This is a genomic window from Pseudomonas sp. LPH60 (assembly GCF_030718165.1).
In the GTDB taxonomy this organism is placed as follows: domain Bacteria; phylum Pseudomonadota; class Gammaproteobacteria; order Pseudomonadales; family Pseudomonadaceae; genus Aquipseudomonas; species Aquipseudomonas danubii.
Genome location: NZ_JAVAJH010000009.1, coordinates 56,300 through 112,838 on the forward strand (window position 1 = coordinate 56,300; position 56,539 = coordinate 112,838).

At 63.0% G+C, this 56,539-nt stretch carries 54 protein-coding genes and 1 pseudogene (2 of these 55 cut by a window edge); 34 read left to right on the plus strand and 21 right to left on the minus strand.

What is annotated here, in order from left to right; all coding sequences use genetic code 11:
• Positions 1–147, minus strand: partial view of an undecaprenyl-diphosphate phosphatase gene (locus tag Q8O96_RS27230; RefSeq protein WP_102863512.1) — the beginning only. The gene continues 684 nt to the left of window position 1, outside the view; only the first 147 of its 831 coding nucleotides appear in the window; its start codon is at positions 145–147; its stop codon lies off the left edge, out of view.
• Between the two features lie 295 nt (positions 148–442).
• On the opposite strand from Q8O96_RS27230, the gene Q8O96_RS27235 reads away from it, so the two are divergent.
• From Q8O96_RS27235 to Q8O96_RS27275, 9 genes are all read left to right on the plus strand, one after another.
• On the plus strand, positions 443–2,077 hold the full coding sequence (locus Q8O96_RS27235) for a methyl-accepting chemotaxis protein (protein ID WP_250330631.1): 1,635 nt from the start codon (positions 443–445) through the stop codon (positions 2,075–2,077).
• A gap of 88 nt (positions 2,078–2,165) precedes the next feature.
• Positions 2,166–2,729 (plus strand): nicotinamide riboside transporter PnuC, encoded by a 564-nt coding sequence (pnuC, locus tag Q8O96_RS27240; RefSeq protein ID WP_207165895.1) that lies wholly within the window; start codon positions 2,166–2,168, stop codon positions 2,727–2,729.
• Positions 2,726–3,250: an AAA family ATPase gene (locus Q8O96_RS27245; protein WP_305949762.1), complete on the plus strand. Its 525-nt coding sequence runs from the start codon at positions 2,726–2,728 to the stop codon at positions 3,248–3,250. The genes pnuC and Q8O96_RS27245 overlap by 4 nt, the downstream gene beginning before the upstream one ends.
• Positions 3,251–3,584: 334 nt before the next feature.
• Positions 3,585–4,037 (plus strand): hypothetical protein, encoded by a 453-nt coding sequence (locus Q8O96_RS27250; RefSeq protein ID WP_250330558.1) that lies wholly within the window; start codon positions 3,585–3,587, stop codon positions 4,035–4,037.
• Position 4,038: 1 nt separating this feature from the next.
• Positions 4,039–4,617: an adhesin gene (locus tag Q8O96_RS27255; protein ID WP_102863508.1), complete on the plus strand. Its 579-nt coding sequence runs from the start codon at positions 4,039–4,041 to the stop codon at positions 4,615–4,617.
• Positions 4,618–4,680: 63 nt separating this feature from the next.
• On the plus strand, positions 4,681–5,676 hold the full coding sequence (locus Q8O96_RS27260; protein ID WP_305949763.1) for a heme utilization protein: 996 nt from the start codon (positions 4,681–4,683) through the stop codon (positions 5,674–5,676).
• 64 nt (positions 5,677–5,740) lie between these two features.
• The gene (locus Q8O96_RS27265) at positions 5,741–6,421 is read left to right on the plus strand and encodes a C39 family peptidase (RefSeq protein ID WP_102863506.1); all 681 of its coding nucleotides are present in this window, start codon (positions 5,741–5,743) and stop codon (positions 6,419–6,421) included.
• A 49-nt stretch (positions 6,422–6,470) separates the two neighbouring features.
• On the plus strand, positions 6,471–7,205 hold the full coding sequence (locus Q8O96_RS27270; protein WP_102863505.1) for a hypothetical protein: 735 nt from the start codon (positions 6,471–6,473) through the stop codon (positions 7,203–7,205).
• 54 nt (positions 7,206–7,259) lie between these two features.
• Positions 7,260–8,555: a hypothetical protein gene (locus Q8O96_RS27275; protein WP_102863504.1), complete on the plus strand. Its 1,296-nt coding sequence runs from the start codon at positions 7,260–7,262 to the stop codon at positions 8,553–8,555.
• A 69-nt stretch (positions 8,556–8,624) separates the two neighbouring features.
• Here the strand turns inward: Q8O96_RS27275 and Q8O96_RS27280 are convergent, their stop codons facing one another.
• Entirely contained in the window at positions 8,625–9,950 is a 1,326-nt protein-coding gene (locus Q8O96_RS27280; RefSeq protein ID WP_102863503.1) for a sigma-54 dependent transcriptional regulator, read from the minus strand.
• A gap of 353 nt (positions 9,951–10,303) precedes the next feature.
• On the opposite strand from Q8O96_RS27280, the gene Q8O96_RS27285 reads away from it, so the two are divergent.
• The gene (locus Q8O96_RS27285) at positions 10,304–10,570 is read left to right on the plus strand and encodes a hypothetical protein (RefSeq protein WP_102863502.1); all 267 of its coding nucleotides are present in this window, start codon (positions 10,304–10,306) and stop codon (positions 10,568–10,570) included.
• Positions 10,571–10,753: 183 nt separating this feature from the next.
• Here Q8O96_RS27285 and Q8O96_RS27290 read toward each other — a convergent pair whose 3' ends face one another.
• From Q8O96_RS27290 to paaY, 4 genes are all read right to left on the minus strand, one after another.
• Positions 10,754–12,901, minus strand: a complete 2,148-nt coding sequence (locus tag Q8O96_RS27290) for a phosphocholine-specific phospholipase C (RefSeq protein ID WP_305949764.1) — start codon at positions 12,899–12,901, stop codon at positions 10,754–10,756.
• Positions 12,902–13,142: 241 nt separating this feature from the next.
• Positions 13,143–14,153 (minus strand): adenylate cyclase, encoded by a 1,011-nt coding sequence (locus tag Q8O96_RS27295; protein ID WP_305949765.1) that lies wholly within the window; start codon positions 14,151–14,153, stop codon positions 13,143–13,145.
• Positions 14,154–14,339: 186 nt separating this feature from the next.
• The gene (gene paaX / locus Q8O96_RS27300; RefSeq protein ID WP_102863499.1) at positions 14,340–15,263 is read right to left on the minus strand and encodes a phenylacetic acid degradation operon negative regulatory protein PaaX; all 924 of its coding nucleotides are present in this window, start codon (positions 15,261–15,263) and stop codon (positions 14,340–14,342) included.
• 64 nt (positions 15,264–15,327) lie between these two features.
• Positions 15,328–15,921 (minus strand): phenylacetic acid degradation protein PaaY, encoded by a 594-nt coding sequence (paaY, locus tag Q8O96_RS27305; RefSeq protein ID WP_170002809.1) that lies wholly within the window; start codon positions 15,919–15,921, stop codon positions 15,328–15,330.
• Positions 15,922–16,368: 447 nt separating this feature from the next.
• Between paaY and paaG the strand changes: the two genes are divergently transcribed.
• The 11 genes from paaG to nhaB all read left to right on the plus strand — a co-directional run bounded on the left by paaG (position 16,369) and on the right by nhaB (position 28,368).
• Entirely contained in the window at positions 16,369–17,160 is a 792-nt protein-coding gene (gene paaG / locus Q8O96_RS27310; protein WP_213666515.1) for a 2-(1,2-epoxy-1,2-dihydrophenyl)acetyl-CoA isomerase PaaG, read from the plus strand.
• A gap of 188 nt (positions 17,161–17,348) precedes the next feature.
• Positions 17,349–18,668, plus strand: coding sequence for a phenylacetate--CoA ligase PaaK (gene paaK / locus Q8O96_RS27315; protein ID WP_102879242.1), 1,320 nt, complete (start codon positions 17,349–17,351; stop codon positions 18,666–18,668).
• 177 nt (positions 18,669–18,845) lie between these two features.
• Positions 18,846–19,835, plus strand: a complete 990-nt coding sequence (gene paaA / locus Q8O96_RS27320; RefSeq protein ID WP_102863496.1) for a 1,2-phenylacetyl-CoA epoxidase subunit PaaA — start codon at positions 18,846–18,848, stop codon at positions 19,833–19,835.
• 29 nt (positions 19,836–19,864) lie between these two features.
• Positions 19,865–20,146: a 1,2-phenylacetyl-CoA epoxidase subunit PaaB gene (gene paaB, locus Q8O96_RS27325; RefSeq protein WP_060843646.1), complete on the plus strand. Its 282-nt coding sequence runs from the start codon at positions 19,865–19,867 to the stop codon at positions 20,144–20,146.
• A gap of 8 nt (positions 20,147–20,154) precedes the next feature.
• Complete coding sequence (gene paaC / locus Q8O96_RS27330; protein ID WP_305949766.1) at positions 20,155–20,916, plus strand: 1,2-phenylacetyl-CoA epoxidase subunit PaaC; 762 nt, start codon at positions 20,155–20,157, stop codon at positions 20,914–20,916.
• Entirely contained in the window at positions 20,903–21,433 is a 531-nt protein-coding gene (gene paaD, locus Q8O96_RS27335) for a 1,2-phenylacetyl-CoA epoxidase subunit PaaD (protein ID WP_060839390.1), read from the plus strand. The genes paaC and paaD overlap by 14 nt, the downstream gene beginning before the upstream one ends.
• Before the next feature lie 28 nt (positions 21,434–21,461).
• On the plus strand, positions 21,462–22,538 hold the full coding sequence (gene paaE / locus Q8O96_RS27340; RefSeq protein WP_102863493.1) for a 1,2-phenylacetyl-CoA epoxidase subunit PaaE: 1,077 nt from the start codon (positions 21,462–21,464) through the stop codon (positions 22,536–22,538).
• Positions 22,539–22,589: 51 nt separating this feature from the next.
• Entirely contained in the window at positions 22,590–22,898 is a 309-nt protein-coding gene (locus Q8O96_RS27345; protein ID WP_102863492.1) for a DUF485 domain-containing protein, read from the plus strand.
• Complete coding sequence (locus Q8O96_RS27350) at positions 22,895–24,541, plus strand: cation acetate symporter (protein WP_115580105.1); 1,647 nt, start codon at positions 22,895–22,897, stop codon at positions 24,539–24,541. The genes Q8O96_RS27345 and Q8O96_RS27350 overlap by 4 nt, the downstream gene beginning before the upstream one ends.
• Before the next feature lie 63 nt (positions 24,542–24,604).
• The gene (gene paaZ, locus Q8O96_RS27355; protein WP_305949767.1) at positions 24,605–26,659 is read left to right on the plus strand and encodes a phenylacetic acid degradation bifunctional protein PaaZ; all 2,055 of its coding nucleotides are present in this window, start codon (positions 24,605–24,607) and stop codon (positions 26,657–26,659) included.
• Between the two features lie 206 nt (positions 26,660–26,865).
• Positions 26,866–28,368, plus strand: a complete 1,503-nt coding sequence (gene nhaB / locus Q8O96_RS27360; RefSeq protein WP_102863489.1) for a sodium/proton antiporter NhaB — start codon at positions 26,866–26,868, stop codon at positions 28,366–28,368.
• 100 nt (positions 28,369–28,468) lie between these two features.
• Here the strand turns inward: nhaB and zwf are convergent, their stop codons facing one another.
• A complete protein-coding gene (zwf, locus tag Q8O96_RS27365) occupies positions 28,469–29,986 on the minus strand; it encodes a glucose-6-phosphate dehydrogenase (protein WP_207816159.1) in 1,518 nt (505 codons plus the stop codon).
• Positions 29,983–30,963 (minus strand): phosphogluconate dehydrogenase (NAD(+)-dependent, decarboxylating), encoded by a 981-nt coding sequence (gnd, locus tag Q8O96_RS27370; protein WP_102879231.1) that lies wholly within the window; start codon positions 30,961–30,963, stop codon positions 29,983–29,985. Before gnd ends, zwf begins: the two co-directional genes overlap by 4 nt.
• A 481-nt stretch (positions 30,964–31,444) precedes the next feature.
• On the opposite strand from gnd, the gene Q8O96_RS27375 reads away from it, so the two are divergent.
• The 5 genes from Q8O96_RS27375 (at position 31,445) to Q8O96_RS27395 (ending at position 36,541) form a co-directional block, all read left to right on the plus strand.
• Positions 31,445–31,618 (plus strand): DUF6026 family protein, encoded by a 174-nt coding sequence (locus Q8O96_RS27375; protein ID WP_162884050.1) that lies wholly within the window; start codon positions 31,445–31,447, stop codon positions 31,616–31,618.
• Positions 31,619–31,876: 258 nt separating this feature from the next.
• Complete coding sequence (locus Q8O96_RS27380; protein ID WP_250330566.1) at positions 31,877–33,619, plus strand: phosphoethanolamine transferase CptA; 1,743 nt, start codon at positions 31,877–31,879, stop codon at positions 33,617–33,619.
• Positions 33,620–33,895: 276 nt separating this feature from the next.
• Entirely contained in the window at positions 33,896–34,120 is a 225-nt protein-coding gene (locus tag Q8O96_RS27385) for a hypothetical protein (RefSeq protein ID WP_102879229.1), read from the plus strand.
• 322 nt (positions 34,121–34,442) lie between these two features.
• Positions 34,443–35,117 (plus strand): heavy metal response regulator transcription factor, encoded by a 675-nt coding sequence (locus Q8O96_RS27390; protein WP_102863484.1) that lies wholly within the window; start codon positions 34,443–34,445, stop codon positions 35,115–35,117.
• Entirely contained in the window at positions 35,114–36,541 is a 1,428-nt protein-coding gene (locus Q8O96_RS27395) for a heavy metal sensor histidine kinase (protein WP_305949768.1), read from the plus strand. The genes Q8O96_RS27390 and Q8O96_RS27395 overlap by 4 nt, the downstream gene beginning before the upstream one ends.
• 65 nt (positions 36,542–36,606) lie before the next feature.
• Here Q8O96_RS27395 and Q8O96_RS27400 read toward each other — a convergent pair whose 3' ends face one another.
• The 8 genes and pseudogenes from Q8O96_RS27400 to Q8O96_RS27435 form a co-directional block, all read right to left on the minus strand.
• Positions 36,607–37,098 (minus strand): GNAT family N-acetyltransferase, encoded by a 492-nt coding sequence (locus Q8O96_RS27400; protein WP_102863585.1) that lies wholly within the window; start codon positions 37,096–37,098, stop codon positions 36,607–36,609.
• 157 nt (positions 37,099–37,255) lie between these two features.
• Entirely contained in the window at positions 37,256–38,383 is a 1,128-nt protein-coding gene (gene zapE / locus Q8O96_RS27405; protein ID WP_305949769.1) for a cell division protein ZapE, read from the minus strand.
• 103 nt (positions 38,384–38,486) lie between these two features.
• Complete coding sequence (locus Q8O96_RS27410) at positions 38,487–38,825, minus strand: ketosteroid isomerase (RefSeq protein WP_102863481.1); 339 nt, start codon at positions 38,823–38,825, stop codon at positions 38,487–38,489.
• A gap of 52 nt (positions 38,826–38,877) precedes the next feature.
• On the minus strand, positions 38,878–39,597 hold the full coding sequence (locus Q8O96_RS27415; protein WP_102863480.1) for a YafY family protein: 720 nt from the start codon (positions 39,595–39,597) through the stop codon (positions 38,878–38,880).
• Between the two features lie 97 nt (positions 39,598–39,694).
• Positions 39,695–39,772 (minus strand): annotated as a pseudogene (locus tag Q8O96_RS27420) (arginase family protein); the annotation flags it as partial.
• A gap of 48 nt (positions 39,773–39,820) precedes the next feature.
• A complete protein-coding gene (locus tag Q8O96_RS27425) occupies positions 39,821–42,256 on the minus strand; it encodes a TonB-dependent receptor (RefSeq protein WP_305949770.1) in 2,436 nt (811 codons plus the stop codon).
• A 161-nt stretch (positions 42,257–42,417) separates the two neighbouring features.
• The gene (locus tag Q8O96_RS27430; protein WP_305949771.1) at positions 42,418–43,374 is read right to left on the minus strand and encodes a FecR family protein; all 957 of its coding nucleotides are present in this window, start codon (positions 43,372–43,374) and stop codon (positions 42,418–42,420) included.
• A complete protein-coding gene (locus Q8O96_RS27435; protein WP_102863477.1) occupies positions 43,367–43,879 on the minus strand; it encodes an RNA polymerase sigma factor in 513 nt (170 codons plus the stop codon). The genes Q8O96_RS27430 and Q8O96_RS27435 overlap by 8 nt, the downstream gene beginning before the upstream one ends.
• A 257-nt stretch (positions 43,880–44,136) precedes the next feature.
• Between Q8O96_RS27435 and Q8O96_RS27440 the strand changes: the two genes are divergently transcribed.
• Positions 44,137–45,576 carry a nucleobase:cation symporter-2 family protein gene (locus Q8O96_RS27440; RefSeq protein WP_305949772.1) on the plus strand — a complete coding sequence of 480 codons (1,440 nt, stop codon included), beginning with the start codon at positions 44,137–44,139 and terminating at the stop codon, positions 45,574–45,576.
• Positions 45,577–45,742: 166 nt separating this feature from the next.
• Complete coding sequence (locus Q8O96_RS27445; RefSeq protein WP_102863475.1) at positions 45,743–46,204, plus strand: LEA type 2 family protein; 462 nt, start codon at positions 45,743–45,745, stop codon at positions 46,202–46,204.
• Between the two features lie 3 nt (positions 46,205–46,207).
• Here the strand turns inward: Q8O96_RS27445 and glsB are convergent, their stop codons facing one another.
• The gene (gene glsB / locus Q8O96_RS27450; RefSeq protein WP_102863474.1) at positions 46,208–47,116 is read right to left on the minus strand and encodes a glutaminase B; all 909 of its coding nucleotides are present in this window, start codon (positions 47,114–47,116) and stop codon (positions 46,208–46,210) included.
• A 504-nt stretch (positions 47,117–47,620) separates the two neighbouring features.
• Between glsB and Q8O96_RS27455 the strand changes: the two genes are divergently transcribed.
• Positions 47,621–48,874 (plus strand): ferric reductase-like transmembrane domain-containing protein, encoded by a 1,254-nt coding sequence (locus tag Q8O96_RS27455; protein ID WP_207816147.1) that lies wholly within the window; start codon positions 47,621–47,623, stop codon positions 48,872–48,874.
• On the opposite strand, the gene Q8O96_RS27460 is transcribed toward Q8O96_RS27455, so the two are convergent.
• On the minus strand, positions 48,875–50,410 hold the full coding sequence (locus Q8O96_RS27460) for an MFS transporter (protein ID WP_305949773.1): 1,536 nt from the start codon (positions 50,408–50,410) through the stop codon (positions 48,875–48,877). It abuts the gene before it with no gap.
• A gap of 127 nt (positions 50,411–50,537) precedes the next feature.
• On the opposite strand from Q8O96_RS27460, the gene Q8O96_RS27465 reads away from it, so the two are divergent.
• Positions 50,538–51,452, plus strand: coding sequence for a LysR family transcriptional regulator (locus Q8O96_RS27465; protein WP_102863471.1), 915 nt, complete (start codon positions 50,538–50,540; stop codon positions 51,450–51,452).
• Positions 51,449–51,997, plus strand: coding sequence for a GNAT family N-acetyltransferase (locus tag Q8O96_RS27470; protein ID WP_243433890.1), 549 nt, complete (start codon positions 51,449–51,451; stop codon positions 51,995–51,997). The genes Q8O96_RS27465 and Q8O96_RS27470 overlap by 4 nt, the downstream gene beginning before the upstream one ends.
• Before the next feature lie 14 nt (positions 51,998–52,011).
• Here Q8O96_RS27470 and Q8O96_RS27475 read toward each other — a convergent pair whose 3' ends face one another.
• Complete coding sequence (locus Q8O96_RS27475; RefSeq protein ID WP_305949774.1) at positions 52,012–52,932, minus strand: carbon-nitrogen hydrolase family protein; 921 nt, start codon at positions 52,930–52,932, stop codon at positions 52,012–52,014.
• Between the two features lie 84 nt (positions 52,933–53,016).
• On the opposite strand from Q8O96_RS27475, the gene Q8O96_RS27480 reads away from it, so the two are divergent.
• A complete protein-coding gene (locus Q8O96_RS27480; protein ID WP_102863468.1) occupies positions 53,017–53,952 on the plus strand; it encodes a LysR family transcriptional regulator in 936 nt (311 codons plus the stop codon).
• Here the strand turns inward: Q8O96_RS27480 and Q8O96_RS27485 are convergent.
• A complete protein-coding gene (locus Q8O96_RS27485; protein WP_011061196.1) occupies positions 53,924–54,178 on the minus strand; it encodes a hypothetical protein in 255 nt (84 codons plus the stop codon). The genes Q8O96_RS27480 and Q8O96_RS27485 overlap by 29 nt on opposite strands.
• Before the next feature lie 235 nt (positions 54,179–54,413).
• Between Q8O96_RS27485 and Q8O96_RS27490 the strand changes: the two genes are divergently transcribed.
• Complete coding sequence (locus Q8O96_RS27490) at positions 54,414–54,734, plus strand: YqjD family protein (RefSeq protein ID WP_102863467.1); 321 nt, start codon at positions 54,414–54,416, stop codon at positions 54,732–54,734.
• A gap of 56 nt (positions 54,735–54,790) precedes the next feature.
• Here Q8O96_RS27490 and Q8O96_RS27495 read toward each other — a convergent pair whose 3' ends face one another.
• Entirely contained in the window at positions 54,791–55,828 is a 1,038-nt protein-coding gene (locus tag Q8O96_RS27495) for an Ldh family oxidoreductase (RefSeq protein WP_207165913.1), read from the minus strand.
• A 290-nt stretch (positions 55,829–56,118) separates the two neighbouring features.
• On the opposite strand from Q8O96_RS27495, the gene Q8O96_RS27500 reads away from it, so the two are divergent.
• On the plus strand, positions 56,119–56,539 hold the 5' portion of the coding sequence (locus tag Q8O96_RS27500) for a FecR family protein (RefSeq protein WP_102863465.1). It continues 581 nt past the right edge of the window; the window shows 421 of its 1,002 coding nt (coding positions 1–421); its start codon is at positions 56,119–56,121; its stop codon lies beyond the right edge, outside the window.

The following is a 56,539-nucleotide window of genomic DNA, read 5'->3' on the forward strand; positions in this document are numbered from 1 at the left end:
GATGTTGAAGGCCATCGCCCGCTCGCCCCCGAAGTCGAGCAAGTCGGCGACGATGATCTGGTGCCCGGTACTGCTGATGGGTAAAAACTCGGTCAGGCCTTCGACAATCCCAAGTATCAATGCCTGCGCGGCGGTCCAAAAATCCATCAATCCCCCATAAGGCGATGCTCCAGGCATGCCTCTTTTTTAAGTATTCAAAGCCATTGCTGCGACGAGCGTAGCCGAGTTTTCGGCGCCCATAAGATCAACACAAACCTATGAAAATTCTGTGAAAAATTCAGAAAGGTTCAGGTTTTGCGTGAAGGCGCCGAAATCCTAACAGACAGGCGCAAAATGCGCCTGTGGTGTTATTGGACTTCCGTAGGGTTGGCGCTCGAAGGCAGGCGTGCTTGGATGCTCACGGCCTTTTATGACAAGAACAAGAATCTGGAGTGACCGGATGATGAATAGCTTACGCAAGATGTCCATCAGTCAGCGTTTGTGGCTGATCCTGATCGTGGCGGTGCTGACCCTGGTGACCCTGGGCGTGATGATGCTCAAGCAGATTCATGGCGACCTGTACCAGGCCAAGGCGCAGAAGACCCAGCACGTGGTGCAGACCGCCGCCGGCGTGCTCACTTACTACCAGGGCCTGGAAGCCGCCGGCAGCATGAGCCGCGAACAGGCGCAGAAACAGGCGCTGCAGGTGATTCGCGGGCTGCGCTACAACCAGAACGACTACTTCTGGATCAACGATCTGACGCCGGTCATGATCATGCACCCGGCCAACCCCAAGCTCGACGGACAGAACCTGGCGGCAGTCAAGGACCCGGACGGCTTCGAAGTGTTCAACGAAATGGTGGCCCTGGCCAAGTCCAAGGGCGCCGGCATGGTGGACTACCGCTGGCCCAAGCCCGGGGCCGAGCAGCCGGTGCAGAAGACCTCCTATATCCAGCTGTTCCAGCCCTGGGGCTGGATCATCGGCTCCGGGATCTACATCGATGACCTGCAACAGGAGTTCTATGCCCAGGTACTGCGGGCCTCCTCTGTCGGCCTGGTGATTGCCCTGCTGATGGCGGGCCTGGTGGTGCTGATCGTGCGCAGCATCGTCAGCCCGCTGCGCGAGACCGTTCACGCCATGGCCAATATCGCCAGCGGCGAAAGCGACCTGACCCGCAGCCTGGATACCCATGGCCAGGATGAAGTCACCGAGCTGGCCCGACACTTCAACGGTTTCACCGCCAAATTGCGTGGGGTCGTGACGCAGTTGCAGACCAGCGCCGCGGCCCTGGAACAGTCCTCCAGCGAGCTGGGCAGCAATGCCGCCGAGGCCCAGGAGCGCAGCCAGCAACAGTCCCAGCAGATGGAACAGGTGGCCGCAGCCATCAGTCAGGTCACCAGTGGCGTTCAGGATGTTGCGAAGAATGCCGAGCACGCCGCCAGTGAAGTGCGCGAGGCCGAAGCCCAGGCCCAGCAAGGCCAGGTCAATATCGACGGCAGCCTGCAGCAGATCGATCAGCTGTCGAGCACCATCGATCAGGCGGTGGAAGTGATTCGCACCCTGGCGGCAGAAAGCACTCAGATCGGCACCGTACTGGAAGTGATCCGCTCCATTGCCGAACAGACCAACCTGCTGGCCCTGAACGCCGCCATCGAGGCGGCCCGGGCCGGGGAACAGGGTCGCGGCTTTGCCGTGGTGGCCGACGAGGTGCGCCTGCTGGCCCAGCGCACCCAGCAATCGACCGCAGAAATCCAGGGCATGATCGAGCGCTTGCAGAATCACTCGGAAGCGGCGGTCAAGGTGATTGGCGACAGCAGCCGCGCGTCGCAGTTGACCATCGAGCAGGCGGGCCTGGCCGGTACCAGCCTCAATGCCATCGGCCAGGCACTGCGGACCCTCAACGGCCTGAACGCCTCGATTGCCAGCGCCACCCTTCAACAGGCCCATGTGGTGGAAGACATCAACCACAACGTCGGCCAGGCGGCAGGCCTGTCCCAGGGCACCGCTCTGGCGGCCCAGCACTCCAGCGCCGCCAGCCGCCACCTCAAGGAGCTGTCGGAACAGCTCAATGGCCTGCTGCGTCAGTTCCGCGTCTGAGTCACTTCAGGGTCTGGGCCCCGGGCTGACGCCTAAGGCCCAGACTGGGTACAATCCGCCCCCTCCTCCACTTCCCCAAGGAACCGCCATGTCCGGGCTTGAACTGTTTGCCGCTGCGCTAGGCGTCATCGCCGTCTGGCTGACGGTTAAACAGAATCCCTGGTGCTGGCCCATCGGCCTGGTCATGGTGTTGCTCTACAGCTGGATCTTCTACGAGGTCAAGCTCTATTCCGACATGCTGTTGCAGGTGGTCTACGCCGTGCTGCAGCTCTATGGCTGGTGGCAGTGGACCCGTGGCGGCGACCAGCATCAGGGGCGCCCGGTCAGCCAGTTGCAGCCCGTCGGCTTGCTCCAGGGCCTGGCCCTCGGCGCACTGGGCAGCCTGATGCTGGGAGCGGCCATGGCTCACTGGACCGATGCCGCGCAACCCTGGCTCGACGCCGCCCTGACCGCCTTCAGCCTGGTAGCCCAATGGTGGATGGCGCAGAAGCGCGTGCAATGCTGGCCGCTGTGGATCGCCGTGGATGTGATCTTCGTGGGTCTGTTCATCTACAAGGAGCTGTACCTGACCGCGGCCCTGTACGCCCTGTTCACCCTGCTGGCGGTCCAGGGCTGGCGCACCTGGCGCGCCGACCCGGCGTTGCAGCCGTGAAGGTACTGGTGCTGACCGGCCCCGAGTCCAGTGGCAAAAGCTGGCTGGCGACCGAGCTGCAAGCGCACTTCGGCGGCATCCAGGTGGGTGAGTACGTGCGCCACTTCATCGAGCAGGAGTGCCGCGATACCTGCCTGGCGGACATCCCCGAGATCGCCCGTGGCCAGTTGGCCTGGGAAGACCAGGCCCGGGCCCGGCAACCCGCCCTGCTGATTCTCGACACCCACCTACTGAGCAACCTGCTGTGGAGCCGGACCCTGTTCGGCGACTGCCCGCCGTGGCTGGAAACCCAGTTGCTGGCCCGGCATTACCACCTGCACCTGCTGCTGTCCCCGGAAGATGTGGCCTGGAGCGACGACGGTCAGCGCTGCCAGCCGCAACTGGCGCAGCGTCAGGCTTTCTTCGACGCCACACAGCAGTGGCTGGACCTGCACGCGCAGCCTTATCGGGTCATTCGCGGCGATTGGCAGGAGCGCCGGCAGCAAGCCTTCGCCCTGGTTCGGCAACTGCTGCTGGACTGATCCCGCCGCAGGTGCGCGCCACCCCGCAGAGTGTCCATTCCTGAAACACTCCCCTGGCGATCAGGCCGCCATTTTCGGGGGCGGCGCCCACTGTCGGCGAAACTGTTGCGCCACTGATACACCCCCGCAGCAACCCTTGTTCCAGAGCATTGTCCCGCTTATGGCCAATGGCCGTCGGTGGCGCCTGTCTCAATCCTGAAACACCTGCTGCGCCCTTTCCCCCCAGCATTTTCCCAACCCATTGATTCTTCGCAAGAAATCAAAAGCGGCACGGCTTCTGCTCTCTCCCTCTCAACGCTGACTAGGGCCAGCACTGAGAAGAAGGAATACCGCCGTGGGGACTCTGAACAAAAGTTTCACCCGCCTACTGCTGATCGGTTGTGCCGTCAGCGCGGTGTCCAGTCTTCCGGTTCTGGCGGCGGGCAATGGCGAGATCATCATCCAGCGCACCTTACAGGCACAGCCCATTGGCCGTGCGCCTCTGCAGAAAGACCCCAATCCGGTTTCGGTCAATACCAACCCTTCGGCGTTGGTCAATCAGATGACCGGCAATGAAATGACCGATGGCGATTTCGCCGGCATCAGGACTGGCGCGCTGATCCGCGGCACCGTGCTGTCCGGCAACAGCGGTGTACCGGGGATGAATGTCCTGAGCAATAGCAATGGCCATGGCCTGCCAGGCATGGCAGTGGGTCATGGTGGCGGTGCCGGGGCCAGTATTTCCGGCTCGATCAATCGGAGCATCAACACCGGCATGGCTCCCTTGAAAAATATCGGGGGCCAATAAGATGAATCACTCAGTCCTGTTCCTTGCCTTGCTCGCCTGCTCCGGGGCCATGGCCGACTCCGCCAATCAAGCCGCCGCCACCTCCAGCATCCAGAACTCCGGCACCGGCTACACAGGCAACTTCAACGTCAACCAGGCCGCCGGCGACCAGCAACAACAGACCAACGTGCGGGCCATTGCCATCGGCACCAACGCCACGGCCACCACCAGCGTCAACCAACGCATCACCACGCCAGCCGACCGCTCGGTCAATACCAGTAGCACCATCGGCGGCAACTCTTTCAGCAACGGCAGCGGCGCACTGGGCGTGAACCAGTCGGCCGGGGCCAACAACCAGATGGCCAATGCCCTGCGGATCAGCATCAGCGCCAATCCGCAAAGCATTGACGACAGCGCCCTGTCCCAACAGAACGTGGCGCTGTTACCAAACTCGGGAGCAACTGGCGCTCAACAAGGCAGCCGCCAGGTCGTTACCAGCGACCAGGCCTTCACCGGCAGCCGTGGAGTGATTCAGGTGAACCAGAGTGCCGGGGTGGGGAACCGAATGGCTAACACCCTGAGCATACGGGTCGCAGATTGACCCCTCGTAGTGCAATTAGAAAGTACCAACACTTAACCAACTAATAAGCACCGGAGAAACACCATGAAACCTACAATGGCTCTCAAACCACTGGTTTTCGCACTGGCCGCAGTCATGGCAATGGCCGCCCAGGCAGGTGGAAATAACAACGGTCACAACGGCGGTCATGGCAATGGCCATGACGATCATGATAGAGGTCCAGACCTCGGCACTCTGCTGCAAATCACCGCCGGGGCCGGTGCTGCAGTGATCGACGTGCAGACCAGCACCTCCAACGTGGTGAAAAACCAGGGCACCAACAACAACGCCAAGATGGACAGCTCCCTCAACAACTCCAACGGCAACATGGGCGCCAACGTCGCCGCCGGTGACGGCAACCAACAAGACAACGCCGCTGCTCTGGCAACCGCTGACGAAAGCTTCATCTTCGGCAGCGCCGTGGCGGCTTCCAGCGCCACCCAGATCAATAGCAACAACCATGTGAAAAACTCTTCGACACAGAACAACGCTGTGTTGAACAACTCCGGCAACAACGGTTCCGGCAACATCGGCATCAACGTCACCGCCGGCAACTTCAACCAACAGAAAAACAACCTGGCCATCGCCGTGTCCGGCGGCCGCGTGGCAACCGCAGCAGCGGCGGCCAACCAGTCCTCGACCAATCTGGTCGTAGACAACAAAGGCGTCCAGGCCTACAAAAAAGACACCCTCTCGGGCGGCTTCGTGGCCTACGGCACCTATAAAGGCACCGGCAGCGGCAAGATCGAAGGCGACGATCATCACGGCGGCGGCTATGGCAACAACAACCGCGGTGGTGGCCACGACAACGACGATCAAAAATTCACCTTCAAGGAACAAGGCACCATCGAACTGGCTGGCTACTGGACCCAGCAAGTGCTGACCAAAGACGGCTGGAAAAACCCAGTGGTCAACAACGCCAGCATGACCAACTCGATGAACGGCTTCTCCGGCAACGGTGGCGCCAACGTCTCGGCCGGTGTGGGCAACCAACAAAGCAACTCGCTGTCCATCGCCGCTGGCTGCAAAGCCTGCATGTAATCGCGATCGTAACGAAAGCCCCGGAAACGGGGCTTTTCCACAGTCCGACTCAGGCGTAACGATCATGCGTACTGCGATCCTCTCCCTCCTGCTGTGTCTCTGTGTTCCCGTTGAGGCTGCGCAGATGGCCGTCGCCGGCCTGCCCGGTGGCAACCTGATCTTCAAACAGGTGCAGAGCGTGCGTGAACGCAAGTTCAGCGACATCGTCGAGCAGAAGACCGACTTCAGTTGCGGCGCCGCCGCGCTGGCGACCGTTCTGCGCCAGGCCTACTGGCTTGATGTCGATGAGGAGCACGTCATCAAGGGCATGCTGGTCAATTCGGATCAGAATCTGGTCCGCACCCAGGGCTTCTCCATGCTCGATATGAAGCGCTACGTGGAAAGCATCGGCATGCGCGCCCGAGGCTACCGGATTCCGCCCGACAAGCTCGAAGCGGTGACCATTCCGGTGGTGGTACTGATGGACATTCGCGGCTACAAGCACTTCGTGGTGATGCAGCGCGCCCAGAAAGGCTGGGTCTACATCGGTGATCCGGTGTTGGGTCACAAGCGTTACACCCATGAAGATTTCGTCAAAGGCTGGAATGGAATCGTGTTCGCCATCATCGGTCCCGGCTACGACAAGACCAACGCCTTGCTCGACCCGCCTGCCCCGCTGACCGCGAAAAACAAGCTCGATGGATTCTACCCGGTCAAAGACTCGGACCTGATGGACTTCGGTTTCATTCAGAGCGACTTCTTCTAGGAGCCCGAACAATCATAAAGGGGCAGGACGCTCCGGGAGCAGCAAGCAGATGAAGACTTCATACTGGCTGGCCGCCGCTTGCCTGGCAGCAGCTCTTCCAGCCCATGCTGGTTTCAAGCCCGAACTTATCCAGGATCAGGAATTATCGCAGTTACGGGGCCGTTACGTGATGCCGGGGCGGATTATCAGCTTCGGCATCGTCATGAGCAGTACCTGGCGCAACGCCAGCGGTGACCTGATCGGTGCGACCACCTCGCTGCAGATCCAGCAAGCCACCATCAAACCGGAATTCTACGTCTCCACCATCACCCAGACCGGTGACGGCACCACGCCGCCCCCAGGCACCGGCAATGTGATCGGTGGTGCAGGCCTGGCCAGTGGCCAGGGCGTGACCCAGAGCGTGAGAGCCGCCGGGGATGGCAATTCTGCCTACAACAACATCAGCATCAATGTCACAGAGGCCAACCAGGCGCCCGCCTTGGCCGCTGGGGCCGGCCAGGCCTTGATGAGCGGCCAGACCATCACCGGCAGCAACGCCGCCGGTAGCGTGGCGGTATCGGCCCTCAATGGCGGTATCCAGATGGCGATACAGGCCAACGGCAATCAGGGCAGCGCCCTGCAGCAAGTGGCCCAGGGCAATCTGTTGCAGAACACCCAGTTGATGGGTAACAGCAACCTGGTCAACAACCTGACTCAACTCAATGTGGTGCTCAGAAACAACGGACCGAGCAACGGTGTTTTGGACTGCAACCTGACAACGCTCGACGCTCTACGCAAATTCTGATCTTGAACTACGCTGATTCTCGACCATTGGGGTTCAAAAGGGACGGTTTATTTCATGTATCGATCGGTTTCACTGCGCGCAGTCATCTGTTTAAGCACTCTATTTCCAGCGGCGCTGGTTCAAGCCGCGCCGGATGCCGATGTAGAGACCCTGAAACGCGAACTTCTGGAGCTCAAGCAACGTTACGAAGTGCAGCAGAAGGCCCTGGCGGTACTGGAGCAGCGAGTCCGGCAGGTAGAAGATCAACCCGCGGCACCACCGCCCAAGCGCCTGGCCAAATCGCCAGCCGATCTCAGAGGCAATCAACAGGTTGCCGGCACTGGCGCCGCAGCGGCGTCCGGAGGAGCAGCCGGGGGCGCTTCCTACGGTCAGTCGCTCAAGGATGATTCGGCTCCGGCCCAAAGCGTCAGCAACCTGTACGACGAGGCCAGTGGCTTCTTCGGTGGCGGCAAGTTCAGCGTCGAGACCGGCTTGACCTACGCCCGCTACGACGCTCGGCAACTCACGGTCAACGGCTTCCTTGCGCTGGACTCGATCTTTCTCGGCAACATCAACCTGGACCGGATCAAATCCGATACCTGGACCCTGGACCTGACCGCTCGCTACAACCTCAACAACCGCTGGCAATTCGACATCAACGCCCCCGTGCTGTATCGCGAATCCACCTTCCAGTCCGGTGGTGGCGGCGGTGCCGGCACCCAGACCACCGAAGAATCGGTGACCCGTGACCCGACATTGGGGGACGTGAACTTCGGCGTGGCTTACAAATTCCTCGACGAATCGGAGTTCTGGCCCGACGCCGTGGCCACCTTGCGAGTCAAGGCCCCCACCGGCAAGGAACCGTTCGGGATCAAGCTGGTGCAATCCGCGGGCAACAACAACCTGTACGTGCCTGAAAGCCTGCCGACCGGTAACGGTGTCTGGTCGATCACCCCCGGGATCTCCCTGGTCAAGACTTTCGATCCGGCGGTGCTGTTCGGCACCCTGGCCTACACCCACAACCTGGAAGAGTCGTTTGACGACATCAGTTCCACGGTTGGCAGCAAGACCCCTGGCAAAGTTCGCCTGGGCGACAGCTTCCAGATCGGCGCCGGTGTGGCTTTCGCCCTCAACGAGAAGATGAGCATGTCCTTCTCGGTGTCCGACCTGATACAGCGCAAGAGCAAACTCAAGCAGGATGGCGGCGATTGGCAATCGGTGGTTTCCAGCGACGCCAACGCCGGTTACTTCAACGTCGGCATGACCATTGCGGCTACCGACAACCTGACCATTGTGCCCAACCTGTCCATCGGCATGACCGAGGACGCCCCGGCCTTCACCTTCAGCCTGAAATTCCCTTACTACTTCTGATCCACCGGCAGAAACGCCAAGGCCCGCGGCGACTCCCCAATCGCAGCGGGCCTTGGCGTTTTTGCCGCCCTAGCGGATCTGGTGTTTGTGCAGCAAACGGTAAAAAGTCGGACGCGAGATGCCCAGTACCCGGGCGGCAACGCTGAGGTTGTCACTGTGCCGGTTGAGCACGTCGCACAGGGCCTGACGCTCGGCGCGGTGCTTGTAGTCCTCCAGGGTGCCCATGGGCAGTTCCTGGGCTTGCAGGCCTTGCAAGCCCAGATCACTGGCCTGAATCTGTCGGCCTTCGGCCAGTACCAGGCCCCGGCGCACCCGGTTGGCCAGTTCGCGGACATTGCCCGGCCAGTCGTGCTTGCCCATGGCCACCAGGGCGTCCTCACTGAAACTGCGTGGCCGGCGTCCGGTTTCCTGGCTGTAGAAGTGGGCAAAGTGGCTGGCCAGCATCCCCAAATCGCCATGACGCTCACGCAGTGGCGCGGTAATCACCTGCAGCACGTTCAACCGGTAATACAGGTCCTCACGAAAACGACCGCTGGTGATGGCCGCCTCAAGGTCCACGTGGGTCGCAGCCAGGACCCTGACATCCACCGGTATCGGCTGGCTGCCGCCTACACGCTCGATGTGCTTTTCCTGCAGGAAGCGCAGCAGATTGGCTTGCAGCTCCAGCGGCAGATCGCCGATCTCATCGAGGAACAAGGTGCCGCCATGGGCCGCCTCGATGCGCCCGACCTTGCGTTGGTGCGCCCCGGTAAAAGCGCCCTTTTCATGGCCGAAGAGTTCGGACTGGATCAGGTGTTCGGGAATCGCCCCGCAGTTGATCGCCACAAATGGCTTGTCGTGACGCTGGGACTGGCGATGCAGGGTACGCGCCACCAGCTCCTTGCCGGTGCCGCTCTCGCCGCGGATCAATACCGGCGACTCGGTGGGCGCCAGCTTGCTCAGCAGCTTGCGCAGGTCGCGGATGGGCCGGCTGCTCCCCAACAACTCGTGCTCGGGCTGGTCCACATGGACCGCGCCCTGGCCCCTGAGGCGGGCCATGCCGAAGGCCCGTCCCAGGGTCACCTGGACCCGGGAGACGTCGAACGGCAGGGTATGGAAGTCGAAAAACCATTCGCAGACAAAGTCACCGACCTTTTGCAGGCGCAGGACTTCCGGACTCAGCACCGCGATCCACTCGGTGCCGCTGTGGCTGATCAGGTCCTTGACCGCTTCCGGACGCTCCAGGTGAAAGGGTTGCAGGCGCAGCAAGCCGACATCGCAGGAGCGCTCGCGAGCAGACTCAAGGTCACAGCTGTCCACATCCCAGCCGATAGCACGCAGCCCGGGCAGAAGACGATGGCAGTCATCACAGGGGTCGACCACCAGCAAGCGGCGCTGCACGGGAGCTTCGAGCATGACTGGTCCTTGGCGCCAAAAGAGGGAAAAGTTATTAGAAACAGTGGTTTGGCAAACCTGGCTGTAACGTTAGCAAGAACTTGACGCTTGAATGTATCAATTGCTTATAGCGCTGCTTACCAAAGGAACTAAGGCGCTACCAGAACTTCGTCCCGAGCGACTGATTGTCGCAGTCATTTTTTAAGAACCCCGTAACTAATGGTGTTGTCACAGGGCCCACGTACGAAAGTTGTAAAAACTTGTTTTTCAGTGTGACCCGATCACTACCTCAGTGCATCAGTACAAGTGACCAGCCGAACGGTAAGCCCAACCGACGGCACATCATCTGATTGGGCACATAGAGAGAAGACCCCATGAACGCCCCGCTCCGTAGAAACGAAGCACTTTTGATCGCCGACCGCGCATTCAAGCCTTTTCAATGCGTGGCCTGGGCCCCACAGGACGGGAACGGCGAGCTCAGCCTGAGCGTCATCGACCGTACCAGTACCCGTATCGGTCACACCCAGATTCCCAGCAGTGCCTACTCCGATCCAGCCCAACTGGAAGACCTGCTCAAACAAGCCCGCGCTGAACTGAGCCAGGAAGGTTATATCTTGCAGTCCTGGGCCATGCCCAAGTAAGTGATGCTGTTAGCGGATCACCCGAACAGGTGATCCGCTATTTAGGCAAAACAACTAAGCACGCTATCTATTTTTCCCTCGCAGCAACTTTTATCTGTAGCGTAGTGGTTGTTTTCGCTAGTGCAGAAGCTGCACCTCCTCGCTATTTCCAACTAGTGTCCCTTGTGCTTCATCGATGCCCTCTCAGGGCCGCCCCATCAGCGGGTCACTGATACTGTGTGCCCCGGTTTCCAGTCGTCCGGCTACCCTGCGCAACCAGCCTGCGTCACTGCGCAGGGTCAAGTCATACCAGCCACCACTGGACTCACAGGCGAAAACCTGGCGCACCTCTGCTCCCCCAGGCACGACCAGGGTCCATGGCCCCTGTTGGGTATAAGGGCAGCGATCGATAGTGACCGATACCCCATGCGCACCCGGATTGCTCAGGGTGAATTGCAGTTGGTTATTGCTGGACGTCACCAACAGCTCAGGCTGGAGCTGTTGCAACTGGCCGCTGAAGCTGCGGTGGAAGCCATTGGGTCCCAATACCCACAGCTGGTAGCGCTCCACCACAGGCCAGCTGTCCTGCAGCGCCTTGCCGGCCTCCACCGTGTAGCGCCGCGGGATATCGCTCAGGTGCAGGCCGTCGTAGACATGCAACACCGCGCCCTGCTCGCCAGTGTTCTGCAGGCTCAGGGACAGGGTCTTGGCCTTGAGGTCCACCTGGCTGTCGACATGCAGACGATAAGGCAGTGCCCGTGAAGGTCGGGCCAGCCGCGGCTGGTGCGGTGGCAACTGCTGGCTGGCCAAGGGTAGCGGCACCTGGAGCAGCTTCTCCTGGCGCTGGCGCAAACCGTCGGCGGCCTGCCGGGTGGTGGTCTGCAGCGCCGGCAATGGCTCATGGTTGGGGTCGACGAAATTCAACGCCGACGTCAGGTCGCCACATACCGCCCGCCGCCATGCACTGATGTTGGGCTCGCGCACGCCAAAGCGTTTTTCGAGAAATTGCAGCACCGAGGTGTGATCGAACACCTGGGAATTGACCCAGCCTCCCCGGCTCCAGGGAGACAGCACCAGCATCGGTACCCGCGGCCCGGGGCCATACACGCCGCCATCGGGCAGCGGTTGCTGGGTCGAACCGGGTGGCGCCGGATGCTTGAACAGTTCGCTGTCGAAACCCAGCGTGGACTTGCCGGCAAAGCTGCCATCCTGACGCTGGGAAGGTGCCGACGGCGACGGCATATGATCGAAGAAGCCATCGTTTTCATCGTAGGTCAGTAACAGCACGGTCTTGCTCCAGACCTCGGGATTGCCAGTCAACGCCAGGAGAATCTCCTGGGTGAACCAGCCGCCCTGGACCGGACTCGATGGGCCGGGATGCTCGGAATAGGCGGCCGGCGCCACAATCCAGCTGACCTGAGGCAACTTGCCGGCCTGCACGTCATTGCGAAATCCACCAATGATCGCCTCCAGATTGCTGCCGCTGCTGGCCGGCAAGGTATTGCCATTGCCCTTGTACAGCGCAGCGACGGCGTTCAAGGCATCGCTGTAAGGCACAAAGGCATTGAAGTCCTTGGGCGGTTGAGCCGGATTACCCACCTTTACGCTGGCGGCGCGGTACTGACGGAAGCCGGCCAGGGGGTTGTCGCCGAAATTGTCCGGCAGGTGCTGGTAAACCTTCCAACTGACACCCTGCTCTTCCAGGCGTTCGGGATAGGTCTTCCAGCTGTAGCCGACGTTTACCGCACCCGGGCCATCCCATTCGTTGACCACCGCAGCGACCTTTGCCGCGCTCGGGCCGTTGCTGCCGGTCCAGAGAAACAACCGGTTGGGGTTGGTCCCGGCGTGTACCGAACAGTGATAGGCGTCGCACAGGGTGAAGGTGTTGGCCAGGGCGAACTGGAATGGCAGCTCCTGCTCACGGTAATAACCCATGGACGTCGCTGTCTTGTGGGTCGGCCAGGCACTCATGCGGCCGTTGTCCCAGGCCGAATGGGCATCCACCCATGAATGAGGCGTGCCACTGACGCGCTGGGCGTTGCCTTTGCTGCTGTCCAGGTGATAGGGCATCACCAGCCGGCCCTTACCCTGTTGCTCCCAGACCGTGCGCTGACCGGGCAGTGGAATGGTAAAGCGGTCGCTGAAGCCCCGTACCCCGGGAAAAGTACCGAAGTAATGATCGAAAGAGCGATTTTCCTGCATCAGGATCACTACGTGTTCGACATCCTTGATCGTCCCCGTACGGTTATTCGCCGGTATGGCCAGGGCTTGGCGAATAGCCAGGGGCAAGGATGAAAAAAATGAACCGATAGCGGCCGCTTGCAATAGCTTCCTGCGTGAAAGACTGGGCATGGGTCTTTGAATCCTTGTGGTTGCAGCGCGATATATGACGCTGCAAGCAAAAGTATTCATTTCAAATAACAAGGCAGTGACATTGCCATTGCAATTACATCAAGCCGATATTGCCCAGACCTGAGACTTCGCAAATAGACCATGTTTTCAAGGTTGCAAAAGAATTTTTCATGAAGAAAACACCCGAGCCTGCAAACTTGTCATCAATGGCCAGGTCCAGAAACAATATCGACCCGTTGCCTTACTGAAGATTGTCCGCCACTTCATTGCGTTGAACCCGCAACGGATTGAACGCCAGCCGGATAAACTGCGGGTCACGCGCGAGTTTGTAGTCCGGACCGACAAAGTACTCCTTGGCCCCCGGATCATGCTTGCCGAGATATAAAATCCAGGCGGTTGTAATACCGGCGAACTCGTTTTCCCGGACACTGCGCACCGGACTGAAATGGGTGGCGTTATGGGCCGTGGCACTCCATCCCGGCACCGCCTTGATCAACCCGCCCTGCCAGAGCCGCGGCCAGGCCCAGGCCGGCACCACCACATCCGCGGCCCCGGTAAGCACCAGGGTCGGGGTCTTGACGGTGGAGCCCAGGCCTATGGGCCCGGGTTCGATGGGCAGCGAGCCGATGTAGCGCAGCTGTGGATCGATGTCCTGCAAGGTGCCAGGCAACAGGCTCGACGAGAGGATCGACGCCCCGCCGCCAGCGGAGTGCCCCGCCACTATGGTGCGAGACAGATCGACCTTGCCGAACAACGCTGAGGTTGGGTCCAGGTTGAGCTTGCTCAGCTCAAGGGCACCCAGGACATGCATGGTGGGCGCGGTATTGATGAAGTCGGAGGAGATGATCACGATAAAGCCGTAACTCGCCCACAGCCTCATCAAATCGGTGTATTGCCCCTGATTGGAAAGGATGCCGCCAACAAAGTTGACCACCGGCAACTTGTCCAGATTCCTTATATTGCTCGGGTAATAAACACTGGTGGAAACCGGACTGGCAAATCCATAGGGAAAGGACGAATTACATTGAACGCTGTTGTCCAGCAGCATGATCCTCGCCAATACACCCAACAGACCGCGACAGTCACTCAAGACCGCATTGGTAGTGACCTTGTAGGGCCCTGGAGACTTGGCATATTGATCATTGGCCAGCCCCAGTGCCGGAACAAGTTGCGAGGCACCGGCCAGACTCCCAAAAGTAACTAAGACTCCAGCCAAACATAGTTGCACTGCCACCTTGCGTATCGATCTCATTGATAGTTCCTTTATCTGCCTGCTTTCCCTGCAAGACCGGATACTCCCTCCTGGCCGTGCACTCACTACTGCCAATCACCTGAACTTCATCTCACTGCAACAAGCCTGAAACACTCAGCCTTAGTTGCCCAGCGGACTCTGGCGACCCTAGAACAAGACAAATTCCAAGGTCAATCCTTATTCAAGCTAGAGCAGCCCACCGAAGCGCCGATAGAAGCTTTCCCCCACATCCGGTAGCGGGCCATCAGCGCTCTCCAGAGCCGTGGCCAGCCACTCCTCGGCCTTGGCCTGGATCAAGCGATAGATGTTGCGACACAGCTGGCGCGCTGCACGACCCTCCCAATCGCCGGGAAGCAGTTCGTCCGGCAACTGCGGGTCGCGCAGCAACAGCTTGCGGTACTCATGAATCAGCAGCAGGCGAGCCAGGAAACAGTCGGATGGTTGCAACTGCTCCTGCTCGCGCAGGGCCTGCCAGAGGGGGCGAAACAGTTGGATGAATTCACTGTAATGGGCTGCCAGTTCGTCAATGTTCCAGCTCTCGCGCACCTGCTGGCGCAGGGCTCTGGAGCCGAGCACGTCCTCGGGTGCGGTGGCAAAGACAATGGTGTCGTCCTGGGCACCAAGCTCCAGCAAGGTGGCATTGATATCGGCGCGATCGCTGCGCGGGCACGCCAGCATCAGCGGCGACATCGCGGCAAACCCTTGCCACTCCAACTCTTCACGCACTTGCTTGCGCAACTCCGGTTGCAATTGTCCGAGCATTACCAGGCTCCAGGAACCATCCCAGGCCGGCACACCGGCGCTATAGACCCGCTTGAACGCCTTGTCGAATCGCCGGCGACCGGCCAGGGTCAGGCTGTAGTAACTGCGGCGCCCGACCTTTTCGGCAGTCAGCCACCCCTCCTTGCTCAGGCGGAAGATCGAAGTGCGGATCAGCCGCTCGTTGATCCCCATGGGCTCCAGCAGTTGAATCAGGCTGCCCAGCCAGACGGTGCCGCCATGGGGTTCGATGGCATCGCCGTACAGGGTGATGATCAGCGAACTGGCGCGGATCGGGGTCTGCTCCTGAAAGCGTTTGATCAGGTGGTTCAGTGGCGCTAGGGACGACATGGGCGTACCGGAAAAAAAGGAAGGAATATAGCCGGTTTCAGGCCGTCGCAGCGGCCCGGGGTGTTCATTGGCCGGCCTTGGGACGAAAGCCGCCGTCGGCGATTCGCGGCCGATCATCCTCGACCCGAGACAGCGGCTCACAGACTTGCATCTGCTCCAGGCAGCGACGGGTCAAGTGCTGGTACTCCCGAGTGCCGGCCAGCTTCCAGGCCACTTCCTCGTCGCTCAACTGACGCGTGACCCGCGCCGGCGCGCCCATCACCAGCGATTGCGGCGCGCATTCGAAACCGGCCTTGACCAGCGCCGCCGCCGAAACAAAGGAACGCGGTGCAATGAAGGCGTTGTCCATCACCACCGCATTCATGCCCACCAGCGCGTCGGCGCCAATCCGGCAACCGTGCAACACTGCGCCATGGCCGACATGGCCATTGCGCTCCACCACCGTGTCGCTATCGGGGAAACCATGCATCACACAGGTGTCCTGCAGATTGGCCCCCTCTTCGAGGACAATCCGGCCAAAATCCCCCCGCAGGCTGGCCAGGGGGCCGACATAGCAACGGGGGCCGACTATCACATCGCCGATCAGCACCGCCGAAGGGTGCACATAGGCACTGGGATCGACCACCGGAATCAAGCCATCAAGGCTGTAGCACGTCATGCTGCTTCCCTCTCTGATCAGCAGAAACTGCTGGTGTTGGAGCGGCTGGGGGCGCTGCACTTGCCCGCGAATACAACGCCGAGAATGCGCGACGCCACCCAATCCAGGATATCGATACAACGCGGACGGCATTTTGTATCAGGTTATTCTCGGTACACAACCGTTCTCCAAGACACAGGCCTGGCTCGCCACAGGCGCCACAACCCGCAAAGCATAAAGGATACGGCCTCAATTGCCGGCCCAAGTCAGCATTCCGTCGACCTGCCGCCCCGAATAGAACACAGCTGAAGCCGAAAGATAGGACACATTAACAATCCATTAATCTTGATTTTATGTATCACATTGGCGATATACTCGGCGAAAACCGGCTCCCGGGCCGACCCGACAATCGAGCCGGCAACCGGCCGTATCACTCCGAGGACATCCACCATGCCTCAACACCCGACCCTGAACTTTGCCACCATCCTGTTCTCCATCAGCGAGGGTGTCGCCCTCCTCAGCCTCAACCGTCCCGAGCAGCTCAACAGTTTCAACCCACAGATGCATGGCGAGGTGCAGGCGGCCCTCAAGCACGTGCGCAACAACCCCGAGGTGCGGGTCCTGCTCCTGACCGGCGAAGGTCGCGGCTTCTGCGCGGGGCAGGACCTTGGCGAGCGCGACGTCGCCCCCGGCGATGCAGCGCCTGACCTGGGGGAATCCATCGAACAGTTCTACAACCCGCTGGTGCGTGAGCTGCGCGACCTGCCATTGCCGGTGATCTGTGCGGTCAATGGCGTGGCCGCCGGCGCTGGCGCCAACCTGCCCCTGGCCTGCGACCTGGTGCTGGCGGCGCGCTCCGCGAGCTTTATCCAGGCCTTCTGCAAACTCGGGCTGATTCCCGATTCCGGCGGCACCTGGCTGCTGCCACGGCTGGTGGGCATGGCCCGGGCCAAGGCCCTGGCCATGCTCGGCAACCGTCTGAGCGCCGAACAGGCCGAGCAATGGGGACTGATCTACCAGTGCGTGGACGACGCCTTGCTGCGCGATGAAGCCCTGAGCCTGGCCCGACACCTGGCGACTCAACCCACCTATGGCCTGGCGCTGATCAAGCGCAGCCTGAATGCCAGCCTGCACAACAGCTTCGACCAGCAACTGGAGCTGGAGCGCGACCTGCAACGCCTGGCGGGACGCAGCGAAGACTATCGAGAAGGTGTCAGTGCCTTCATGGACAAGCGCCCTCCTGTGTTCAAGGGGCGCTGACATGGCCCCGCTGCGTCGTACCGCAGAAACTGCCGCAGTGGGTGCCGGGGCGTGGGCACCACCCTGATCCTCCAGAGGCGCCAGCCCGCGCCTGCAGAACTCCCCGCAAGCCCTTCGTGCCTCTTGCGGGTCATGCACTCAGAACCCGCAGTGACGGGTTGAACGACAACAACAATACGAGTGACACCATGAACATGCCGATAGCCAGAACCGTGCCCGAAGCGCCGCTGGACCCGATGGAAACCGCCAGCATCGACCACTTGCGCCAGCATCAGCTGGAGCGCCTGCGCTGGAGCCTGAACCACGCCTACGCCAACGTCCCCCTGTATCGCCAGCGCTTCGACGCCCTGGGCGTGCACCCCCAGGACATCCAGCGCCTGGAGGACCTTGCCCAACTGCCCTTCACCACCAAGTCCGACCTGCGGGACAACTACCCCTACGGCATGTTCGCGGTGCCCATGCAGGAGGTGGTGCGCCTGCATGCCTCCAGCGGCACCACCGGCAAGCCCACGGTGGTGGGCTATACCCGCAACGACATCGACACCTGGGCCCAGGTGGTGGCCCGGTCGATCCGCGCGGCCGGCGGCCGGCCCGGCGACAAGGTGCATGTCTCCTATGGCTACGGCCTGTTCACCGGCGGCCTGGGGGCACACTACGGTGCCGAACGCCTGGGGTGCACCGTGATTCCCATGTCCGGCGGCCAGACCGAGAAGCAGGTGCAACTGATCAAGGATTTCCAGCCGGACATCATCATGGTCACGCCGTCCTACATGCTCAATATCGCCGACGAGATCGAACGCCAGGGCCTCGATCCCCACAAACTGGCCCTGCGCCTGGGAATCTTCGGCGCCGAACCCTGGACCGACGAACTGCGCAGCGCCATCGAGCAGCGCCTGGGCATCCGCGCCCTGGATATCTACGGGCTGTCGGAGATCATCGGTCCGGGAGTGGCCATGGAATGCGCCGAGACCCGCGACGGCCCGACCCTCTGGGAGGATCATTTCTACCCCGAAATCATCGACCCGCTGACCGCTCAGGTGCTGCCCGATGGCGAAATGGGCGAGCTGGTGCTCACCTCCCTGAGCAAGGAGGCACTGCCGATGATCCGTTACCGCACCCGCGATCTGACCCGCCTGCTGCCGGGGACGGCGCGGCCCATGCGGCGCATCGACAAGATCACCGGGCGCAGCGACGACATGCTGATCATTCGCGGGGTCAATGTGTTTCCCACCCAGGTGGAGGAGCAAGTGCTCAAAGCCGTGCACCTGGCCCCCTGTTACGAGATCCATCTGTATCGCCACGGCAACCTCGACAGCGTCGATATTCACGTCGAGCTCAAGAGCGAGCATCAGCAACTGGGGGATGAACAGCAAAGGGCCATCTGCAGCGAGCTCAGTCGCCACATAAAGACTCATATCGGCATCAGCTCGCGTATCGTTTTACAGCCCCCCTTCAGCATCAAGCGTTCGGAAGGCAAGGCCTGCCGCGTGGTCGATCGCCGCAAATAGCGTTGCCGCAAGCATTGGAGCCCCGTCATGACGGGGCTTTTTTTCGCCTGCCATTCAAGTTGTGAGGCAAAGCGATACAGAAACAAACATGACACGCTATTTTGTGTTTGATATTTATTTATGTATCACATATAAACATTCACAGCCTCACCCACACCTGCAACCCGGGAGACACTCATGTACGCACAGCTGGTAGAGACGGGGATCAAGCGCATCAAGCCGCTGGCAGAAATGTCCGAGCAGGAGCGCACCTTCCAGGAAAAAATCGACGGGGAAATCAAGATCGAGGCCAAGAACTGGATGCCCGATGCCTACCGCCAGACGCTGATCCGGCAGATCTCCCAGCACGCCCACTCGGAAATCGTCGGCATGTTGCCCGAAGGCAACTGGGTCACCCGCGCCCCGACCCTCAAGCGCAAGCTGCAACTGATGGCCAAAATCCAGGACGAAGCCGGTCACGGCCTGTACCTGTACAGCGCCATGGAAACCCTGGGCGCCGACCGCGACGAGGAAATCGCCAAGCTCCACAGCGGCCGGGCCAAGTATTCGAGCATCTTCAACTACCCGACCCTGAACTGGGCCGACATGGGCGCGGTGGGCTGGCTGGTGGACGGTGCCGCCATCGTCAACCAGGTGGTGCTGCAGCGCACCTCCTACGGCCCCTACGCCCGGGCCATGGTGCGCATCTGCAAGGAAGAGAGCTTCCACCAGCGCCAGGGCTACGAAATCCTCCTGACCATGATGCGCGAGGGCAACCAGGCGCAGAGGGAGATGGTCCAGGACGCCATCAACCGCCTGTGGTGGCCGGCACTGATGATGTTCGGCCCCAGCGACGAACACTCCCCCAACAGCGCCCAGTCCATGGCCTGGAAAATCAAGCGCCAGAGCAACGACGAACTGCGCCAGCGCTTCATCGACCAGACCATCCCGCAACTGGAATTGCTGGGCTGCACCTGCCCCGACCCGGAGCTGAAGTGGAACGCCGAACGCGGCCACTACGACTTCGGCGAAATCCAGTGGCAGGAATTCTACGAGGTGCTCAAGGGCAATGGCCCATGCAACCAGGAGCGCCTGGAAACCCGCCGCCGGGCCATCGACGACGGCGCCTGGGTGCGGGCCGCCGCCGTGGCCCACGCCCAGAAGAAAGCCAACAAGAACGCCGCCTGAGCGCGCCTGCCTGATCCGGAGTCAATCCCATGTCTGAATGGACCCTTTACGAAGTCTTCGTGCGCAGCAAGCACGGCCTCAATCACAAACATGTGGGCAGCGTGCACGCCGCCGACGCCGCCATGGCCATGACCAACGCCCGGGACCTGTACACCCGGCGCAGCGAAGGCGTGAGCCTGTGGGTGGTGCCCTCGGCGCAGATCGTTGCCTCCTCCCCGGATGACAAGGACCCGCTGTTCGATCCGGCCGACGACAAGGTCTACCGCCACGCCAGCTTCTACCAGCTGCCCCCTGAAGTCGGACACATGTGAGGCCGGCCATGAACCCTGCAAACGATCTGATCAACCACCTGCTGCGCCTGGGCGACAGCGCCCTGATCCAGGGCCAGCGCCTGTGCGAATGGTGCGGCCGGGCGCCGGCCCTGGAAGAAGAACTGGCGCTGATGAACGTCGGCCTCGATCTGGTGGGCCAGGCCCGCAACTGGCTGGACTATGCCGCCGAACGGCTGGCCGATGGCCGCGACGCCGATCACCTGGCCTTCCGTCGTGACGAGCGGGCCTACCGCAACCTGTTGCTGGTGGAGCAGCCCAATGGCGATTTCGCGGTGACCCTGCTCAAGCAGTTCTTCTACGACGCCTGGCACCTGGAAACCCTCAAGGGCCTGAGCCAGTCGGCGGACGAGCGGATGGCCGGCATCGCCGCCAAGGCCCTCAAGGAAGTCACCTACCACCTGCGGCGTTCCAGCGAATGGGTCGAGCGCCTGGGCGACGGCACCGAGGAAAGCCACCAGCGCATGCTGCAGGCGATCCCCCGGCTGTGGCGCTTCACCGGCGAGCTGGTCGAGCACCACGCCACGGAAATCGAGCTGCACCGGGCCGGCCTGTGGGCCGATCCGGTCCAGGTGGCCGAGGGCTGGCGCGCCACCGTCGAAACCCACTTCGCCCGGGCCACCCTGCCCGTGCCCGAGGCGCCGAGCCATTTCTACCTGGATGCACGCCGGGGCCTGCACACCGAGCACCTGGGCCCACTGCTGGCCGAGATGCAATTCCTGCCGAGGGCCTACCCCGATGCGGTCTGGTGAACTGATCGGCAGCGACCAGGGCGCGCGGAGCCTGCAACGGGGCGACCTGGACCTGGCCTGGAGCACCCTGGATCAGGTCATGGACCCGGAGGTGCCGGTGGTCAGCGTGCTCGACCTGGGCATCGTCCGCGACCTGGACTGGCAGGCCGGCCATCTGCAGGTGGCGCTGACCCCCACCTACTCCGGCTGCCCGGCCACCGAGGTGATCGAGAACGACATTCGCCAGGCCCTGGAACAGGCCGGCTTCAAGGCTCCGCGCCTGGTGCGCCAACTGACCCCGGCCTGGACCACCGACTGGATCACCGAGCGCGGTCGCCAGCGCCTGCGGGCCTACGGCATCGCGCCGCCCTCGGGCAGCAGCAAGCGCAGCCTGCTGGGGGACGCGCCCCAGGTGCTCTGCCCGCAATGCGGCAGTGCCCACAGCGAGCGCCTCAGCGAGTTCGGCTCCACCGCCTGCAAGGCCCTGTACCGCTGCCGCGACTGCCTGGAACCCTTCGACTATTTCAAGTGCATCTGAGCCGCCCGCGCCTCAGAGGAGAATCACCATGAGCCAGTTCCACCGCTTGACCATCAAGGATGTACGCAGCGAAACCCGCGACGCGGTGTCCATCGCCTTCGAGATTCCCCGGCACCTGCAAGGGCAGTTCCACTTCACCCAGGGCCAGCATCTGGTGCTGCGCACCGAACTGGAGGGCGAGGAAGTCCGACGCTCCTACTCCATCTGCAGCGGGGTGAATGACGACGAGCTGCGCATCGCGGTGAAACGCGTCAGCGGCGGGCGCTTTTCGGCCTTCGCCAACGAACGGCTCAAGCCCGGGCAGTCGCTGGAGGTCATGCCTCCGGCGGGCCGCTTCCATGTCGAGCTTGATCCGGCGCGTCACGGCCACTACCTGGCGGTGGCCGCAGGCAGCGGCATCACGCCGATCCTGTCGATCATCAAGAGCACCCTGGAAGGCGAGCCGCTGAGTCGCATCACCCTGCTCTACGGCAACCGCTCCAGCGCCTCGGCGCTGTTTCGCGAACAGCTGGAGGACTTGAAGAACCGCTATCTGCAGCGCCTGAACCTGGTGTTCGTGTTCAGTCGCGAACAGCAGGACATCGACCTCTACAACGGCCGCATCAACCAGGACAAATGCCGGCAACTGTTTTCCCGCTGGCTCGATGTCAGGCAACTGGACGCGGCCTTCATCTGCGGCCCCCAGGCCATGACCGAAACCGTGCGCGACAGCCTCAAGGCCGCCGGCATGAAGGCCGAGCGCATCCACTTCGAGCTGTTCCATGCCGCCGGCGACGGCCAGAGACGCCAGGCCCGGGAAGCCGCCCGCGCCCAGGACCCGCAGGTCAGCCGGATCACCGTGATCAGCGACGGTCGGGCCCTGGCCTTTGACCTGCCGCGCAACAGCCAGAGCCTGCTGGATGCCGGCAACGCCCAGGGCGCCGAACTGCCCTATTCGTGCAAGGCCGGGGTCTGCTCCACCTGCAAGTGCAAGGTCATCGAAGGCGAGGTGGAAATGGACAGCAACCACGCCCTGGAAGACTACGAAGTGGCGGCCGGTTATGTGTTGTCCTGCCAGTCCTATCCCCTCAGCGACAAGGTGGTCCTGGACTTCGACCAGCCCTGAATCCGGCGTCGGTACGCGTGCCCCAGAACAACAACAAGAGAGAACCCGCCCATGAGCCCGCAAGAAATAGACCGCATCACCCGCCACCCGGACTTTATCCAGCTGGTCCGGCGCAAGCAGCGACTCTACTGGTCCCTGACCCTGGTCATGCTCCTGGCCTACTATGGCTTCGTTTTGCTGGTGGCCTTCAATCCCGGCCTGCTGGGCCGCTCGCTGTCCGGCGGGGCCACCAGCGTCGGCATGCCGGTGGGCGTGGCGATGATTCTCCTGGCCTTTGCCCTCACCGGTCTTTATGTGTATCGCAGCAACCGGCTGCTGGACCCGCTGAACGACAAACTCAAGCGCGAGTACCGGTCATGAAGCGCGGTGCAGGAGTCATCCTGCTGCCCTGCCTGCTGGCCTGGGACCTGGCCCTGGCCGCCGACGACAGCGCCCGCGCGCTGAACTGGAACGCCATCGGCATGTTCCTGGTGTTCGTCCTGCTGACCCTGGGCATCACCCGCTGGGCCGCCCTGCGCACCCGCTCGGCCAAGGACTTCTACACCGCCGGCGGCGGCATGAGCGGCCTGCAGAACGGCCTGGCGATTGCCGGTGACATGATCTCCGCCGCGTCCTTCCTCGGCATCTCGGCCATGATGTTCCTCAACGGCTACGACGGCCTGCTGTACGCCCTCGGGGTGCTGGCCGGCTGGCCGATCATCCTGTTCCTGATCGCCGAACGCCTGCGCAACCTGGGCACCTACACCTTCGCCGACGTGGTTTCCTATCGCCTGGCCCAGACGCCGGTGCGCCTGACCTCGGCGTTCGGCACCCTGACCGTGGCCCTGATGTACCTGGTGGCGCAGATGGTCGGCGCCGGCAAGCTGATCGAACTGCTGTTCGGCCTCAGCTACCTCCACGCGGTGATGCTGGTGGGCCTGCTGATGGTCTGCTACGTGACCTTCGGCGGCATGTTGGCCACCACCTGGGTGCAGATCATCAAGGCGGTGATGCTGCTCTCGGGCACCAGTTTCATGGCCTTCATGGTGCTCAAGCACTTCGGTTTCAGCAGCGAGGCGCTGTTCGCCCGCGCCAGCGAGGTGCACGCCAAGGGCAGCGCGATCATGGCCCCCGGCGGGCTGCTGTCGAACCCCATCGACGCCATTTCCCTGGGCCTGGGAATGATGTTCGGCACCGCCGGGCTGCCCCATATCCTCATGCGCTTCTTCACCGTCAGCGACGCCCGGGAAGCGCGCAAGAGCGTGCTCTATGCCACAGGCTTCATCGGCTACTTCTATCTGTTGCTGATCGTGGTCGGCTTCGGCGCGATCGTCATGGTCGGCACCGAGCCCGAGTATCGCGACGCCAGCGGCGCGATCATCGGCGGCGCCAACATGATCGCGGTGCACCTGGCCCAGGCGGTGGGCGGCAACCTGTTCCTGGGTTTCATCTCGGCCGTGGCCTTCGCCACCATTCTTGCGGTGGTGGCCGGGCTGGCGCTGTCGGGCGCCTCGGCGGTGTCCCATGACCTGTATGCCTGCGTGATGCGCCAAGGCCAGGCCAGCACCCAGCAGGAAATGCGCGTCTCGAAGATCGCCACCCTGTGCATCGGTGTCCTGGCGGTGCTGCTGGGGCTGCTGTTCGAGTCGCAGAACATCGCCTTTCTCTCGGGGCTGGTGCTGGCGATTGCCGCGTCGGTGAATTTCCCGGTGCTGTTTCTTTCCATGTTCTGGAAAGGCCTGACCACCCGGGGCGCGGTGGGCGGCAGCCTGGCCGGGCTGATCTCGGCGATTGTCCTGCTGATCCTCAGCCCGGCGGTCTGGGTCAATGTGCTGCACCACCCCCAGGCGCTGTTTCCCTACGCCAACCCGGCGCTGTTCTCCATGAGCCTGGCGTTCCTTACGGCCTGGGCCTTGTCCGTCAGCGACCGCTCGCCCCGGGCCGAGCTGGAGCGCGGCCGCTACCTGGCGCAGTTCATCCGGTCCATGACCGGCATCGGCGCTGGCGGCGCCAGCCATCACTGAGTTGTCTCCCGGCGCCCGGTACGGTGCGCCGACCCCCACTTGACCCTTCGGAGCCTTTCTCCCATGCCACAGTCTCCTACCCTGCAAAGCTTTATCGGCGGCCGCTGGATCGGCCAGCACCCGGCCCAGGCCTTGCGCAGCGCCATCGACGGCCATGAAGTGGCGCGCACCCATGAAGAGTCCCTGGACTTCGCCGAAGCGCTGCAACATGGGCGCGTGAACGGTGCCCGGGCCCTGCTCGCCCTGGATTTCCAGGAGCGCGCCCGGCGCCTCAAGGCCCTGGCGCTGTACCTTGGCGAGCGCAAGGAACAGCTGTACGCCCTGTCCCACCACAGCGGCGCGACCCGGGCCGACAGCTGGATCGACATCGAGGGCGGCAACAGCACCCTGTTCAGCTATGCCGGGCTCGGCGCCCGCGAGCTGCCTTCGGGCAACCTGCTGCACGAAGGCCCGGCACAGACCCTGAGCAAGCTCGGCAGTTTTGCCGGCACCCATATCCTGGTGCCTCGTGGCGGCGTGGCGGTGCACATCAACGCCTTCAACTTTCCCATCTGGGGCATGCTGGAAAAGTTCGCCCCCTGCTTTCTCGCCGGCATGCCCTGCATCGTCAAACCGGCCAGTGCCACCAGCTACCTGACCGAGGCGGCAGTGCGCCTGATGCATGAGTCCGGCCTGTTGCCCGAAGGCAGCCTGCAACTGGTGATCGGCGGCACCGGCGATCTGCTCGATCGCCTGCAAGGCCAGGACCTGGTGACCTTCACCGGCTCGGCGGTCACCGCCGCCACGCTGCGGGCCAACCCCAACCTGATCCGCCACTCGGTGCCCTTCAACGCCGAGGCCGATTCGCTGAACTGCGCGATCCTGGCGCCGGACGTGACCCCGGACGACCTGGAATTCGAGCTATTCATCAAGGAAGTGGTGCGGGAAATGACGGTCAAGGCCGGACAGAAATGCACCGCCATCCGCCGCGCCATCGTTCCGGCCAAACAGCTGGACGCCGTGGCCACGGGCTTGCGCGAGCGCCTGTCGAAGGTGGTGGTCGGCGATCCGTCGCTGGAAGGCGTGCGCATGGGCGCCCTGGCCTCCCACGCGCAACAGCGGGACGTGGCCGAGCGCCTGGAAAGCCTGCTGCACAGCAGCGACCTGTTGTTCGGCGCCCGGGACGGCTTCGAGCCCCGGGGCGACAACGTCAGCCAGGGCGCGTTCTTTGCCCCGACCCTGCTGCTGTCCCGTGATCCCCTGGCCCAGGGTGGTGCTCACGATATCGAGGCCTTTGGCCCGGTCAGTACCTTGATGGCCTACGACGATCTGGACCAGGCTCTGGACCTGGCCGCGCGCGGCAAGGGCAGCCTGGTGGCCAGCCTGGTGACCAAGGACCCAGGCATCGCCGCCCAGGTCATTCCTCGGGCCGCCAGCTGGCACGGCCGCCTGCTGGTGCTGGACCGCGAGTGCGCCGGCGAATCCACCGGCCACGGCTCGCCATTGCCGCAACTCAAGCACGGTGGCCCCGGTCGCGCCGGTGGCGGTGAAGAGCTGGGCGGCCTGCGGGCGGTCAAGCACTACCTGCAGCGAGCCGCTGTGCAGGGCTCGCCGAGCATGCTGGCGGCAGTGACCGGTGAATACGTGCGCGGCGCCAAGGTCATCGAAACCGAGGTCCACCCGTTCCGCCGGCACTTCCAGGACCTGCAGATCGGCGAGTCCTTGCTGACCCACCGCCGCACCGTGACCGAGGCCGATCTGGTGAACTTCGGCTGCCTGTCCGGGGACCACTTCTATATGCACTTCGACGAGATTGCCGCCAAGGACTCCCAATTCGGCAAGCGTATTGCCCACGGCTATTTCGTGCTCTCGGCGGCGGCCGGGCTGTTCGTGTCCCCGGCACCGGGCCCGGTGCTGGCCAACTATGGCCTGGACAGCCTGCGCTTCATCAGCCCGGTGGGCATTGGCGACACCCTGCAAGCGCGGCTGACCTGCAAGCGCAAGATCGACCAGGGTAAACAGAGCCCTCAGGGCACGCCGCAGGGGGTGGTGGCCTGGGACGTGGAAGTGACCAATCAACTGGGTGAGCTGGTGGCCAGCTACGACATCCTGACCCTGGTTGCCAAACGCACCTCCTGAGCGTAGGAGCCGGCTTGCCGACGAATGGCCCTCACGACGCTGTTGCACTTGAGAACGCCTTCGCCAGCCAGCTGGCTCCTGCAAGAGTGTGCCAGCGCTTGTGCAGATGCTTGGGTCGGGCAGATTGTGGCAAAAGATTTCATGGGTTCTTGATTCTCAATCCGGCTTGCGGCAAGTTGCGCGCTTCTCACTATTAGGAGCAGCCCATGTCCGGCTCAATGGCCCAGGCGTTCGCGCACAATTTTCTCGGCCACTCACCCCGCTGGTACAAGGCAAGCATTGTCGCGTTCCTGCTGCTCAATCCGTTGCTGTTCTTCGCGGTCAGTCCGGCCGCAGCGGGCTGGTGCCTGGTGATCGAGTTCATCTTCACCCTGGCCATGGCCCTCAAGTGCTACCCCTTGATGCCCGGTGGTCTGCTGTTGGTGCAAGCGCTATTGCTGGGCATGGCCACGCCCCAGGCGCTGTACGACGAACTGGTGCACAATTTCCCGGTGATCCTGCTGCTGATGTTCATGGTGGCCGGCATCTACTTCATGAAAGAACTGCTGCTGTTCCTGTTCTCCCGGCTGCTGCTGGGGGTGCGCTCCAAGGCGCTTTTGGGGCTGCTGTTCTGCTTTCTGTCGGCCTTCCTCTCGGCCTTTCTCGACGCCCTGACCGTGACCGCGGTGATCATCAGCGCCGCGGTGGGCTTCTACTCGGTGTACCACCGGGTGGCCTCCGGCAATGACCCGCGCCAGGACAGCGGCTATGGCGACGATCAGCATCTGCCAACCCTGCACCACGACGACCTGGAGCAGTTCCGCGCCTTTCTGCGCAGCCTGTTGATGCACGGCGCCGTGGGCACGGCGCTGGGGGGCGTATGCACCCTGGTGGGCGAACCACAGAACCTGTTGATCGGCCATGAGATGGGCTGGCACTTCGCCGAGTTCTTCCTCAAGGTGGCGCCGGTTTCACTGCCGGTGCTGGCCGCCGGACTGGTGACCTGCGTACTCCTGGAAAAACTGCGCTGGTTCGGCTACGGCACGCTGCTGCCGGATAACGTGCGCAAGGTGCTGGCCAACTACGCGGCCGAAGACGACGCCCAGCGCACCGCGCGGCAGCGGGCGGCGTTGCTGGTCCAGGGGCTGGCGGCGCTGATCCTGATTGTCGGCCTGGCCCTGCACGTCGCGGAAGTCGGGCTGATCGGCCTGCTGGTGATTGTGCTGATCACCGCCTTCACCGGGATTACCGACGAGCACCGCCTGGGCAACGCCTTCAAGGACGCCATGCCCTTCACCGCCCTGCTGGTGGTGTTTTTTGCCGTGGTGGCGGTGATTCACCAGCAACAGCTGTTCGTGCCACTGATCCAGTGGGTGCTGGCACTACCGGCGGACCAGCAGCCAGGCATGCTGTTCATTGCCAATGGCCTGCTGTCGGCCATCAGCGACAACGTGTTCGTCGCCACCATCTACATCACCGAGGTGAAACAGGCCTTTGTCTCCGGGCAGATGAGTCGCGAACACTTCGAGACCCTGGCGATCGCCATCAACACCGGCACCAACCTGCCCAGCGTCGCCACGCCCAATGGCCAGGCCGCCTTCCTGTTTCTGCTGACCTCGGCGATTGCGCCGCTGGTGCGCCTGTCCTACGGACGGATGGTGTGGATGGCCCTGCCCTACACCGTGGTGATGGGCCTGCTGGGCTGGTACGCGGTGAGTTACTGGTTGTAGCGCTGGAGGATGTTTGAAGGGTTGAGGCGCTGATCCGGGTGCAACGGGGTGCCGTCCATATCGCTAAGCAGGAACGCGATGGACCGCACCCTGCCCCTCTTCAGCCGAGGGCGTGCCAGACGCGACCATCCCGGGCCAGCAACTCATCAGCGGCATCCGGACCATCCTCACCCGCAGGATAAGTCTGCACGCTCGCGTCCTGCTTCCAGGCATCGAGGAAAGGCTGCACGGCGCGCCAACCGTTCTCGATATTGTCTGCCCGCTGAAACAGCGTCTGGTCACCGACCAGGCAGTCGTAGATCAGCGTCTCGTAGCCGGTGGACGGCTGCATTTCGAAGAAATCCCGATAGGCGAAGCCCAGTTCGATATTGGCCATGTCCAGGCTCGGCCCGGGCTTTTTCGCCAGCAGGTCGAACCACATGCCTTCGTTGGGCTGGATCTGAATCCGCAGGTAAGTCGGCGACAGCTGATCGACTTCGGTATCGCGAAATTGCGCGTAGGGTGCCGGCTTGAAGCAGATGACGATTTCGGTGTCGCGCACGCTCATGCGCTTGCCGGTGCGCAGGTAGAACGGCACCCCAACCCAGCGCCAGTTGTCGATCATCACCTTCAGCGCGACATAGGTTTCGGTATTGCTGTCCGGCGCGACATTAGCCTCTTCGCGGTAACCCGCCAGGGCCTTGCCCGCCACTTCGGCGGCGCGGTACTGGCCGCGCACCGAGTTGGCCCGCGCCTCCTCCAGGGACCAGGGACGGATCGCCCCCACCACCTTGGCCTTCTCGCCGCGCACTGCATCGGCGCCAAAGGCCGCAGGGGGCTCCATGGCCACCATCGCCAGGAGTTGGAACAGGTGGTTGGGCACCATGTCTCGCAGGGCGCCGGTGTGTTCATAAAAGCTGCCACGGGTTTGGACCCCGACGGTTTCCGCCGCGGTGATCTGCACGTGGTCGATGTAATGGTTGTTCCAGAACGCCTCGAACAGGCTGTTGGAAAAACGGCTGACCAGAATGTTCTGCACCGTTTCCTTGCCCAGGTAATGGTCGATGCGATAGATCTGCTTTTCGCTCATGACCTTGAGCAAGCAGGCGTTGAGGGCCTCGGCGCTCTGCAGATCGGAGCCGAAGGGCTTCTCGATGACCACCCGGCGAAAGGCCTCCGGCCCCTCCTCCAGCAACCCCGAAGCCCCCAGGCGCTGCACCACTTCACTGAAGAAGCGCGGCGCGGTGGCCAGGTAGAACACCGCGTTGCCGGTGCTGCTGGCGGCAATTCGCGCCGCCAGTTCGGCATAGGTGGAGTCGTCGAGGAAGTCGCCCTGGACGTAGCTGATGCCACGGGTCAGGCGGGCCCAGACCGCGGCGTCCACGGACGCCCCCTGGCCTTGTTTGCTCAGCACTTCATCGCGAAGGAAGTCTTCCAGCAAGGTGGCGAACTCAGCGTCGCTCACCGCGTTGTGGTCGACGCCGACAATCCGCAGCCCTTCATCCAGCAGACCGTCGCGGCTCAGGTTGTACAGCGCCGGCGTCAACAGGCGCTTGACCAGATCACCGCGGGCGCCGAACAGGAACAGCGTGGTCGGCGGCGCGGGCAACGCCTTGGACTTCTTTCGCGTAGAGGTCATTTCTTACCGGTCTCCACGTGGCCGCCAAAGCCGAAGCGCATGGCCGACAGCAGCTTGTCGCCGTAGGTGCCCTGGCCGCGGGAGCGGTAGCGGGAGAACAACGAGTTGGACAGCACCGGAACCGGCACCGCCTGCTCCATGGCCGCTTCGATGGTCCAGCGCCCTTCACCACTGTCGGCCACGGCACCGGAAAAACCGTCGAGCTTCGGATCGCCGGCCAGGGCATCGGCGGTCAGGTCCAGCAGCCAGGAGGACACCACGCTGCCGCGCCGCCAGACTTCGGCGATGTCCGCCACATTGAGGTCGAAGCGCTGATCCTCCGGCAGGATGTCCGAAGACTTGGTCTTGAGAATGTCAAAGCCCTCGGCGAAGGCCTGCATCATCCCGTACTCGATGCCGTTGTGGATCATCTTGACGAAATGCCCGGCACCGGCAGGACCGGCATGGATATAGCCACGCTCGGCACGGTCGTCATCAGAAACACGGTCCTTGGTCCGTGGAATCGAACCCAGGCCAGGGGCCAGTGCCGCGAACAGCGGGTCCAGGCGCAGCACTTCATCGGCATCGCCGCCGATCATCATGCAGTAGCCGCGCTCCAGGCCCCAGACGCCGCCGGAGGTGCCGACATCGATGTACTTCAGGCCCTTTTGCGCCAGGTCCCGGGCACGGCGGATGTCGTCCTTATAGTAGGTATTGCCGCCGTCGATGATCACATCACCCGGTTCCAGCAACTGGCTCAGGGTGTCGATGGTCTCTTCGGTGGGTGCGCCGGCGGGCAGCATGACCCAGACCGCGCGGGGTTTTTCCAGGCCAGCCACCAGGGCCGGCAGGTCGGCGACGCCCTTGGCGCCTTCGGCGGCCAGGGTGCTGACGAAATCGGTGTTGCGGTCAAAGACTACGGTCTCGTGCCCATTGAGCATCAGGCGCCGTGCAATGTTGCCGCCCATGCGGCCCAGTCCAATAATCCCCAGTTGCATGTGCTGATGCTCCTACTGCAAAAAATTCAGATCAAAAATGTATAGCCCAAAGGGCTGGGTGCAAACGTCGAGGGGCGCAACTATACAAGGCGAGACGCTCCAAGACAGCGCAATCTTCAGACATAACGCCAGTTTTTGCGGCCACCTGCGCGCAACGCAGCGCGCCCAAGCCCGATCTCTTGCCCCTCGGCCGGCGCGAACCGCGTGGAGATTAGTCCCGGCACTGGGGGCGAAGTTTCTCAGAACTTGGGGGGATAACGACGCAAAACACCAGGAAGGCACAACGACCACGAAAAATAAAAAAGTTCCAATTGCGCTAAAAAGAAATAAAATTGCCGCCTTCAGGCTGCGTGGAAACGTCACGAGTGAAGGCAAGACGGTTGCCTGACACCGTCATTTTCGCGCTGCCGACGATGGTGCTTTGCGCAAGGGATGCGACCAGCGAAGCATAGTTGAGGCACTCCATTTGCGAGGTGAAGCAATGGGCACAGTACTACCGGCACGACCAGCACAGACTCTCTACGTGACCATTCGTCGTGACGAATTGCGCCAACTCAAAGACGAGCGCGATCAACTGCAACGGGAACTCGCCCAATTGCGCCTGATGTTGCAGAACCAGGGACAAGCCCCTGCCGTAGCGTTGCAGCGCCCCTGAGCAACCTCAGCTGTGCCCCGGAACGCAGGCCCGGCCTGCGTTCCCCGTTCTACCCACTCCCTTTCCTGCCACCTATCTCCCGCCACACCTGATCCCGCCGCCTGCTACGCCGGACAAAAATCCAACGCTGCGCTAACGAACTTTTCACACTTGCCTATCGATACTCCCGGCCATTGTGGCCGTCTTGTTACAGACGGCGGCCTTCATTCGCAGCGCTGAACCGGCGCGCAATGATCACGGAACGGCGGGGAGCGCTGAATGGCATTGTTCAAACGCAGTAACACGTCTGCGACAGGTTTTGACTGGATGGGGCTGCTCTGGCTGTTCCTGTTCTTCTGGTATTTCTCCGGCATCACCCAACTGCTGATTCAACTGACGGACACGTCCGGCTTCGCCGGTTTCCGCCAGGCGTTCTTCATGAGCGCCATCTGGCTGGCGCCGATGCTGCTGTTCCCGGCACGCACCAAAGTCATGGCGGCAGTGATCGGCGTGGTGCTCTGGGCCTGCTCCATGGCCAGCCTGGGCTATTTCTTCGTCTATCAGCAGGAGTTCTCGCAAAGCGTCATCTTCATCATGTTCGAGTCCAACCCCTCGGAAGCCGGTGAATACCTTACGCAGTACTTTGCCTGGTGGATGCTCCTGGCGTTCCTGGCCCACACCGCCTTCGCCCTCTTCCTCTGGACCCGCCTGCGCCCGGTGTACCTGCCCCGGGGCCAGGCCCTGGCGGCTGCCGTGGCAATCCTGGTGGCGATTGTCGGCTACCCGCTGATCAAGCAAATCGCTCGCACCGACACCCTGGCCGACGGCCTGGAGAAATTTGAAACCCGTATCGAACCCGCCGTGCCGTGGCAGATGGTGGTCGCTTATCGCCGCTACCGTGAGCAACTGAACGGCATGCAGGGCATGCTCGACAGCGTCAGCAAGATCCCGCCGCTGACCAACCTCAAGGACAGCATGGCCAATCAGCCGGCCACCCTGGTGCTGGTGATCGGCGAGTCCACCAACCGTCAGCGCATGAGCCTCTACGGCTACCCGCGCCAGACCACCCCGGAGCTGGACAAGCTCAAGGATCAGCTGGCGGTGTTCGACAACGTCATCACTCCGCGCCCCTACACCATCGAGGCGTTGCAACAGGTGCTGACCTTCGCCGACGAAGAAAACCCCGATCTCTACCTCAAGACGCCGTCCCTGGTCAGCGTGATGAAGCAGGCCGGCTACAAGACCTACTGGATCACCAACCAGCAGACCATGACCAAGCGCAACACCATGCTCACCACCTTCTCCGAGCAGGCGGACGAGCAGGTGTACTTGAACAACAATCGCAACCAGAACGCCCGCCAGTACGACGGCGACGTGCTTGAGCCCTTCTCCAAGGCCCTGGCCGACAGCGCCCCGCGCAAGTTCATCGTGGTCCACCTGCTGGGCACCCACATGAGCTACCAGTACCGCTACCCGCCAAGCTACGACAAATTCACCGATCGCCAGGGCGTGCCGGCCGGTGTGCGTGACGATCAACTGCCGACCTACAACAGCTACGACAACGCGGTGCTGTACAACGACTTCGTGGTCTCCAGCCTGATCAAGGATTACGCCAAGACCGACCCCAACGGTTTCCTGCTGTACCTGTCGGACCACGGCGAAGACGTCTTCGACTCCGCCGGCCACGACACCCTGGGACGCAACGAAGGCAAGCCCACGGCGCCGATGTACACCATCCCGTTCATGGCCTGGGCCTCGCCGAAGTGGCGGCAAACCCATGACTGGAACTTTGCTTCCGACCTCAGCCGCCCTTACAGCAGCTCCCAGCTGATTCATACCTGGGCCGACCTGGCGGGCTTGAGTTTCGACCAGCTGGACCACAGCCGCAGCCTGGTCAGCGACAGCTTCAAGCCGCGCCCGCTGCTGATTGGCGACCCCTACTCGCGCCAGAGCAAGGCGCTGATCGACTTCAGCCTGATGAAACCCAAAACGCCGACGGAAGCGACCGTGGTCCAAAAGTAAGAACCGGACTCGGGGGCCGCAACGGCCCCCATCCCTGCTGGCGCCCGGCATGCCGGCAAAGGCGCCGTCCTGCCTTGCAGCGAGCTCTGCGACACCCTCACTGGCCAACCAGCTGCTACAGGCTTTGATTGTCTGCAGACACATAATGTCAAGAATGTAATATCCCGCTCAGGCTGACGTTAACCCTCACTTAATACACTTCGCTGAAACTTGCCCCATCACTTCTTGTGCAGGGACGAAACAAGTTACCGAACACTCTTAAGTAGGAAACGCAGTATGAAACTTTCAACTTTGGTATTTAGCGGTTTGATTCTCGCCACTTCCAGTGCAGCCTTTGCCGAAGGCGGAGCCGAGCATATGCAACGCTTTTACGAGAACTTCCGCGTCAATCAGCAACAGATTCACGGCGATAAAAACCAGAACCTCGCCAAGACCGAGCAAGACAAGGCCGGTACCCACTATTCCGCGCCGGACGCCAAGCAACAACAGCCCGGCGCCTGATACCTCTTCAACGCAGTACCCACTCTGGACAATCCGCTCCTTTGGCAGAGATGGACGTTTGGCGCCCTCTACAGGGCGCCTTTTTTATATCCGCTGGCAGGCCCTCACTGTCACGCCAATGACAGGAATATTACAACTCTGTCATCCGCCACTTTCCCTGCGTGCAATCAACTAGCATGCCTGCGCCCAAGCGCTCACCCGCTATCGGCTGACCTGGCTAATCCTATGAATTAGATGATTATTTTTCTTGACCCTATAGCTACTTCAGGCTTCACCCTGCACTCATTCGATAATGCCCAAGCGGTTTGGAGAGGATCTGGCAATGCGTATTCTGGTGGTTGAAGACGAACCCAAAACAGCGGACTACCTGCATCAAGGCCTGAGTGAAAGTGGTTATGTCGTGGACCGCGCCAACAATGGCGTGGACGGTCTGCACCTGATACAGCAACAACCTTACGAGTTGGTGATCCTGGATATAAACCTGCCAGGCCAAGATGGCTGGCAAGTGTTGGAACATATGCGCGGACATTCTCCGGCCCGGGTCATGATGTTGACCGCTCGCGGGCGCCTGGAAGACAAAGTCAAAGGGCTGGATATGGGCGCCGATGATTATCTGGTCAAACCTTTTCAATTTCCCGAGTTACTGGCCCGGGTCCGGACTTTGATTCGCCGCAGCGAACCCGTGTCCCAGCCGCAAGTATTGCAAGTGGCCGACTTGCAACTTGATCCTCGCCGGCATCGGGCTTATCGCGGCGACCGTCGAATAGATCTCACGACCAAGGAATTCACCCTGTTGCATGTATTGATGCGCCACTCGGGGGAAGTGCTGACCCGCACGCAAATCATTTCCCTGGTCTGGGACATGAACTTCGACTGCGACACCAATGTGGTGGAAGTCTCCATCAGCCGCCTGCGGGCCAAGATCGATGATGCCAGTGAGGTCAAGCTGATCCACACCCTGCGCGGTGTCGGTTATGTCCTGGAAGTGCGCCAATGACGCCCCAGCCGGCGGCGCCGACCAACAGCAGCCTGTCCATGCGCCTGGGGCTGACCGTCAGCCTGATGGGGGCGGCCCTGGTCCTGCTGCTGGCAACCCTGGCCTATCTGGCCCTGAACCACGAGTTGGACAACCTGGCGCGCAAGGGCCTGGAGAGCAAGCTGGAACAGATCCAGCACAGCCTCACCAGCGACCTCAAGAGCAGCGACCTGGCCGCCCGCCCCCACTCCCTGCTGGACCTGGTGATGGGCCACGACAATCTGCAATTGAACATCCTGAGCAGCGCCCCCCTGGCCGAACCCTTGCTCAATGTTGGCGGCATCGCTGAGCAACCGCTGCCCCGGGCCCTGAGGGAGAGCAGCACCGAGGGTTACTTCGACTGGCGTGACAGCCGCGGCAATCCCTTGCTCAGCGCCACCCGGCAAATGAACCTGCGCAATGGCGAGCCGGTGCGAGTGGTGTTGAGCCTGGACCGCGGTAATGACCAGGCACTGCTCAGCGCCTACCTGCGCTCCACGGTGATTGCCCTGCCCCTGTTGCTGCTGCTGATCGGCATGGGTGCCTGGTGGCTGGTGCAAAGGGGCCTGCTGCCCCTGCAACAGTTCACCCGGGTCGCCGCCAAGGTCACCACCCAGGACCTGACCCATCGCCTGAACCTGGACAAGCTGCCCCGGGAACTGGCGGAACTGGGCCAGGGCATCAACGTCATGCTGCAGCGCCTGGATGGCGGCGTACAACGCCTGTCGCAGTTCTCCGACGACCTGGCCCACGAACTGCGCTCGCCCATCAGCAACCTGATGGGCAAGGCCCAAGTGACCCTGTCTCGCGAGCGCCCCCCGGAGGAATACAAGGCCGTGCTGGAGGCCAGCATCGAGGAGCTGGAACGGGTCACACGAATCGTCGCCGACATGCTGTTCCTGGCTCAGGTCAGCCAGCCGGCTTCCCAGGCCCGCTTTGCCCGGGTGTCTCTGGGCGAGGAGGCGCGGCGGGTCATGGACCTGTTTGCCCTCAGCGCCGAGGACAGGCAACTGCAGCTGGAACTGCGCGGTGACGCCTGGGTGCTGGGGGATCGCCTGATGATCCAGCGGGCCATTTCCAACCTGTTGTCCAACGCCATCCGCCATTGCCCGGATCAGGGCCGGATCGACCTGCGGATCGAGCGCCAACTGCAGAGTGTGAGCCTCGCGGTGGGCAATCCCGGGCCGGGCATCGCCGCCTGCCACCTGCCCCATCTGTTCGAGCGTTTCTATCGGGTCGACAGCAGCCGCACCCGAGCCGAAGGCGGCACCGGGCTGGGCCTGGCAATCGTGCGCTCGATCATGAACCTGCATCAGGGCCGCACCGAGGTCGACAGCGTAGCGGACAGCCTCACCGAGTTCCGCCTGGTGTTCCCCAAGCTCGACCCGGCATTGCACGACGCTTAAAGCAGTCAGCCCCGCTCCCCTACAGCACCAGGGCGCCAATCAGCCAGGGGGGCTGACATCGGACATTACAAAGCTTTGCTCCAGAACAGCATGCGGCCATGGGCGGGATCGAGCATGGCATTGGCGAAACCGCAGGCCTGGTAGGCGGCCTGGGCCTGGGCGTTGCCTTCCAGCACTTCCAGGGTGATCTTGCAGCAACCCCGTTGCCGGGCAATGTCCTCGACCTTCTGCAGCATCCGCTTGCTCAGGCCCTGGCCGCGAAAGCTGTCCAGCACCACCACGTCGTGGACATTCACCAGGGGCCGGCAGGCAAAGGTGGAAAAGCCCTCGAAGCAGTTCACCAGCCCCACCGGCTGGCCCCCGGCAAAGGCCAGTACGCTGAACGCCTGAGGTCGCTTGGCCAGCTCTGCCGGCAGTTGCTGAAGCTGGTCCGGCGCCAGGGCCTGGCCGCCGCCCATGGGGTCCTGGGCGTAATGATTGAGCAGCACGCCTATGGCTTCGGCATGCACCGGGTTGCTGTAACTGGCTTGCAGCACCACGACATCGGCAACGTCCATGTTCATCCTCGATCAATGCAGTGAAAGTGAGCGTTCAGGGCTCAGGCAGCCTCGATTGTAGGCTGGGGGATTTGACCAAACGAAGATTTTTCTCCCTCCTTCTGCAGAAAAATCCTAATGATTGGCCAGGATGAACCACAGCCGGAAGCCCTTCCCCTCAAGCGCGAGGCTGGCTGGCAAAGCGTTGCAACTGCATTTCCTGCAGGCGGCTCAGGGTGCGGCGGAAGGGAAACTCCAGGTAACCCTCGGTGTACAGCTGCTCCATCGGTACCTGGGCCTCCAGATAGAGCGGCACCTTGCGGTCGTAACATTCATCCACCAGGGCAATGAAGCGGCGCACGCTGTCGTCATGGATCGACAGTTGCGGCAATTCGCGATCCCCTGCCACCACCCGCTGGGCGCCATCCTCGGTGCCTCGGGCAATGCGTCCCGGGCGTTGCTGGGCACTGAGGTTGGGGACCTGGCTGAGGAGGATCGCACTGAACCTGTCACACAGCGCCATGAAGTCCATGGCGGAAAACGGCTGTTCGCACAGATCGGCAAAACGGCACCAGATCACGCTGCCGGCGGCCTTGACCACCTGCACCGGCCGATAGCCGATCAGCAGCGGCTCAGTGGAGACCGCCTGGCCGCCGCTCAACTGCTGGAACAAGGGTTCCAGGGCGCTGGGTTGGCCCTCGGCACTGAGCCAGTAGCGTTGCGCCGCAGCCCCCGGATGCAGACGGTGATCCTGCTCGCCGTCCACCGCCACCACTTGCATGTGCTGGCTGATGGCGCTGATGGCTGGGAGGAAACGTTCACGATTGAAGCCCTCGGCATACAGCTGCTCGGGAGGCTGGTTGGAGGTGCAGACCATGACCACGCCCTGCTCGAACATCACCTGGAACAGGCGTCCGAGAATGATCGCGTCACCGATGTCGTTGACGAACAACTCATCGAAGCACAGCACCCGCACCTCTTCGGCGAGCTCCCGGGCCAGGGCCTGCAAGGGATCGGCGGTGCCGGTGAGCTGGAACGAACGCTGGTGCACCCAGCCCATGAAGTGATGAAAGTGCTGACGCCGCGCCGGCACCCGCAGGCTCTGGTAGAACTGATCCATGAGCCAGGTCTTGCCCCGCCCGACCGCACCCCACAGATAGACCCCTTGCACCGCTGTACGCCCCTGATGCAGGGCCTCGTGGCAGTTCTGCAAGGCTTGCACGGCCCGCGCCTGTGCCTCATCGGCGACGAAGCCGTCCTGCTCCAGGGCATACCGATAGGCGCTCAAGGGGGAATCGAATGGCATGGGCCGCTGGCCTCCCGGCAAAAAAGCCGCAGTATGCCACCGCGCCCCATTCCATGGAGGAACCGGCTGCCGGCGAACCGCCCGACACACCGGTCGACAAGCCTCAGCGGGAGATATCCAGCCGTGCAATCCGTCCCTGCGGGTCCAGGCGAAAGGTGTAGCGCAGCGTCTGCGGGCTGGCGGAAAAATCCCCGCAGACCAGGCTGTCCAGCAACACCTTGCCGGTGCGCTGCTGGACCCCGAGGATCTGCAGCCGTGGACGCACGCGATGGCTGGCGTCCATCCAGCGGGCAATCTCCTGCGGCCCTACCCGGTGCTCTCGCTCGTCGAACACTTGGGCCTCGGCGGCAAAGATCGCCGCCGCCACCGAGCTGTCTCCAGTGTTGGCCGCCATCACGTAGGCGCGGATCGCCGGGGCCAGTGAAGCGTCGATACCTGACATGAGAAAAGCTCCTGATAAGTCGATGATCGCGCCATGTTAAAAGCCCCGCGCGTCATTTCCTGTCAGGAGTGAATTGACCGCCCTGCTCGTCCTTTTGCAGGCACTGGCGCCAGGCTCGCAGCCAATCGCTGCGCCGCCCCGGATAGGCCTGTCCCTGCTCCTGGGCCGCGGCAATGCGGTCGGTGCGAAAGGTCCGGTAATCGCCCCGCAGCTCGCACCAGGCGACGATCACCCGGGCCTCGTTGAGAAACCCCAGAGCCAAGGGCCAGATCAGCCGCTGGCTGGGGTTGCGATTGACGTCGGCATAGTCGATCAACAGCTTGGCCTGGTGCCGGATCGCCTGGCGGAACACGTTCAACGACACGCTGTTGTCGGGAAAGCCCCAGCCCGCGGGGCCCGGCAGCAAGGTCGGATTGCGCAGGGCATCCTGGGCCGCCGGGGCCAGCACGGCGGCGATCTTGGCCATGGCATCAGCCGCGGCCTTGCTCAGCACCTCGTCGCCACGCTGATCGACATAACGCAAGCCCAGGACCACGGCCTCGGTCTCGTCGGCATTGAGCATCAAGGGCGGCAGGAACAGCCCGCTGCGCAACACATAGCCGATGCCCGCCTCACCGTAGATCGGCGCGCCCAGTGAAGTGAGCTCGGCGATATCGCGGTACAGGGTGCGCTCGGACACCTCCAGCTCCGCCGCCAGGGTGGCTGCGGTGACGGGACGGCTCTTGCCCCGCAGCATCTGCAACAGGGTGAGTAAACGGCTGGCTCGCGACACCTTGGGTGGACTCCGGAGAAAAAAACACCGGCGCAGAATATCAGAGCCTCCTGACAGTCAGTGTCAGGAGGCTTGTGAGGCGAGACAGGCAATGTCCACGAATACCACGGGGCCCGAAGCGTGCTCCGCAACGGCTGGTGGTGGCGGTGTCGAAGGGCACGCCACCGAGGATGACTTGCTGCGGGCCTTTGCCTGGGCCGTGCCGATCCCGGGGCATGGCCCCTCAGTAGGCCATGCTCCAGCTCAGGGTGTAGGTGCGGCCACGACCCTGGTAGTCATACAAGTAGTCCGGCCCATAGGTCGGTGAGTAGAACAGCTTGGCGCGCTGGCCCCAGACCGTGCTGTATTGCTTGTCCAACAGGTTCTGGATACCGCCGCTGAAGGTGCCGAAGTCGGTGTCGTGGCTGCCCAGCAGGTCGAAGGTGGTGTAGCCGTCGATGGTGTTGGGGGCGTCGACGCTGTGAGTGGCGTCGATGACCTTGACCGCATCGTCCTTGAGGGTGAAGGCGTGGTTGCCCTGCAGGCGAACGTTGCTGCTGTCACCCTTCCAGCCGACGAAGGCGGTGAGTTTCGACAGCGAGGCATAACGGGCGTCGCGCTTGCTCCAGCCGCCGTTCTTGTTCTCCTCCTCGGAACGCACGGCATGCAGGGTGCCACCCACTTCCCAGCCGTTCTGGAAGTGCCGGGTCAGGGCGCTCTCAAAGCCGTAGTCGCGGCTTTTCTGATCCTTGACGTCAATGGTCAGGGTGGCCTGGTCGGTGCTGATCACCTTGTCCGACCAGATGTAGTACAGCGCCGCCTGGGCCTCCCAGTCGCTATCGGAGAAGCGCCAGCCGGTCTCCACCTGGCGGCTCTTGATCCCGGCCAGGGGGTTGTCGTCGACGCTCAGGCCCGGCTTGCCGTAGAACTTGGCCGGGTCCGGCAGATCGAAGCCCTCGCCGTAGTTGACCCAGACCTGATGACCGTTCTTGAAGTCGTAGATGCTGCCCAGGTTGTACAGGTTGACCGCATATTGGTTGCTGCCACCGGGGACGTTCTTGAAGCGGCCGACATCCACGTCCATCTGCTGACGCCGGTAGCCACCGGAAACCGTCAGGTTGTCGGTGGCATACCAGTCCAGTTGGACGTAGCCGGACAGGCCGTCGACCCGATAGCTGGGATAGCGCGGCGCCTTGCTCAGGGTCACCAGATCCAGACCGCCACTGTCCGAGGAAATCTGCTGATCGAAGGTGCTCTGCTCGGCATTGAAGCGCTCCCGGTCCAGGTCCACGCCGTAGGTGAGCTTGAAGGCATCGAGCTCCTTGGCCAACAGCGCCTTGAGGCTGGTGACCTCGAAATTCTGCTGCGACGCGGCAAAGTACACGCCCTTGGAGCCTGCGGGACTGCCGCTGTTGTAGTAGGGGAACGGGAAGAAATTGTTGTCTTCCTTGCGGTACGAGGCCTGCAGGTAGAAGTCCTGACCCAGCACATCGCTGTGGTGATAGTTGGCGTTGAGCAGCAGGCGCTTGGTCCGCGGCTCCAGGTCGGTGGAATAGCCGCCCCGCAGCTCGGCGTTTTCCAGGTTGGACGGTGCCCGGTACTTGAGGTTGGGGAAATAGATCCCGGTGCTGCCGTGGTTGCCCGAGTCGTAGTACTGGGCCAGCAGGTCCAGGCTCTGCTCGTCATTGAACTGCAGGGCCAGGCTGCCCATCAGGTCCAGGGTGCGGTTGTACTGCAGGTCGGTCTGGGTGTTGTCGATGAAGATCTGTTTGCCGGCGCCGTCATAGAACGCCTGGTTCTGCTCCCCCGCCACCGCCAGCCGGCCGCTGATGGCTTCGTTGCCGCCGCTCACCGACTGGGCGACGCGGGTGCTCAGGTCATCGCTGTTGTTGAAGCCACTGCTGGCCCCCAGTTGGGTCTCGAACCGCGCCGGGCCCGGTTCGCCTTTCTTGGTGACGATATTGATAATGCCGCCGGTGGCGCCGCCGCCGTAGATGGCGCTGGCCCCGGACAGCACTTCGACGCGCTCGACGTTGAACGGCGAAATGCTGTCGAACTGCCGGGACAGGCCCCGGGAACTGTTCTGGCTGACCCCGTCGATCATCACCAGGACGTTGCGCCCGCGCATGTTCTGGCCATAGTTGGTGCGCCCTTCAGGGGCCAGGTCGAGGCCCGGCACCAGCTTGCCAATGGCTTCCTTGAGGCTGACTCCGGTACTCAGTTGCTCGCGCAGCTGGCTCTGCTCCACCACCCACACCGTGCCGGGGATCTCACTGATGGCGGTGCTGGTGCGCGACGCCACGCTGACCTGGGTCGGCTTGAGGTTGAGGCTGGCGGCCGGCGCGGCGCGGCGCAGGATCACCGTGCGCGAATCGCTGAAGGACCAGCTCATGCCGCTGCCGGCCAGCAGTGTCTGCAGGGCCTGGGCCAGCGTGACCTCGCCATTCAGGGCCGGTGCTTGCAGGCCGTCCACATCAGCGGTGGTGTACAGCAGGCGCAGGTCGGCCTGATCGGCAAAACGGGTCAGTGCCTGATCCAGGGGCTGGGCCACCAGCTTGAGCGCCACCCGGCGCTCCTGGGTGCTGCTGCCCTGGCTGGTGGAGCTGGCGTCCTGCGCCTGGGCCAGCAGTGGGCTCACGGCACCGGCGAACAGCGCCTGGGCCAGTAATGTGCGGCGCATGAGGTGTTGACCGCGCCCCAGTATCGACAGCTTGAACATAGCTTTCACGTGTTCCTTCCCAGCCCGTTGAAATGACGTCAATGAGAATGATTGTCTTCTCAGTCTCACTACGACGATTGGCCGGGAAAGAACTTGCAGTGCCCCAAGCAAAAAAAATCCACTCAGTGCAAAACCGCCAGCCACGGCAGGTAGGTCACCTGCAGCGGATAACGCTGCTGCAAGGCCTGCAGCGAACCTTGCGGGTCGTGCAGATCGAACACACCGCTGATGGCCAGGGCCGCCAACTGGCTATCGGAGATCAGAATGCGACCATGCTGATAACGATCCAGCTCGCCAATCACCTCGCCCAGGGGGCGACCGTTGAAGATCAGCTTGCCCCGCTGCCAGGCGGTGAGACTGGCAGCGTCCACGGCTTGCTGGGCCAGCAGCGGCTGGCCGGATTGATACTGCAGACGCTGATCGGCCTGGAGCAGTACCGGCGCATGATCACCAGTGAACTGCACCTGGCCTTCACGCACCACCACCGTCAGCCGACTGCCGTCGCGGCGCAGGCTGAAGGCGCTGGCGGCACTGTGCAGGTATTGGCCGTCGGCCTGCACCACAAACGGCCGTTGCGGGTCGGCAACCGGCTCGAACAGCGCCTCGCCAGATTGCAGGATCACCCGGCGCTCGCCCGCCGAGTACGCCACCGACAATGCGCTACCGCTGTTGAGCGTGACCCTGGAGCCGTCCGCCAGGGTGATGTGCTGTTGCTGGCCGACCGCGGTGTGGTAGTCCGAGGTCAGGGCCGGCCACTGCCACCAGCCGACGCCGCTGGCCACGGCCAGTACCAGGGACGCCACCAGCGCCGGCCAACCACGCCAGGAACCGGTGGCTGTCGCCGCCCGGTGCTGTTCGGCGGCCCGGGTCTGGCCCAGGTCGCCCCACAGCTGCTGCGCCTCTTGCGCTGCTGCCGCGTGGGCCGGACTGGTCTGGCGCCATTGCTGATAGGCCATGCGCTGGGCCGCCGTGGCGTTGCCGGAATGCAGCAACACCTGCCATTGGAGTGCAGCGTCTTCAAGGCTTTCGGAGTGTTCGGTCATGGGGATGTCGGCGGCGGGCAAGGGGGAATCACTCATGATGCTGTTGCAGCCAGTCGCGGCAATGGCGCAGGGCCTGGCCGATGTATTTTGCCACCATGCTTTCGGAAACGCCCAGGCGTAACGCAATCTGCGCCTGAGTCAGGCCTTCCAGGCGATTGAGCAGCAAGGCCTGGCGGGCGTTGTCCGAGAGTTGCGCCAGGGCCTCGTCGAGCACCGCCAGGCGTTCCTTGGCCAGCAGCACCGCTTCCGGCGCCGGTGCCGGGTCCACCACTTCACGGTGTGGCTCAGTGTCGCTGAGATTGGCCGCCAGGCGCTGCTCGCGGCGCAGGGTATCGATGGCCAGGTTGCCGGCAACGCGAAAAATGAAACGGCGATCGTTGTGCACCTCCACCGTCTGCTGGTCGACCTTGAGCAGCTTGAGATAGGTGTCCTGGGCCACGTCCGCCGCCCGTTGGCGATCGCTCATGCGCCGGGTGAGAAACTTCAGCAGATCGTCGTAGTGCTCTTGAAAGCTGCGCAGCAGGCTGGGTATGGGCAGCATCGAGGGAAGGTCCGCAAATCGGGGAGGCGGATTATTCCACAACGGCAAATGAGAAACAGTATCTTTCGTATCCCTGCAAAATTGACCCTTTGCGCCTGTTTGCCCTTCTGACAACAGGACCTTTCTGGCATCCTGCGCCTCCTTTTTCTGACCGGGTGCGCAAGTCTTGTCCGATGCCATGACATTGCGGCCCAAGTCCCGTCCACTTTCCGGCGTGCGCCCTGGCGTTTTCGCACGCCACTGGCAGGCCTTCTCCCATGACCGCACCTGATCGTTCCCCTCCCCGCTACAAGTCCGACCTGATCTACGGCCTCAATGACCGTCCGCATTTCAGCGCGGCGATCTTCGCCGCCCTGCAACATGTGCTGGCCAGTTTTGTCGGCATCATCAGCCCGACCCTGATCTTCGGCGGCGTGCTGGGCCTTGAGAGCGAACTGCCCTACCTGATCAGCATGGCGCTGTTCGTCTCCGGCCTGGGCACCTTCGTCCAGGTCCGGCGCCTGGGGCCCATCGGCTCGGGCCTGCTGTGCGTGCAGGGCACCAGCTTCTCCTTTATCAGCGTGCTGCTCAGCGCCGGCTTCATGGTCAAGGGCCGTGGCGGCGACACCAATGAGATCCTCTCCACCATCTTCGGCATCTGCTTTGTCGCGGCCTTTATCGAGATGTTCCTCAGCCAGTTCATCGGCAAGCTGCGCAAGCTGATCACCCCGGTGGTCACCGGCACCATCATCACCCTGATGGGCCTGTCGCTGATCAAGGTGGCGGTCACCGACATGGCCGGCGGCTACGGCGCCAGCGACCTGGGCGCGGCGAGCAACCTGGGGCTGGCGGCCCTGGTGCTGCTGACGATCGTCGTGCTCAACCGTTTCAACCACCCGATGCTGCGCCTGGGCTCGATCGTCATCGGCCTGACCCTGGGCTTCGTGGTGGCCTGGATGCTGGGCCGGGTGGACATGGCGGCCATGCCCGACGTGCCGCTGGTGAGCGTGCCGGTGCCGTTCAAGTACGGTTTTTCCTTCGACCTGATTGCCTTTATTCCCCTGGCGGTGATCTTCCTGATTTCGCCCCTGGAAGCGGCCGGCGACCTGACCGCCAACTCGATGATTTCCCAGCAGCCGGTGAAAGGCCCGCTGTACATCAAGCGCATCAAGTCCGGGCTGCTGGCGGATGGTTTCAACTCGGCGGTGGCGGCGGTGTTCAACAGCCTGCCGATGGTGACCTTTGCCCAGAACAACGGGGTGATCCAGTTGACCGGCGTCGCCAGCCGCTACGTGGCCTACTTCATTGCCGGGCTGCTGGTGTTGCTGGGGCTGTTCCCGGTGATCGGCGCGGTGCTGCAACTGATGCCCAAGCCGGTGCTGGGCGGCGCCACCCTGATCATGTTCGGCACCGTGGCCGTGGCCGGGATCAAGATCCTCGCCGAAGCCGGCCTGCATCGGCGCAACGTGCTGATCGTGGCCATTTCCTTGGGCATGGGCCTGGGGGTGGCGGCGGTGCCGGAAGTGCTGCGTGAGCTGCCCAAGGCGCTGCACAACATCTTCGAGTCGCCGATTACCGTGGGCGCTTTCTGCGCGATCTTGCTCAACATTTTCCTGCCGGAGGAGTTCCTTGAGCTGGAAGAGGATGAGTTCGACCCGGAAGCCGCGACCCTCAAGGTGATGCAAGACCCGGACATGAGCGGCAAAGCGAACTCTTGAGGCTGGCGGGCGTCTATGCTGCGTGCGCGGGTGTTGGGCTCTCGGCTTTGGAGGTTGGTCGGGGTTTTCCAGGCAAGGCCCTGGGGGCCTTGTCGCAGCCTCGCAGGCTCGGCAGCGGCCACAAGGTGCCGGTACGTCATTCATTTCCATTGTTGACAGGTATTGCATGCGTAGATTGATCGCCTTGACCCTGGTACTGCTCAGTCTCAGCGCCTGTGCGCTGTTGCCCAACCGCGACCCGCTGGCGATCAACGTGGTGGGCATCGAGCCACTGCCCAGCCAGGAGCTGGAAATGCGCTTCGCGGTGAAGCTGCGCCTGCAGAACCCCAACGAAAATGCCATCGACTACAACGGCGTCGCCCTGGACCTGGAAGTCAACGGCCGCCCGCTGGCGTCCGGGGTCAGCGACCAGCAAGGGCATATCGGCCGTTACTCGGAGGACATCCTGGTGATTCCGGTCAGCGTCTCGGCGTTTTCCGTCCTGCGCCAGACCCTGGGGTTGAGCCAGACCCAGACCTTGGACAACCTGCCTTATGTACTGCGAGGCAAGCTGGCCGGCGGCCTGTTCGGCACCCAGCGTTTCATCGATCGCGGGCAGATCAGCCTGAGCAACCCGGGCGCCTGGTAAGTCCTAGAACACCGACCAGCCGATGCGTTGGCTGAGCAGCTCCAGGGCCGCCATGCCCACCAGGGAGTTGCCAGCGCTGTTGAGTTCAGGTGACCACACGCACACCGTGAACTGCCCCGGCACCACCGCGACAATCCCCCCTCCCACCCCGCTCTTGCCCGGCAAGCCGACCCGATAGGCAAAGTTGCCGGCTTCGTCGTACAAGCCACTGGTGGCCATGATCGAGTTGACCTGCTGGGTCTGGCGCCGGGTGAGGATCTGTTCACCGCTGTGCTTGCAGAAACCGTCGTTGGCCAGAAAGCAGAACGCCCGGGCCAGATCGACGCAGCTCATGCGCAAGGCGCAGTGGCTGAAATAACTGCGCAGCACCGCCTCCACATCGTTATGGAAGTTGCCGAAGGACTGCATCAGATAAGCCATGGCCGCGTTGCGGGCACGATGCTGGTATTCCGAATCGGCCACCCGGCCATCCACCATCACCTGACTGTTGCCCGACAGGCGCCGGACAAAGTCACGCATGGACAAGGCCGGCGCGGCGAAGCGCGACTGGTTGATGTCGCAGATCACCAGGGCCCCGGCGTTGATAAAGGGGTTGCGCGGCCGACCCCGCTCGAACTCCAGCTGCACCAGGGAGTTGAACGGCTGCCCCGAAGGCTCGTGACCCAGGCGCTCCCAGATCGCCTCGCCGGAATGACCGATGGCCTGCACCAGACTGAAGACCTTGGAAATACTCTGTACCGAAAACGGCGTGTCGGCGTCACCGGCGCTGAACACCTGGCCGTCGTTGCCATACACGGCAATCCCCAGCTGGTTGGCTGGCACATCGGCCAGGGCGGGAATGTAGTTGGCGACCTGGCCTTGGCCGATCAGGGGGCGGACTTCATCGAGGATCTGGTTCAACAGGGCTTGCATGGTCGGGCTCATCGTCACGGGCCCCGATACGGCTGCGGGGCTATGGCTGCTAGACGCGCGCCAGCGCCTGCGCAGCACACCCGTGTGCAAATCCTCCGCCACCTCGCAGGCGCCAGCCGGGCCAACGCCATCGCGGAGCCGGTTTGCCAACCCAAACACGCCCTAGCCCTGCACAGGTCTCGAAGGTCCCTTCGCCGGCCAGCCAACTGCTCCTCGCCCGTTGCAGCAATGCCCAGCATATGAAATCGAAATGTAATTGAGATTCGATCATTTTCAGCAGTCACAAAACACCGTATCGATGACCAACATCAGCTTGAATTAAGGTTCAAGCGCTAGAATGGCACCCGGTCACGCGCACAAAAACCTGTCATATCCAGCTTTACCCCAGCGCCACACCATTCCATGCATCGCTCCCTTTGGCAGCACCCACCCGTTGCAAAGGGGCCCTTTGCGGCAGTCGATGTTCATGCCATGACGGCATTTCCTGAGCGGAGTCATGCACCCTTGAAAACCTGGCACACGATCGTCGGTGTCCTGCTGATCACCACCTTCACCCTCCTGCTGGAGATTCCTTCCGCCACCTGGCTGACCTCCGCCACCCTGAGCATGATCCTGGGCAGCACGGCCTTGGCCTACATGGCCCTGTCCTGCCTGCTGGCCGCCCGCTGGGGCTTGGTCGAGCGCCTGTTCGGCGGCCTCGACCGGGTCTACGAGGTGCATAAATGGCTGGGCATCTGGGCCCTGGCGTTTGCCAGCTATCACCTGGTGTTCAAGGCCAACCTGGAAGAATGGAACAGCGTGCCGATCCTCGAACTGTCGAAGTACTGGACACGCCTGGTGCGCCAACTGAGCTACGTGGCCCTGGGCCTGATCGTGCTCCTGGCGCTGAACCGCAACATTCCCTACAGCCAGTGGCGCTGGTGGCACAAGCTGTCCGGCCCACTGTTTCTGATCGTCATCCTGCACGGGCTGAGCTTCAAGTCGCCCATCACCCTGGACTCGCCCTCGGGTCTCTGGCTCGGCGCGCTGTGCATCCTCGGAGTGCTCGGGGCCCTGTACAAGCTGCTGCTCTACCCTTTCGTGGCCAAGGTCGGCGAGTACCAGGTGAGCGCGGTCAAGGTGGAGAAGAACTCCCTGCACCTGGAACTGACGCCCCTGGGTCGGGGCTTTCCGTTCAAGGCCGGCCAGTTCGCCTTTTTGTCGATGCAGGAAAAGGGCCTGCGCGAGCCGCACCCCTTCACCATCGCCAGCGCCCAGAGCGAAGACGGGCGCATCGAATTCGTGATCCGCGCCCTCGGCGACTACACCCAACGGCTGCGCAAGCAGGTGCAAACCGGCATGCGCGCTGACCTCTACGCGCCTTATGGTCGCTTCAAGCGGCCTCGGGAAGCGGCTCGGGAAATCTGGATCGGCGGCGGCGTGGGCATCTCGCCGTTCATTGCCTGGCTGCAGGATTCGGCCGCCGGGCAGTTCGACAAGGCGACCCTGGTGTACTGCTACAATCCGTCCCGGGCCTTTCCCAGCGTCGACACCCTGCAAGGCATGGCCCAGGCCCGTGGCGTGGACTTCGTCGCCAACAGCGGCGGCACCGAATCCCTGGCCCAGACCCTCAAGCGCACGGCCACGGAAACCGACCCGCAGCAGATCCAGATCAGCTTCTGCGGACCCAAGGGCCTGCTGGCCCAGGTGCGGGAGTTGATGAACGAGTACCGGATTCCCGAAGGCAACCTGCACTACGAGTTCTTCGAGTTCCGCTGATCAGTCACGGGCCTGAAACGGGCGGCGCGGCTCATGCAACGCCACCCTCACCACCAGGGCAGCCAGCAGGGTGATGACCATCAACACCTGCAACAGCTGGCTGAACGCCTGGGAGTAGATGTGCAGCAACCCTTCCCGGGACAACGTCGGCAAGGACCCGGCACTGGCCGCCAGATCGCCACCGGCCAACTGCCGCGCGGCCAGCAGCGACTCCCCCGGTGGTGCCAGGCTTGCAAGGCCGTGCTGCAACAGCCCCGCCAGCAGCGCCACCACCAAGGCCAGGGCAATGCCCTCACCCGCCACCCGGGTGGTACTGAAGATGCCACTGGCCATGCCGGCCCGCTCCTTGGGCACCACGCTCACCGACAGCCCATCCATCAAGCCCCAGGGCAATCCGCTGCCCAGGCCGATCAGCAGCAATGGCCAGGCCCGCTCGATCGCGGCCTGCCCCGGCTCGATCCGACTGAGCCAGAACAGCCCGCCAGCGGCCACCAGCAAACCCAGGCTCGACAGGTTGCCGGCGCTGAACCAGCGGTTGAGCCAGCCCGCGGCAAAGGGCACCACCAGCATCGGCGCCGACAGGGCCATCATCAGGATGCCGGCGTCGATCTCGCTGTAGCCTTCGACGCCGATAAAGCGGATCGGCAGCAGGATCAGCAGCACCACGTAGCAGTAGCAGGTGGCGATGGGCAGCACTTGCACCCCGACAAAGCGCGGGTAGCGAAACAGCGACAGGTCAAGCATGGGCCGCGAGGCCCGGCGCTCCACACCAATGAACAGCCCCAGCGCCAGCAGCGCTCCCGCCAGCAACAACAGGACCCAGGGGCTGTCCCAACCACTCTGGGGCGCCAGCAGAATGCCCCAGGTGAGCAACACCAGGGCCAGGGTGAAACTCAAGGTGCCGGGCCAGTCCACGCCCTGGGCCTCGGGGTCCCGGGATTCCTCCATGCGCGGCACGCCAAAGCCCAGGGCCAGACCGCCGATCAGCGCTCCGGAGACAAAGATCCCGCGCCAGCCGCTGTGCTCGATCAGCACCCCGGCAAGGATCGGCCCAAAGGCCAGACCGACGCCGAAGGTGGTGCCCAGCAGGCTGAAGGCGCGGGTTCGCGCAGGCCCTTCGAAGGCCTGGGCCAGGGCGGCCGAGCCACCGGCCAGGGCAGCGGCGCCTGCCAGGCCCTGGACTGCGCGCAACAGGTTGAGCCACAGCAGCGACGGCACGAACACCAGGGCCAGGGAGCTCAGGCCGAACAGCGCCACTCCCAGGCTGAACAAACGCTTGCGACCGTACTCGTCGGCCAGGGTGCCGGCCGCCATCAGCACACTGCCAAAGGTCAGCATGAAGGCGTTGGTGGTCCAGCTCAGGGCCAGCGGGCTGCCCCCCAGTTCGCGGCCAATGGCCGGCGTCGCCACCGCCACGCCGACAAAGGTCAGGGGCAACATCAAGGCTGCCAGACAGACCGCGGCCAGTACGCCATAGGAAGCCCGCTCGCGGGCACGGGCCGGCTGCCCCAGGGACAATTCGAGTTCAGGATTCACACACACCTCTCAGCCCTGGCAACCCGGGCGCTTTGCAGAAAAATCCATGATAGGGGTGCCGCAATAGGCGAAAAACCAGGCATTCTTCCGCTCTTTACGGACAAAAACGCTGTAATCGAGGTGAGCGATGGACAACCTTAACGGCCTGCAGGTGTTTGTCTGCGTGGTCCGCAGCGGCAGCCTGGTGGGGGCCGGCGAGCGTCTTGGACTGTCCGCCTCAGCGGTGGGCAAGGCCCTGGCGCGCCTGGAACAACGACTCGGTGTGCGCCTGCTCAATCGCAGCACCCGGCGCCTGAGCCTGACGGACGAAGGCGCGCTGTTCTACGAGCGCGGCCAGCGTATCGTCGACGAGGTGCTGGAGGCCGAGGCCGAGCTGGCGCGGATCAGCGACAAGCCCCGAGGCCGGCTGCGGGTCAGCCTGCCCGCCATCGGCTATCGCATGCTGCTGCCGATCCTGCCGGAATTCGCCGCGCGCTATCCGGACATCGAGCTGGACCTGGACTTCAACGACCGGCTGATCGACGTGATCGCCGAAGGCGTCGACGCGGTGATCCGCAGCGGCGAGCTGCCAGACTCCCAACTCAAGTCCAGGAGCCTCGGCCCCTTCGGCTTCGTGCTGATCGGCGCCCCCGGCTACTTTGCCCAGCGCGGCATCCCGCACACCCCCCAGGACCTGGAGCGGCACGCCTGCCTGCGCTACAAGTTCCCCGGCGGCAACGTGCTGCAGCCATGGAATCTGCGCCTGCCCGACGGCGCGCCACCGCTGGTAATGGGCCGCGCCCTGACCAGCAACAACCTGGAATCGTTGATCCACGCCGCAAGCCAGGGCCTGGGCATCGCCTACGTGCCCGAATTCGTGGTTTGCGGCGCCCTGGCCGACGGCAGTCTGATCTCGGTGCTGGACGACTATCAGCAAGAGCGCGGCAAGTTCTCCATTCTCTGGCCCAGCAGCCGGCACTTGCTGCCAAAATTGCGGGTCTTCGTCGACTTTCTCAGCCAGCGACTGAGGCTAGGCAACGCCCACAAGGAGTCCCGCTCATGATCGACCCTGTTCCCACCCTGCACACCGAACGCCTGCTGCTGCGCCCCCTGGAACTGGCGGATGCCGAGGCCATCCAGCAGCTTTTTCCGCAGTGGGAAGTGGTGCGCTACCTCAATGCCATGGTGCCTTGGCCCTACCCGGCCGACGGCGCCCTGAGCTACCTGCGGGACATGGCCCTGCCGGCCATGGCCCGGGGCACAGAATGGCACTGGACAATCCGTTTGCGCAGCGAGCCCAAGCAAATGATCGGCAGCATCAGCCTGATGGACGAAGCCGACAACAACCGCGGCTTCTGGCTGGCCCCGCCCTGGCAAGGCCAGGGCTACATGAGCGAAGCCTGCACCGTGGTCGACGAGTTCTGGTTCGAAGTGCTGCAACGACCGCTGATGCGGGTGCCCAAGGCTGCGCCGAACCAGGGCTCGCGGCGCATCTCCGAGCGTGGCGGCATGCACCTGGTGCGCTCCGAGAGCGGCGACTTTGTCGGCGGGCATTTCCCCCTGGACATCTGGGAAATCACCCGCGAGCAGTGGCGCCGCCGACGCTGAACAACACCGGCGACTCAGATAAAGCGCACCCCGGATCGGGGGCGCTGGTCCACGCTCAGTTCAAACACATCCGGACGCGCATAGTGGCCGACGACGTCGTAGTCATAGCGGGCCTTCACCAGGTCAGCCGTATCGATCTCGGCACTGATCAGCCCGGCACTGCCCACCAGCGGCCCGGCCAATACATCGCCCATGGGCCCCACGATGACGCTGCCACCGGCAATCAGCGGGCGCTCTGCCGGCCAATTGGCGATCTTCAGCCCCAGCTCCTGGGGCGAGGCCTGGACCTGACAGGCGCTGACCACGAAACAACGACCTTCATGGGCGATGTGACGCATGCTCACCTGCCACATCTCGCGCTCGTCCACCGTGGGCGCGCACCAGACTTCGATGCCCTGGGCGTACATCGCGGTGCGCAGCAACGGCATCATGTTTTCCCAGCAGATCACCGCGCCGACCCGTCCCACCTGGGTGTCCAGCACCGGCAGGGTCGAGCCGTCGCCCTGGCCCCAGATCAGGCGCTCGGTGCCGGTGGGCATCAGTTTGCGGTGCTTGCCCAAGAGCCCCTGCTGTGGATCGAAATACAGCGCCGTGCAATACAGGGTGCTGCCACTGCGCTCGATCACCCCCAGCACCAGATGGGCTCCGGTACGGGTCGACAGCCCGGCCAGCGCCTCGGTCTCCGCACCCGGCACATCGATGGCATTGGCAAAGTAACGGGCAAAGGCTTCGCGTCCCTCCGGCAGGCGGTAACCCATTTGGGTGCCGAAGCCTTCGCCCTTGGGATAGCCCCCCAGCAGCGCTTCGGGCATCACCACCAACTGCGCACCCGCTTCGATGATGGCGACCTCATAGGAGAGGATCTGCTCCAGGGTGGCGGCCTTGCCTTCTGGCAAGGCCCCGATTTGCAGCGCGGCGACGATGGACTTGGGCATGACATGACTCCTCGAACGATCAGGTGTTGCGCATTGTCCTGCCGCCGCTGATCATCGATAAACCCCAACCCAGTGCTTAATGATATGAACCAGATGAATATCGCCAGCGTCGACCTCAACCTGCTCAAGGCTTTTGAAGCCCTGCATGACGAGTCCAGCGCCAGCCGCGCAGCCCTGCGCCTGGGAGTGACCCAATCGGCCATGAGCGCAGCCTTGCGCCGCCTGCGCGAGTTGTATGGCGATCAATTGTTCGTTCGCACTGGCCGCGGCCTGGCGCCGACCCTCAAGGCCAATCAATTGAAACCGGTGGTCACTGAGGCCCTGAACAAATGTCGCCAGAGCCTGGCCATGGTTGCCCCGGACAGCGCCGATTATCAGGGACGCTCGGTGACGGTCGGCCTGTCGGATGATTTCGAGATTGCCTACGGCCGGCGCCTGATCGAGGCCGTGGCCCGCAGCGCACCCAAGTTGCGGCTGATCTTCCGCCAGACCCACAGCCAGATCGTCGCCGAGGCGCTGTTGCAGCGCAGCGTCGACCTGGCCATCAGCGCCGGTGGCTTTGCCGAGCGCCTGCTCAGTCGGCAGGTGCTGGGGGAAGGCGACTACCTGTGCCTGGCGGACCCGGCCAGCCTGGAGCCCGGGCAACGACAGATCGACCTTGAGGAGTTCGTTCGACGCGAACACCTGCTGGTGTCATCACAGGGGTTTATCGGCATCACCGATGAAGGATTGGCGAATCTGGGGCTCAGTCGCCAGGTCTGCGCCTCGACCACGCATTTTGCCGCGCTGCCCTTTCTGCTCAAGGGCAGCCAGGCGGTGGCGACCATTCCTGCCCATGCCGCGCGGCGCATCGCCGAGTTCACCGGCCTGCAGCTGCTGCCCTGCCCCCTGGCGCTGCCGCGCTATCCGATCGAACTGGGCTGGCGCACCAGCCCGCAGATCGACCCGCTGCTGGTGAAGGTACGTGAAGCGATTGTCGAGTGTTTCGCGATTACTTGTTCGCCGCCATCAGTCGATTGACTTCACTGCGCACCATGTTGGAGTACTCCGGCGGCGACATGCCGTCCAGTTCCGCGCGCACCCACTCGGCCCACTTGCCCTTGCGCTTGCCGCGCTCGCCGAACAACCGTGCCGCCTCGCCCTTGGCCTTGCCCAGGTTGCTCTGCCACAAGTCGAACAGACGGGACTTCTCGTCCTCGATGGCGGCGCGTTCGGCCAGGGTCTTGTTAGCCAGATTGAAACTCATGGGGAAATTCCTGCTGCGTAAAATAGGCGCCATCTTACACTGTAGGGGCTGACGGTTTTACTCAAGGGTGGCGAGCAAGGCGCAAAATGGCTGCAACTTTTGCCCCAGCGCCAGACTCCATTGCTTGTACCCGATGACTGCAGCCGCTGCCGCAGGCTGCTATCGACTTGGGCAATACGCCTGATACCGCAGGCGTGCCCTTGCACCACCGACCACATTTCCAAGGAAAAACTTCATGGCTCGCAAATCTGCCGCGCAAGCGGAAAACGATCAAATCAAGGACCAGGCCTTCAGCGAACTGCAGGCGCTGATCGAAGAATCGGAAAAGCTGCTCAAGGGCAGCGCCAGCCTGGTAGGCGAAGAAGGTGAGAGCTTGCGCCAGCAAGTGAGCCTCAAACTCAAGCAGGCGCTGGACTCGGTGAACAACGTGCGCGAACGCAGCAAGCCGGTGGTGGATGCCACCGAGCAATACATCGGTGGCCACCCGTGGCAGACCGTGGCCATCTCCGCCGGCGTTGGCCTGGTGGTCGGCCTGTTGCTGGGCCGGCGCTCGTAACCGCCCCGCTCGCTCCAGGGCCAGGCGCGCCAGTGGCGGCCTGGCCTTTTTTCGTTTCAGGCCTGCGCCAGCGCCCGCAGCTGTTGCAGTTGCTCCACGCCAATGGCGATTCCCTTTTGCAGCGAACGCTCGCGCTGCTGATGCCGACGATCCCCCGGTAGGCGCTTGAGTCCCACCGCGTGCATCTGCCGCACCAATTCCTGGCTGCGCTCGGCAAAGCTCTGTCCGGCGGCCTTGCTCGGGTCGATGACGATCAGCAACTGCCCGGTCCAGGGCGTCTTGGCACCGGGATGGTTGGACCAGTCGAACTCGAAGGAGAAGTGACCTCCGGTCAGGGCCGCGGCCAGCAACTCCACCATCATCGACAGGGCCGAACCTTTGTGGCCGCCAAACGGCAGCAAGGCGCCGCCTTCGAGAATCGCCTTGGGGTCCTGGGTCGGCTGCCCCAGGCTGTCGACGCCGATGCCAAGGGGCAAGCGCTCGCCCTTGCGCGCGGCGATCTGCACATCGCCGTGGGCGATGGCACTGGTGGCCAGGTCGAAGACGATCGGCTGGCCCTGGCCCTGGGGCGCGGCGAAGGCAATCGGATTGGTGCCGAACAACGGCCGGTCGGCGCCGTGAGGCACGACACAGGTCATGCTGTTGACCACGCTCAGGGCCACCAGCCCCTCTTCGGCAAAGGGCTCGACATCTGGCCAGAGTGCAGCGAAATGGTGCGAGTTACGGATCGCCAGCACCGCAATCCCGGCGTTGCGGGCCTTGCTGACCAGCCGCTCGCGAGCGGCCGCCAGGGCCGGTTGGGCAAAGCCGTTGCCAGCGTCGACCCGGACAAAGGCCGCCGCAACGTCTTCCACCACAGGCACCGCCCGACCATCGACCCAGCCACTGGCCAGGGTCGAGACATAGCCGGGGATACGAAACACACCATGACTCTGGGCACCGTCGCGCTCGGCGGCGGCGCAGTTCTCGGCCAGGCAACGGGCCACTTCGGCGCGACAGCCATGACGCAGGAAAATCATCTCCAGCAACTGCACCAGGGCCGGCAGAGAGAGGTATTCGCAAGGCGTTTCAACATCCAGGGACGATGCAGACATCTGAAGCTCCAGAGTAATTATTGGAGGGGGCGACAGCGTGTGACCCGGCGATTAAACAACGCTGACTGTTGGCCCTGTCAACCCGATCCCATGGCTCGCAAGGAAGGTGCCAGCGTTGCTGGCCAACCGACACGGCCGTCAGGCATGCCCATTTGTAGACACTTTGGATACATAGCGGGTTTTCAGGGCATGGCCGATGAAAATAAGTTCACTTTGATGCGCATTAGCCATGACGGCTGTTCTACAAGCCTTGCGCCGGAGGGTAGAATGCGGGAAATCAGGAAGAGTCAATGAGCGAACAGATCCTCTCAGAAGCCGAATACGACGCCATTACCCAAGCTGCCGCGCAATGGTGCATGCGTTTGCATGAAGCCGACTGCAGCGATGCGGAGCGTCTGGCCTTTCAGCAATGGCATGATGCCGACCCCCTGCACGCTTTCGAATACGAGGCGATGCGGGAGATATGGGAAGTGGCCGATCAACTGCCACCCTCCACTCTGGCGCCGGCTCCGGTCAAGCCTGCCCCCCGGCGCACCTGGCAGCATTACGGCGCGGCCGCGGCCGTCGCCCTGTGCGCCCTGCCCCTGGCCGCCTACAGCGGTTGGGAACTGGGCTGGCTGCCATCGTCCTACGAGCATTTCGAAGCCGGCGACAGCCTGCGCAACGTGACCCTGGCCGACGGCAGCCAGGTGGAACTGAACCTGGGCAGCA

Bases quoted from the DNA above. Each gene is read 5' to 3' on its own strand.
- Q8O96_RS27275 (WP_102863504.1), top strand. From the start codon at position 7,260: ATGTATCGATCGGTTTCACTGCGCGCAGTCATCTGTTTAAGCACTCTA.
- glsB (WP_102863474.1), bottom strand. From the start codon at position 47,116: ATGCAAGCCCTGTTGAACCAGATCCTCGATGAAGTCCGCCCCCTGATC.
- Q8O96_RS27345 (WP_102863492.1), top strand. From the start codon at position 22,590: ATGAGCCCGCAAGAAATAGACCGCATCACCCGCCACCCGGACTTTATC.
- Q8O96_RS27270 (WP_102863505.1), top strand. From the start codon at position 6,471: ATGAAGACTTCATACTGGCTGGCCGCCGCTTGCCTGGCAGCAGCTCTT.
- Q8O96_RS27255 (WP_102863508.1), top strand. From the start codon at position 4,039: ATGAATCACTCAGTCCTGTTCCTTGCCTTGCTCGCCTGCTCCGGGGCC.
- Q8O96_RS27495 (WP_207165913.1), bottom strand. From the start codon at position 55,828: ATGTCTGCATCGTCCCTGGATGTTGAAACGCCTTGCGAATACCTCTCT.
- Q8O96_RS27235 (WP_250330631.1), top strand. From the start codon at position 443: ATGAATAGCTTACGCAAGATGTCCATCAGTCAGCGTTTGTGGCTGATC.
- Q8O96_RS27475 (WP_305949774.1), bottom strand. From the start codon at position 52,932: ATGCCCAAGTCCATCGTCGCCGCGCTGCAAATCGGGGCCTTGCCAGAA.
- Q8O96_RS27425 (WP_305949770.1), bottom strand. From the start codon at position 42,256: ATGCGCCGCACATTACTGGCCCAGGCGCTGTTCGCCGGTGCCGTGAGC.
- Q8O96_RS27380 (WP_250330566.1), top strand. From the start codon at position 31,877: ATGGCATTGTTCAAACGCAGTAACACGTCTGCGACAGGTTTTGACTGG.
- gnd (WP_102879231.1), bottom strand. From the start codon at position 30,963: ATGCAACTGGGGATTATTGGACTGGGCCGCATGGGCGGCAACATTGCA.
- Q8O96_RS27445 (WP_102863475.1), top strand. From the start codon at position 45,743: ATGCGTAGATTGATCGCCTTGACCCTGGTACTGCTCAGTCTCAGCGCC.
- paaY (WP_170002809.1), bottom strand. From the start codon at position 15,921: ATGACGTGCTACAGCCTTGATGGCTTGATTCCGGTGGTCGATCCCAGT.
- Q8O96_RS27350 (WP_115580105.1), top strand. From the start codon at position 22,895: ATGAAGCGCGGTGCAGGAGTCATCCTGCTGCCCTGCCTGCTGGCCTGG.
- Q8O96_RS27465 (WP_102863471.1), top strand. From the start codon at position 50,538: ATGGACAACCTTAACGGCCTGCAGGTGTTTGTCTGCGTGGTCCGCAGC.
- Q8O96_RS27430 (WP_305949771.1), bottom strand. From the start codon at position 43,374: ATGAGTGATTCCCCCTTGCCCGCCGCCGACATCCCCATGACCGAACAC.
- Q8O96_RS27285 (WP_102863502.1), top strand. From the start codon at position 10,304: ATGAACGCCCCGCTCCGTAGAAACGAAGCACTTTTGATCGCCGACCGC.
- Q8O96_RS27260 (WP_305949763.1), top strand. From the start codon at position 4,681: ATGAAACCTACAATGGCTCTCAAACCACTGGTTTTCGCACTGGCCGCA.
- Q8O96_RS27480 (WP_102863468.1), top strand. From the start codon at position 53,017: ATGAACCAGATGAATATCGCCAGCGTCGACCTCAACCTGCTCAAGGCT.
- Q8O96_RS27435 (WP_102863477.1), bottom strand. From the start codon at position 43,879: ATGCTGCCCATACCCAGCCTGCTGCGCAGCTTTCAAGAGCACTACGAC.
- pnuC (WP_207165895.1), top strand. From the start codon at position 2,166: ATGTCCGGGCTTGAACTGTTTGCCGCTGCGCTAGGCGTCATCGCCGTC.
- paaA (WP_102863496.1), top strand. From the start codon at position 18,846: ATGTACGCACAGCTGGTAGAGACGGGGATCAAGCGCATCAAGCCGCTG.
- Q8O96_RS27280 (WP_102863503.1), bottom strand. From the start codon at position 9,950: ATGCTCGAAGCTCCCGTGCAGCGCCGCTTGCTGGTGGTCGACCCCTGT.
- Q8O96_RS27290 (WP_305949764.1), bottom strand. From the start codon at position 12,901: ATGCCCAGTCTTTCACGCAGGAAGCTATTGCAAGCGGCCGCTATCGGT.
- Q8O96_RS27490 (WP_102863467.1), top strand. From the start codon at position 54,414: ATGGCTCGCAAATCTGCCGCGCAAGCGGAAAACGATCAAATCAAGGAC.
- paaC (WP_305949766.1), top strand. From the start codon at position 20,155: ATGAACCCTGCAAACGATCTGATCAACCACCTGCTGCGCCTGGGCGAC.
- paaE (WP_102863493.1), top strand. From the start codon at position 21,462: ATGAGCCAGTTCCACCGCTTGACCATCAAGGATGTACGCAGCGAAACC.
- Q8O96_RS27485 (WP_011061196.1), bottom strand. From the start codon at position 54,178: ATGAGTTTCAATCTGGCTAACAAGACCCTGGCCGAACGCGCCGCCATC.
- zwf (WP_207816159.1), bottom strand. From the start codon at position 29,986: ATGACCTCTACGCGAAAGAAGTCCAAGGCGTTGCCCGCGCCGCCGACC.
- Q8O96_RS27440 (WP_305949772.1), top strand. From the start codon at position 44,137: ATGACCGCACCTGATCGTTCCCCTCCCCGCTACAAGTCCGACCTGATC.
- zapE (WP_305949769.1), bottom strand. From the start codon at position 38,383: ATGCCATTCGATTCCCCCTTGAGCGCCTATCGGTATGCCCTGGAGCAG.
- Q8O96_RS27295 (WP_305949765.1), bottom strand. From the start codon at position 14,153: ATGAGATCGATACGCAAGGTGGCAGTGCAACTATGTTTGGCTGGAGTC.
- Q8O96_RS27265 (WP_102863506.1), top strand. From the start codon at position 5,741: ATGCGTACTGCGATCCTCTCCCTCCTGCTGTGTCTCTGTGTTCCCGTT.
- Q8O96_RS27385 (WP_102879229.1), top strand. From the start codon at position 33,896: ATGAAACTTTCAACTTTGGTATTTAGCGGTTTGATTCTCGCCACTTCC.
- paaZ (WP_305949767.1), top strand. From the start codon at position 24,605: ATGCCACAGTCTCCTACCCTGCAAAGCTTTATCGGCGGCCGCTGGATC.
- paaD (WP_060839390.1), top strand. From the start codon at position 20,903: ATGCGGTCTGGTGAACTGATCGGCAGCGACCAGGGCGCGCGGAGCCTG.
- Q8O96_RS27400 (WP_102863585.1), bottom strand. From the start codon at position 37,098: ATGGACGTTGCCGATGTCGTGGTGCTGCAAGCCAGTTACAGCAACCCG.
- paaX (WP_102863499.1), bottom strand. From the start codon at position 15,263: ATGTCGTCCCTAGCGCCACTGAACCACCTGATCAAACGCTTTCAGGAG.
- Q8O96_RS27390 (WP_102863484.1), top strand. From the start codon at position 34,443: ATGCGTATTCTGGTGGTTGAAGACGAACCCAAAACAGCGGACTACCTG.
- paaK (WP_102879242.1), top strand. From the start codon at position 17,349: ATGAACATGCCGATAGCCAGAACCGTGCCCGAAGCGCCGCTGGACCCG.
- Q8O96_RS27470 (WP_243433890.1), top strand. From the start codon at position 51,449: ATGATCGACCCTGTTCCCACCCTGCACACCGAACGCCTGCTGCTGCGC.
- Q8O96_RS27410 (WP_102863481.1), bottom strand. From the start codon at position 38,825: ATGTCAGGTATCGACGCTTCACTGGCCCCGGCGATCCGCGCCTACGTG.
- Q8O96_RS27395 (WP_305949768.1), top strand. From the start codon at position 35,114: ATGACGCCCCAGCCGGCGGCGCCGACCAACAGCAGCCTGTCCATGCGC.
- Q8O96_RS27375 (WP_162884050.1), top strand. From the start codon at position 31,445: ATGGGCACAGTACTACCGGCACGACCAGCACAGACTCTCTACGTGACC.
- nhaB (WP_102863489.1), top strand. From the start codon at position 26,866: ATGTCCGGCTCAATGGCCCAGGCGTTCGCGCACAATTTTCTCGGCCAC.
- paaB (WP_060843646.1), top strand. From the start codon at position 19,865: ATGTCTGAATGGACCCTTTACGAAGTCTTCGTGCGCAGCAAGCACGGC.